Here is a 56,971-nt window from a genome sequence, read left to right on the forward strand (position 1 = left end):
ACACCGACCCGGAACGCGACCTGCGCATGGACTGGAACTCGCTGCTCACCGACGATCCTGCACTGCGGTTCACCCGGTACAGCGAGCGCTACTTCCCGGCCGCCGACGACATGGTGCGCTATCTCGACGACTTCGCCCGGCACACCGGCGCCCGCGTCGAGTACGGCGTCCGGGCCGCCTCCGTCTCCCGCGACGACGAGGGCTTCACCGTACGCGACGACACCGGCCGGACCTGGCGGGCCCGGCGCCTCGTCGTCGCCACCGGCCTGTCCCTGCCCCACATCCCGGACATCCCCGGCATCGAGGAAGCCGAACGCTACACCGACTTCGACACCGACCCGGCCTCCTTCACCGGCCGGCGGGTGCTCGTCCTCGGCAAGGGCAACTCCGCGTTCGAGACCGCCGACTCCCTCATGGAGAAGGCCGCCGTCATCCACGTCGCCGGACCGCACTCGCTGAAACTGGCCTGGCAGACCCACTTCGTGGGCCATCTGCGCGCGGTGAACAACAACTTCCTCGACAGCTACCAGCTCAAGTCGCAGAACGCCGTCCTGGACGGCACCGTCGAGCGGATCGAACGGCGGCCGGACGGCGGCTACCGGGTGGAGTTCCGCTACGCCCGGACCACCGAACGGCTCCGCGAACTCCACTACGACCGCATCGTGGTCTGCACCGGATTCCGCTTCGACGCCTCGCTGTTCGAGGCCGGCTGCCGCCCGGCCCTCGCCGTCGACGGCCGCTTCCCCGCCCAGACCTCGGCCTACGAGTCGGTCGACGTACCCGGCCTGTACTTCGCCGGTACGCTCACGCAGCAGCGCGACTTCAAACGCTCCACGAACGGCTTCATCCACGGCTTCCGCTACGGTGTGCGCGCCCTGCACCGCATCCTCGGCGCCCGCCACCACGCGACGCCCTGGCCGGCCCGCACCCTGCCCGCCGCGCCGGAGGCCGTCGCCGACGCCCTCGTGGAGCGCGTCAACCGCTCCTCCGGCCTGTGGCAGCAGTTCGGCTTCCTAGGCGATGTGGTCACCGTCCACGACGACCACGCCCTCCACCAGGAGGAGGTCCCCCTCGACTACGTCACCGACGGCCAACTCGGCCCCGCTCGGCACCGGTTCGTCGTCGACCTGGAGTACGGGCCCGACCACGACCACGTCGACCCGTTCGACGTCACCGTGCCCCGCGTCAGCGAGAACGACCCCGAACACGCCATGGACGCCACCTATCTCCACCCCGTGGTGCGCCACTACCGCGACGGCGAACTCGCCGGGACCCACCACCTGGCGGAGAACCTGGAGAACGACTGGGACATCCCGGCCGTCCATCGGCAGCCGCTCGCCGCGTTCGTGAAGTCCTGCCTTGGCTGAGCAGTTCCCCGGCGCCGTCCTCGACCTCCTCGAAGCGGCGAGCGACCGCCCCGTCTTCGAGCACGGCGACCGGATCGTCACCGGACACCGGCTCCTCGCCCTGGTACGGCGGGTGACGAAGGGCCTGCGCGCCCGGGGCGTCCGCCCCGGCGACGGCGTCGCCCTGCTGCTCGGCGTCGGCCCCGAGGCGTTCGCCGCCGTCCTCGCCGCCCACACCGTGGGCGCCCGCGTCGTGGGCGTACGACCGGGCCTCACACCACGCCAGCGCCAGCACGTGCTCACCGGCACCGCCTTCCGCGTCACCGACGCCCCGGACGGCGCGGCCGGTGCGCGGCCCGGCACCGTCCTCGCCCTGGACGACCTGCTCGCCACCGAGGACGACGGACGGCGCCCGCCGGTCTCGGCCCGGCCGCGGGACATCGCCCGGCTGCTGCACACCAGCGGCAGCACCGGCGTCCCCAAGGCGTGCGCCCAGACCTACGCCGCGATGACCGCGGCCTGGGCGGCGCACCCCGACCGCTGGCCCCCCGCCGTCCGCGAACTCGCCCCGCGGTTGGAGCGGTTCCTCGTCTTCGGCACCCTGGCCAGCCAGGTCATGATGGAGTACGGGCTGCTCGCCCTCGCCGCGGGCGGCACCCTCGTCACCGCCGACGCCCCGGCCTTCCCCGACAGCCTGGTGCGCCACCGGGCCACCGGAAGCGTCATCACCGTGGCCCGCCTCACGAAGCTCGTCGCGAGCGTCCGGGCCCGGCCCGTGGACCTCGGCGCACTGCGCGCCCTGATGGTCTCCGGCTCCCCGGTCGACGCCGCCCGGCTGCGCGAGGCGGCCGACGTGCTCGGCCCGGTGGTCTTCCACGGCTACGGCCAGACGGAGACCGGCATGATCTCCATGGCCACCCCGGACGACGAACCCGGCTCGCTGGGCGTCCCCCCGGTCGAGCTGGAGGTCAGGGACGACGAGGGGCGGTGCCTGCCGCCCGGAACGGACGGCGAACTCTTCGTGCGCACCCCCTCCCAGGGCTGCGGCTACCTGGGCGAACCCGCCCTGAGCGCCGAGGTGTTCACCGGCGGCTGGGTCCGCACCCGCGACCGCGGCCACCTCGACGGCGAGGGCCGCCTCTGGCTCACCGGGCGCGTCCGCGACGTGATCATCGTGAACGCCGACGTGTACTACGCCGGTCCCGTCGAGCGGGTGCTCGCCACGCACCCGGCGGTGGGGGAGGCGTACGTCGTCGCCGTCCCCGACGACGACACCGGCGAGGCCGTCCACGCCTTCGTGGTGCCCGCACCGGGACGCCTCCCCCGACTCGGCGAACTGCGCGCCCTGGTCAGCGCCGAGCTGGGCGAGGCCACCGCCCCGACCCGCCTCACCCTCCTCGACGAGGTACCGCTCACCCCCGCCGGGAAACCCGACAAGAGGCGCCTGGCGGCGGAGGGCTGACGTCCACCGGACCGTCCCCCGGACCCCTCACCGCACCGCACACCGGGCTCCGCCGACACGTGCCGCGCACGCGTCGGCGGAGCCCGGCCCCGTGTCAGCGCCCCTCCGGCACCCCCGGCGCGAGGGCCCCGGCGCGGGACGGGCCGAGGCGTGCCCGCTCCCGCCGGTCGATCCAGTGCAGCAGCGGGGTCGCCATCACGGTGGTGACGACGGCGACCACCACCAGCGCGCTGAACAGCGCCTGGGTCACGATGCCCGCCGCGAGGCCCAGATTGAGCGCGATGAGCTGCATCAGCCCCCGCGCGTTCATCAGCGCCCCCACCCGCAGCGCCACCGGCCCCGGCTCCCCGGCCAGCCGCGCGGCGAGCCAGCACGCGCCGAACTTCCCCGCCACCGCCACCAGCACGCACGCCAGGGTCAGCAGCAGCACCGGCCCCGAGCCCAGCAGGGCGAAGTCCGTGTTCAGCCCCGAGTAGGTGAAGAACAGCGGCAGGAACACCGTGCCCACCGGCTTCAGCGTCCCCACCGTGTGGTCCAGCCGCTCCGAGCGCGGGAAGACCAGCCCGAGGCAGAACGCCCCGAACACCGCGTACAGCCCGATCTCGTCGGTGTACCAGGCCACCAGGAACAGCGCGCCGACCAGCACCGGCAGCAGGCTCTCGGGCGCCGCCCGCTCCGCGAGGCGCACGGTGCGGCCGCGCAGCCGCGTCACCACCCCCAGCACCACGACGAGCCCCAGAGCACCGGCCACGGCCAGCGACACCAGCCCCGCGCTGCCCCCGGAGACACTGAAGACACCCGCGAGCAGCACCCACGCCACCGCGTCGTCCACGGCGCCCGCGCCGAGCGCCAGCGACCCGAACCGGGTTCCGGCCAGGCCCTGTTCGGCGATGATCCGGGCCAGCATCGGGAACGCCGTCACCGCCAGCGCCACCCCCACGAACAGCGCCGACACCACCAGCGGCACCCCCGGCGCGAGTGTGCCGGTCCGCTCGCCGACGGCGGCGACCAGCACCGCCCCGAGCACCACCGGCACCAGCACCCCGGCCGCGGACACCAGCGCGGCCGGGCGGGCGACACCGCGCAGCCGGTCCACCCGGAAGTCCCAGCCGACGTGGAACATGAACGCGACGAGGCCGATCTGCCCCACCACGTACAGGACCGGCCGCGACTCCGCGGGGAACAGCCGCGCCTCGACGCCCGGCAGGAGGGCGCCGAGCACCGAGGGGCCCAGCACCACGCCCGCGAGCATCTCCCCGACCACGGGCGGCTGCCCCACCCGCCGCAGCAGCCCCGAGACGAGCCGGCAGACGGCCAGGATCACCACGACGGCGAGGAAGAACACGGGGGCGATCTCCGTCGGCTTCATCCGCCGTCACCTCCTGAGCGCGCGACCGGGCACCGGCCGGGCGGGAACCGTTCGAAGTAGCGTGCGGCGGGCCGCTGATGGCGGGCGTGCAGCACCATCACCGTGCCGAGCACGAGCTGCCGCACCCCCCGGGTGACGTCCTCCACGCCGTCGCGCACCCGCAGAAAGCCCCGCAGCGGCGCCAGCCGCCTGCCGGGCTCCAGGCCGCGCGGGACCATGAGGCAGGGCGCGCGGTGCGGGATGGACCGGGTGTGCGAGACCGCCGACTCCAGCCGGAAGCGGCCCAGTACCTCGCGCACGGCGGCCCGCAGCACCAGCGGCGACAGCCGCCACGCCGGACACGGCCGGTTGGCCGCCACCCCGAACGGAATGTGGTGGGCGTCCCTGGCGGACAGCGACGCCCAGCGGTCCGGGTCGAAGACGTCCGGCCGCTCGTAGCCCGTGGCGTGGTAGTCCGGGTAGCTGAAGCACACCACCGAACCGCGCGGCAGCGTGGTGCGGGCGTCGAGCGGGATGTCGTCGGTGGTGACGCGGTGCGCGATGCCGAACAGCGGATACAGCCGCATCGTCTCGTCGAGCACCTGTGTCAGATACCGGTCGTCGCCCGGGTCGTCCGCGAGCCGCCGCTGCACCCGGGGATGCCGGGCCAGCGCCAGCAGCAGATGCGCGGTCGCCTCCGAGAGCTGCACGACGGCCGTGTTGAAGAACGTGCCCTGGAGGTAGAAGACCTGCTCCTCGGGCGACAGCGAGCCGGGCAGCCGGTGCGGCACGTCACCGGCCGCCAGCCGCTCGCGCAGATACGCCGTCAGCCGCGCCCGGCGCCGCGGATGGCGCAGCCCCGTGCACTTCAGGGCGCTGATCACATCGTCGGCGTGCGCGGTGATCAGCTTCCGGGCGTGCGGCGGGCACGGCTCGCGGAACACCAGCCCGTAGCAGAACTCCGCCCAGGCGGGCATCACCAGGTCACGCAGCCGCACCAGGCTGATCCGGTCCGCGGGCAGCGCGTCCAGGGCGACGGCGACCGCGCGGGCGGCGGCCGCCGCCAGGTCGGCCGAGCCGCCGGCCAGGATCCGCCGGGTCGTCTCGGCCACGTCCTCGTAGCGCGCGCCCGGCTCCAGATGCTCCTGGTGCACCTCGGACCCCGGCGACAGCCAGTACCAGAACAGATCGGACAGACCCGCCCCGGCACTGCGGCCGTTCGCGGCCGGATGGGCGTACACCCGCTCGAACACCTCCGGCCCGTGGGCCGCGCTGGGCAGCGTCACCACCCGGTCGTCGTTCACCTTCTCGAAGATGCGCACCCGCAGCGCCACCACGGCGCGCGGCAGCCACCACGTGTCCGCCGTCCGGCCGCCGCTCACCGCGTCCCGCCTCTCGGGACGACCATGTCCCGCGTCAGATCGGCGTTGCGGGCGCCCCCGCACAGCGCCAGCGTGTGGTCGTAGTCGTCGCGCAGTTCCGCGAGGACCCGCCGCACGCCCGCCTCGCCCTCGGCGGCCAGGGCCCACAGCACCGGGCGGCCCACCCCGGCCGCCGCCGCGCCGAGCGCGAGCGCGACGGCCACGTCGCCGCCCCGGCGCACCCCGCCGTCCAGCAGCACCGGCACCCGGCCCGCGACCGCCTCGGCGACCGACGGCAGGCAGTCCAGCGCGGCCGGTACGGTGTCGCACTGGCGGCCGCCGTGGTTGGAGACGACGATCCCGGCCGCGCCGTGCTCCACCGCCAGCAGCGCGTCCGCCGGGTGCAGGACGCCCTTCACCAGCACGGGCAGCGAGGTCGTGCCCAGCAGCGCGTCGAAGTCCCGCCAGCTCAGCGCCGGGGACATGGGGATGTCGGTGAGCGCGCCCGGCGGGGCGCCGGGCAGGTCCCGCATGTTCTCGGCGGCACAGCCGGGCGGCAGGTCCGTGAACCCGTTGCGCAGGTCCCGGGTGTGCCGCCCGAACACCGGCGAGTCGACGGTGACCACCAGGGCCGTGCAGCCCGCCTCCTCCGCCCGCCGCACCAGCGCCTCGGTGACCTCGTGGCGCGGATGCGGATAGAGCTGGAACCACACGGCCGCGCCGGGCGCCGCCTCCCGGGCCGCCGCGGCCACCTCGCCCACCGCGACGGTCGCGGCCGCGCCCGTCACCAGGACGGCGCCCTCGGCCGCCGCGGCCCGAGCCGTGGCCCGCTCGCCGTCCGGATGCATCAGCCGGTGGAACGCGGTCGGCGCGACCACCACCGGGCCCGCCCCGCGGGCGCCCGGCAGATCGACGGAGGTGTCCCGCCGCGCGCTGCCGCGCAGCACCCTGGGCAGCAGCGCGTACCGGTCGAACGCCCGCTCGTTGTCCGCGAGGACGCGTTCCTCGCCCGCGCCGCCCGCCACATAGTCGTAGTGCACCGGGTCCAGGGCCCGGCGTGCCGTCTCGTGCAGCGCGCGCAGTGTCACGGCGCCACCGGGGCGGCCGGGCCGCGCCGGGCGGCGAGGAACGCGCGCAGCGGGCCCCGGTGCACGTCCTCGCTGTCCCACTCGTTCTCCAGGTTCTCCGCCAGATGATGCTCGGCGACGTCCTCCCCGGCGCGGTACCAGCGCACCACCGGATGCAGATAGCGGCCGTCCAGGCCCGGCGCGTCCCGCCGCGCGGAGCGGCCCGCCGACACATCGAACGGGTCCACCCGGTCGTGGTCGGCCCCGTACTCCAGGGTGACGACCGCGTACGCGGCCACCTCCCCGAAGTCCCCGGCGCGCACGGCCCGCGCCACGTGCCCGACCGGGACCTCCTCGGCGTGGCGCATCGTGCCGTCCGGGGCGAGCAGCAGCAGGTCGCCGAGGACGCCGAACTGCTGCCACAGCGCGGAGGACCGGTTGACCCGCTCGATGATCCGGTCGACGGCCGCCCCGGTCTCCCGGCCCAGCTCCGCCACCGGCCAGGGCTCGCCGTGGTGGCGTCGGCGCAGCTCCCGGTACAGGGCGCGCACCGCGTAGCGGAAGCCGTGCACGAAACCGGTGGTGGACCTCTTGAAGTCGCGGCCCTGCGTGAGGGTCCCGGCGAAGTACAGCTCCGGCACGTTCACCGACTCACCGACGGCGGTCAGGGCCGGGAACCGGCCGCCGATCACGGTCTCGGGCGCGCAGGTGCCGTCGAAGACCGACGCGTCGAACCGGAACCCGGTCGCGACGATCACCCGGTCGTAGCGCAGGTCCTTCACCACCTCGTCGGCCCGCTCGAACGCCACCGGCACGCGGAAGCCGTCCCCGTCCCGCCAGATCTCCAGGACCCGCCCGTCCAGCAGCGCGTTCTGCGACTTGAGCTGGTAGCTGTCCAGGAAGTTGTTGTTCACCGCCCGCAGATGGCCCACGTAGTGCGACTGCCAGGCCAGGCGCAGCGAACCGGAGCCGACCAGGTGGATGACCGCCGCGGTCTCCATCAGGCTGTCGGCCGTCTCGAAGGCCGAGTTGCCCCGGCCGATCACCAGCACCCGCTGGTCCGTGAAGGACTCCGGGTCGGTGTCGAACGTGTCGTAGCGTTCGGCCAGTTCGATGCCGGGGACCGACGGCACGTTCGCCAGCGGCACCCCGGTGGCCACCACCACCCGCCGCGCCCGCCAGGTCTCCCCGGCGGCACCGGTCACGGTGAACCCGTCGGCGTCGCGCGAGACGCGCTGCACCGTGGTGCCGTACCGCACGCGGACGCCGGTGCGCTCCGCGAAGTCCGCCAGATAGCGGACCATGTCGTCGGCCGCCGGGAAATAGCGGCGGCTGTACCGGGTGAACAGCAGGTCGGGATCGTCGCTCAGCAGGGAGTTCCAGTCCATCCGCAGCCGCAGCTCCGGATCCTCGTAACCGGTGTGCACCTTGTTGGTCGAGATGAGGGTGCGGTGCCGGGGGAAACGGGTGAAGAACGCGCCCGGGACGCTGCCGCGCTCCAGGACCACGTAGTCCGCACCGGCACGCTCCAGGGAGGCGGCGAGCTGAAGTCCCGCGGGCCCCGCTCCGATGATCACGTAGTCATGCGCCATGGCCCGGAAGCTATCCAGCGGATTTCAGAGCGCTCTGAGATTCCCCGCCTACCGTTCCGGACGTGCTGACCACCACGGACACCGTCACCCTCACCGGCCCCCTCGCACCCGCCGTCCTGCGCCGCGCGGCCGAGCCCCTGACCGTCACCGTGGACGAAGCGGCCCGTGCCCGGCTGGACCGCGGGCGCCGCCTCTTCCGCGCCCTGCGCGACGGCGCCGACGGCACCGGGGAGCGGCCGATCTACGGCGCCACCACCGGCTTCGGCGCCCTCGTCGGCTACCCGGGCCGGGCCGACGAGGCCGACCAGTGCGACAACACCCTCGCCCACCTCGGCGCCGGCCAGGGCCCCGACCTGCCGCACGGCATCGTGCGCGCCGCCCTGCTGGTGCGCACCCGCTCCCTCGCCCAGGGCCTGTCCGGGGTCTCCGCCGAGGTCGTCGAACGGCTCGCGGCGATGTTCGCCACCACCTTCTCGCCCGCCGTGCCGCGCTACGGCTCCGTCGGCGCCAGCGGCGACCTCGTCCCGCTCGCCTACGCCGCCCAGGCGCTGCGCGGCCGGGGCCACGCCTACGCGGACGGCCGCCGCATGCCCGCCGCCGAGGCGCTCGACGCCACCGGACTGCGCCCCCTCGCCCTGGACGGCCGCGACGCCCTCGCCCTCGTCAACGGCACCTCCGTCACCACCGCCGCCCTGGCCCTGGCCCACGACACCGTCCGCACGGCCCACCGCGCGCTCACCGCACTGACCTGCCTGCTGGCCGACCTGCTCGGCTGCGACCCCGGCTTCCTGGACGCCGACCTGCTGCGCGCCTACGGCCATCCCGGCGCCGTCGACACCGGCACCCGCATGCGGCACCGGCTGGCCGGGACCACACCGTCCGGCACCCGCCCGCTCCAGGAGCCGTACAGCATCCGCTGCTCCCCGCAACTGCTCGGCGCCGCCGAGGACGCGCTGCGCCACATCGACGCGGTGATCGCCGCCGACCTGGCCGGGGTCAGCGACAACCCGCTGTTCTTCCCCGGCGTGGGGGACCCCGTCCACCCCGACCCGGCGGAGGGCAGAGCCGTGCACGGCGGGAACTTCTTCGGGCAGCCCGCCGCGTTCGCCGCCGACCTGCTCGCCTCCGTCACCGCGCAGCTCGGCAACCTCGCCGAACGCCAGCTCGACCTGCTGGTGGACCCGGCCCGCAACGGCGGCCTCCCGCCCATGCTCGCCACCGAACCCGGCGCCCAGCACGGCCTCCAGGGCGTACAACTGGCGACCACCGCCTTCGTCGCGGAGATCCGCCGCTGCGCGACCCCCGCCGCCATGCAGAGCCTGCCCACGAACCTCCACAACCAGGACATCGTCCCGTTCGGCACCCAAGGCGCCCTGCGCGCCCACGACCTGGCCGAACTGCTCGGCCTGCTGTGCGGCTCCCTCGCCCTCGGCCTGCGCCAGGCCGTCCACGTCGGCGCCAGACGGCCCACCGCGCCCCGGTGCGCCGCCCTCCTCGACGCCCTCAGCGCCGCGATCGACCCGGTCGACCCGGACCGGCCACTGGACGAGGACGTACGGACAGCGGCACGGCTGCTCGCCACCCACGCCATGCCCTGACCCCGCGGTCCGCGGCCACCGGCGGCGACGGCGCGCTCTGCGGCAGCCGCAGCGTGAACCGCGCGCCGTGCCCCGGACGGCCCGCCGCCACGACCGTGCCGCCGTGACTCGTGACCACCTCCCGCAGCAGGGCGAGCCCCAGCCCGTACCGGCCCCCGCCGCCCCGGTGGAAGCGCCGGAACAGCCCCTCGGCCTCACCGGCGTCGAAACCGGCGCCGGTGTCCGAGACCGCCAGCACCACCGTCGAGCCCGAACGGGACAGCGCCAGCTCGATCCGGCCGCCCGGCGGGGTGTGGGCGATGGCGTTGGCCAGCAGCTCCCCGACCGCCCGGCGCAGCGCGGACGCCACCCCGTCGACCCACAGCGGATACGGCGGCCCGTCCACCCGGACGGTCAGCCCGCGCTCCCGTACGCGCTCCGCCTCCTCGGCGGCCGCCGAGCGGACCAGGGCCGTCAGCTCCACCCGCCGCCGCGTCGCCCGCCACGCCGGTCCGGCCGCGAGCGTCGCCGACGACAGCAGATCGTCCAGCACCTCGCCGAGCCGTCCGACGGAGGCGACCAGCCGGACCAGACCCTCCCGGTGCGCGGGCGGCAGCCCCTCGGCCGCCGCCCGCCGCGCCAGCACCTGCGCCCGCGTGTGCACCCGGGTGATCGGCGTACGCAGCTCATGACTGGCGTCCGCCACGAACCGCCGCTGCCGGGACAGCGCCTCCGCCAGCGGCGCCACCGCCCGGCGCCCGAGGACCGCGCCGGTGACGCCCGCCGCGGCGAGACCCACCGCCTCGGCCACCCCCAGCGCGAACCACAGATGGCTGCGGTCGGCGAGCTGGAACCGCAGGTCGAACACGGCCTGCACCACGGCGCCGTCGTCCCGGACCTGCGTGCGCACCAGATACACGGCGTCCCCGCTGCGCACCGTGCGCTCCACCGGCGCGCGGCCCCGCCGCACCCGGTCCAGATCGGTGCGCAGAGGGAATCCGGCCGGAGCGTTCGGCAGGACCGTCGCACCCGGACCGTACAGCCACATGCACCCGGGCGGCCGCGACAGGTCGCCGTGCGCCGCGCCGAAGCGCACCTCGCGGCGCACCTGGTCGTCCTGCGCGTGTGTCATCACGGCGTACGCGACCCCGCCCACGACGGTGACCAGCAGGGTGATGATGGCCCCGGTGGTCCAGGCGATCCGCCGCCGCGCCCGGCGCACCGCCCCGTCGCCGCCGTGCTCCGGCTCCCTCACAACGCCCCCAGCCGGTAGCCGAGTCCGCGGACCGTGCGCACCGCCCTGCGGCCCAGCTTGCGGCGCAGGTAGTACACATATGTGTCGACGATGGACGGCGCGTGCGCCTCCTCGAAGACGATCCGGCGCAGCTCCGCCCGCGAGTACACGGTGTCCGGGCGGCGGGCCAGCGCCCACATCAGCGTGAACTCCCGCGCGGCCAGGGCGATCCGCTCCCCGTCCGCCAGGACCACCTCGCGGCGCCCGACGTGCAGGCGGCCGGACCCGATCCGCAGCACATCGGTCGCCTCCAGCGATCTTCTGCACAACGCCCGTAATCTGGCGGTGAGTTCATCCAGATCGAAGGGCTTGACCAGATAGTCGTCGGCGCCCGCGTCCAGACCGTCCACCCGGTCGTGGACGCTGCCCATCCCGGTCAGCAGCAGCACCGGCGAACGCACCGGACGCGACCGCAGCCGCCGCAGCAGATCGAGGCCGTCCACCACCGGCAGCCGCCGGTCGATGACGAGCACGTCGTACGTGCGGGTGAGACCGAGGTGCAGGCCCCGCTGCCCGTCGGCCGCGACGTCCACCGCGTATCCCTCGTCCCCCAGCACCTCGTTGAGCAGCCCGGCCAGCTCCCGGTCGTCCTCGACCAGCAGCAGCCGCCAGGGATCCCGCATGTGCTCCTGAGTCACTGTGCCCTCCCTCGCCCCGAGTCTCACCTGTCAACGCCCTTGTGACACATGTGGGTTCCGGGCAGGCGCCCAGGAGACAGGGTGCCGCCGCACCGGCCCGCGAGGGGCGGGTTCACGCCACCGCACACCTGTCGGCAAACCCCCGCAAGGCGAACTCACACGGGGGCGGCCGGGATCCCCTGGACGCACACCTGAGGCCCGCCCCGGATCGTGCCGAAGCGGGCCTCGTCGGTGTCAGGCCGGTGAGCCGAGCGGACGGGCGGCCGATGCGCGGACGTGTGCGGGGTCCGCGGGGGCGGTCAGAACCAGTGCAGGCAGTGCGGGGCGCGCTCGGCACGGAAGAGCGCGTCGGCGAGGGCGGCCGCGCCCGGACGGTGGGCCCGGATGTGTCCGGCGCGCACGAGCGTGCTCGGGGCGGTGCCGCCGAGGTAGACGGAGCCCAGGTCGCTGATGTCCAGGGACAGGTCGGGATCCCGGTCCGTCGGGACGCAGTCGGCCTTGCCGTCCCGGACGGTCAGCAGGTGGCGGTCGTGCTCGCCGAGGAACGGGTCCTGGACGTCCAGGACGAGCTCGCCGTCCAGGGACCAGCCGCGTGCGGTCAGCGCGCGGGGGACGTCCAGCAGACGGACCCACAGCCAGTCGGTGTCGCCGCTCACCTCACCGGCGCGCAGGTCCGCGAGCTGCCAGCGCAACGGGTGACCGGGCGGGACGTGTTTGAACACGACCTGGGAGACCAGGTCGTGGCCGAGCACGAACCGTGCCAGGGCCGTGAAGACGGCGTCGTCGGTGGCGATGGTCTCGTCGACCGTCAGGGTGCCGGACTCGATCGAGTAGCTGGCGTACCCGTCCGGGACGCCGTCGGTGTCCCGGTGGACGGCGACGTAGCGCGGCGCCGGGGAGACGGGGGGCTGCCCCGCGCGCCGGGCCCACCAGCGGTGCGGCCGGGACAGCGCGCCGGGCTGGGTCCGGCGGTACCGGTCGTAGACCTCTTCCAGAAGCTTCCGGCACTCGGCACCGCGCAGGATCTCGACCGAGCCGCCGTCCGGTCCGGCCCCCGGGGCGCCGGTCACCGCGCCTCCCCGGGGAGCGGCGAGGGCGGCCCGGTGGCGCGGCACCGTCAGCCGCGACGTGTGGGTGGCCGGTCCGTAGCCGAACCTGCGGTAGATCAGGGCCTCGGAGGCCAGCAGCACGGAGAGGAACTCCCCACGCGCCCGCACCTCTTCGAGCTGATGACGCATCATCGAGCTGAGCACACCCTGGCGCCGGTGCGAGGGCAGGACGCCCACGGCGGTCACCCCGGAGACCGGGACGGGCCTCTCACCGGGCAGGGTCAGCTCGAAGGGGTACGTGGCGGCGGTGCCCACAGGCCGCCCGTCCGCCGTCCGGGCGAGCAGACAGCGCTCGGCCTCCAGCGCCGACCACCACAGCCCGCCGCCCTCGACCGGGGCCTCCGGGAAGTGCCCGAACGCCGCGTGGACGGTGCCGACGAAGGCGTCGAAGTCCTCGTCGGTCGTGGTACGGATATCCATTGCTGCCGCTGCCTCCTCGGGTTACCGACACCACGACTCGCGGTGTCTGCGCACAGTGCAGCCTCAGTCCGTGGCCGGAGCAAGCGCATTACGGCCGCCCCCGGATCGGCCGCCGCCGCGGCGAAGCCCACCGGCGACCGAGCCTAACCCGGGGCCGCACCCGGCCCCGCACGGCCCGACCGCACCCGCCGCTGGAGGCAGGGGACGGCCGCAGCCGCCCGTGGCCTCTCCGCGCGGAAGTCCGAGCCGGGTTCCGAGGCGCCCGCCCCCGCGGCGCACGACGGTGTCCGTGCTGTGGTGCTCGCCGGATGACCGGACCCCACGGTCCGCTCGGTCGCCGGGCGGCAGCACGCTGGGCCTGCCGCCCGACGACGCCGTCGCCGCCCGGGTCACGTCCGTCCGGCCGGTGTCGGCCCGGTCAGCCGTCGATGCGGTGCTGGCTCCAGAAGGAGGTGAGGTCCGTGCCGGTGGCGGCCTGGGCCGCCGCCTTGAACTCGGCCGTGGTCGACACGCCGTACCAGTGCGCGGTGGCGTAGTCCTTCAGCAGCTTCGTCATCGTGCTGTCGCCGATGAGCCGGCGCAGGTCGTGCAGAGCGCACTTGCCGTAGCCGTAGACGACGGTGGAGTAGCGCGAGGAGTGGGCGTCCCAGTAGGCCATCGAGTTGGTGATCTTCTCGGCGCCGGAGGCCCAGGAGACGCTGTTCCAGCAGTTGGTGCCGGTGATGCCCTGGGCCAGGTCGGTGGCGTAGTCGGTGAACGCCTCGTCCAGCCAGGGGCTGTTGTACTCGTCGTCGCCGACGATGCCGTACCACCACTGGTGGCCGATCTCGTGGGTGAGGGCGGTGGTGCTGACCAGGTCGAGGACGAAGCCGGGGTATTCCATGCCGCCGAACCAGTAGGTGTTGTCGATGACGGCGTCCAGCTCGCCGTAGGGGTAGGCGCCGAAGCGGGCCGCGTGGGCGTCGACGGCGCTCTTGGCGGTGCTCAGCATGGACTGGGCACTGGCGGAGCTGATGCCGGAGACGGAGTACACGTTGACCGCGACGCCGCCGGGCGAGGTGCCGGAGATCTTGCTGAAGGGCCCGGCAGCCCAGGCGAAGTCACGGACCTTGGCGGCGGTGGCCGTGGTGACCGTACGGCCGCTGGAGCCCGGGGTGTCGGCGGAGGTGCCGGTGGCCGGGACGAGCAGGCTGCTGGGGTGGTCGAGGGACACCTTGAAGTCGGCGGCCGGCGAGTAGAAGGACTCGCCGTTGTCGGTGTACGGGTCCAGGTGCCAGCCGGCGCTGTCGCGGACCGCGAGGACGGGCAGCGCGTTGCCGATGAAGTTGAACGCGCCGTCGTGGCCGAACCGGTCGGAGCCGCTGGGCACGGTGATGCCGAGGTCGAAGCCGACGGTGGCGCTCTGGCCCTGGGCGAGCGGGGCCGGCAGAGCGATCTTCAGGGCGGTGCAGGCCACGGAGAGGGCGCCTGCGGTGCCGCCGGTGACGTTGCCGACCTGGATCGGCATGGCGTCGCAGCTGCCGTGGTGGTTGTCCCACAGCCGCAGATAGACCTCGCTGAGCGCGGTGGCGGAGGCGTTGGTGAAGGAGACGCTCTCGTGGCCGTTCCAGACGGTGCCGGTGCTGTTGCTGCTCAGGCTGACGGTGTACGCGGGGGCCGCCGGTGTGCGGGTGGAGTCACCCGGCGGGACCGTGCCGCCGCCGGAGGTGTCCAGCGCGACGTCGTCGAGGACGAAGCTGGTCCGGAGGCCGGCGTCCTCGGTGCCGGTGAAGGACAGGCTGACGGTCTGCCCGGCGTACGAGGACACGTCGACGGTCTTCTGGACGTAGCCGGTGTTCTTGTCCAGGTTCGAGTAGGTGGCCAGTGTGCTGCCGCCCAGCTTCACGGTGAGTCTGTCGTACGCCGTGGAGGTGGTGGTCTCGGCGGTGTCGACGTGCAGCCAGTAGCTCAGGGAGGCGGTGGAGCAGCCGGAGGGGATCGTGACGCTCTGGCTGAGGGTGTCGGTGCGGGAGCCGCCGGTGCCGTCCAGCCACGCGTAGGAGCTGCCGCCGTGAGCGGTCTGCCCGGAGCGGCTGGTGATCACGCCGGACGTGGACGGGGTCCACGGTGAAGTGCCGCTCTCGAAACCGCCGTTGGCAACGGCCTGGACCGGTGTGCAGGCGGCGGGGGCCGCGGCAGTGCCCGGCCGGGCGGCGGCGGAGGTGCCGGGCAGTACGAGCGCGGCCACGGCGGCGACGGTGAGCACACCGATGCCGAGGGCCTTGTGGGGGGTCGGTCTCACACGCTTCTCCTTCTGCGGCGGCCGGGATCCCGGCCTGCTCGAATGCCGCCGGACCGGCTGGGGTGAGCCGGGGCGGCCGTGGGCATGGCTTGCGCGTTGCTGTGCTCAACAGCCCGTCGCGGCCCCTCTGGGGCCGGAGCCGCGACTGCCAAAGAGTGGCAGCTCTGACCGGTGCATGCCAAGCTCTCGCGGGCGGTCGGGCAGGTTGTTGCAGAAGGAGCCGGGAACCGGCTGTCGGCCGCCCCTGTGGGCACGGGGGAAGCAGGCCCGGCGCCGCCCGAGCGCCCCCGTCCGCCGGCCGCTCCGGAGCCCCCGGATAGACTCGTGCGCATGGTCCGCTCGTCCCGCAGTGCAGCGAACCCCGGGCTGTGGCGGCGCGAGAAGGGCACCGTGGTGCGCCGGGCCGCCGCGATGCCCGCTCGGGCGCAGGACGCCTTCGTCATCACGGCCGGGCTGCATGTACCCGCCGTCCCCACGGAGTGGGCGCCGCACTCGCACGTCCTGCACGAACTCGTCTGGGTGCGCGGGGGCACATTGACGTCCCGGGTGGCGGACCGCGTCTTCACCGTGTGCGAGGGGCACGGGCTGTGGCTGCCCGCCGGAGTGGTGCACGCGGGCCGGGCGACGGCCGGTGCCCGGTTCCACGACGCCTTCTTCGCGCCCGACCGCACACCGTTCGCGTCCGAGGAACCGCGGGCGATCGCGATGACGCCGCTGCTGGAGGCGCTGCTGACCCATCTGTCCCGCACGGATCTCGACACGGCGGCCAGGGCGCGGGCGGAATCGGTCGTCTTCGACGTGCTCCGGCCCTCGCAGCACCAGTTCGCGTTGCAGTTGCCCGGCGACCCGCGGATCGACACGATCGCCGAGTCCCTGCTGGACGACCCCGCCGACGGCCGGTCGCTGGAGGACTGGGCGGCCTGCCTGGGTCTGAGCGACCGCACCGTCACCCGGGCGTTCCGCCGGGCGACCGGACTGTCGTTCGCCCAGTGGCGGCAGGTGCTGCGCGTCCACCGGGCGCTGACGCTCCTGTCCGAGGGATTCGATGTGACGACCGTCTCCGAGACGCTCGGCTATGCGCAGCCCAGCACCTTCATCGCCGCTTTCCGGCGGGTGATGGGCACCACACCGGGGGCGTTCTTCGATTCGGCGGACCCGATGGACCCGAAGGACTCGACGGATCCCGCTGACCCGACCGGCCTGACCGGCGCGGGCGACTCGGCCGAGGGCCGTACCGACGCGGCCTGACGCGGCCCGCCGCGGTGTCCGAAATTCCGTATCGGGTGTCCAGATCTCCTGATTGTCGACATGGCGAGCGGAATATAACCTGCTCGGAGTTAGGTAACCCTTAGTTGTTGCTCGCCGCGCACGGCACCGCCGTGCGGGGAAGAGTCCGCTGCCCGGCCGGAGACGGCCGGACGGAGGGTGCCACAGCCCTTGTCCCTCCGACCGTCCGGACCCGCCGATGCTCACAAGCCCCTCCCGGCCCGCCGGCCCCGCGGCCGACACCGGCCCCGCCACGCCGGTGTCCGCCCTCACCGGGCACGACCTCGTGCTCCGCTACGGCGGCACCCCGGTCGTCCACGGCGTCTCCCTCGCCCTGGAACCCGGCCGTGCCACGGCGCTGGTGGGGCCGAACGGCAGCGGCAAGTCCACCCTGCTGCGCGCGCTGTGCCGACTGCACCGGCTGGACGGCGGCCGCGTGGCGCTCGGCGCCGCCCCCGGACGGCCCGAGCGCGACACGGCCCTGCTCAGCGCCCGTCAGTTCGCCCGCGAGGTCACGCTGTTCTCCCAGTCGCGTCCCGCGCCGCAAGGGCTGACGGTCGCGGAGGTCGTGGCGTTCGGCCGCCACCCGTACCGGCGCGGCTTCGCCGGACCGAGCGCCGAGGACCGGAGCGCCGTCGAGCACGCGATGGGCGTCACCGGCGTACGGGACATGGCCGGGCGGCCGGTCGGGGAGCTCTCCGGCGGTGAGATGCAGCGCGTCTGGCTCGCCGCCTGTCTGGCCCAGGACACCGGCGTCGTCCTGCTGGACGAACCGACCAACCACCTGGACCTGCGCTACCAGATCGAGACGCTCGACCTGGTGCGCGACCTCGTCGAGGACCACGGCATCGCGGTCGGGATCGTGCTGCACGACCTCGACCACGCGTCCCGCGTCGCCGACACGCTGGTCCTGATGCGCTCCGGCCGCGTGCACGCGGCGGGCGCCCCCGTCGACGTCCTGACCGCGGAGAACATCGGCGAGGTCTACGACATCCGCGTCGAGGTCGCCCTCGACCCGCGCACGGGCCGACTGCGCATCGACCCCCTCGGCCGCCACCCCGCCTGAAGCGGCGCGACCGCCCTCGTACCCGAAGCGGCGCGACCGCCCCCCCCGTACCAGAAGCGGCGCATCCACCGCCGTGACGCGCCCACGCGCCATCGCGACAACGCAAGAAAGCAAGAAAGAGGAATCTCCATGAACCGTGCCCACCGCCTGGCGGCGTCAGCCACCGCGGGGCTCTTCGCCCTCGCCGCAACGGCCTGCGGCACGACCGCCGTCGACAAGCCCGAGGCAGCCGGCAGCGCCACCGCGAGCGCGACGCCCGTCTCGAAGAGCTGTGCCCAGGACACCACGACCACCTCCACGAAGCCGGTCTCCTTCAAGGACGGCGTCGGCCGCACGGTGAAGCTCGACAAGCCCGCCCGGCGGATCGCGGTCCTGGAGTGGCAGCAGGTCGAGGACGCGCTGACCCTGTGCGTCACCCCCACCGCCGTCTCCGACGCGAAGGGGTACAGCACCTGGGTCAGCGCGGAGAAGCTCCCCGCCGGGGTCACCGACATCGGCACCCGCGAGGAACCCGACCTCGACACCCTCTACGCGGCGAAGCCCGACCTGATCGTCGTGGAGGCGTTCAAGCCCGACGACGAGATGATCAAGAAGCTGGAGAAGCGGGGCGTCCCCGTGATGGCCACCAAGGGCGCCGACCCCAAGGACCCGATCGGCAACATGCGGAACGTCTTCAGCATGATCGGGGAGGCGACGGGCCGCACCGAGCGGGCCGACCAGGTGCTCAAGGAGTTCGACGACCACCTCGCCAAGGCGAAGCAGCAGGTCACCGACGCGAATCTGCCGACGAAGGACTTCCTGTTCTTCGACGGCTGGCTCGAAGGCGGCAACCTCACCGTCCGTCCCTACGGCAAGGGCGCGCTGTTCACCGAGATCGGCGAGCAGCTCGGCATGAAGCCGGCCTGGACCGAGGCCGTCAACAAGGCACACGGGGACGGAGGCGTCGATCCCTCCTACGGCCTCGCGCAGACCGACGTCGAGGGACTCACCGCCGTGGGCGACGCCAACTTCTTCTACGCCAACGACGAAGGCGCCGGCGGCTACGTGGCGGCGTTGCAGAAGAACCCGATCTGGAAGACCATCCCCGCCGTCAAGGAAGGCCGCGCGCACGCCTTCCCCGCGCGGGTGTGGGGCGCCGGCGGCCCGCGCTCCTGCGAGCAGGCCATCGACGCGTACGTCGACGTCCTCGACAAGAAGTGAACGCCCTTCAGGAAACGGTGACCCGCACGGGCACGCCGCCGCGCGCCGAGCGCGGCGGCGGCCCCGCCGGGGCGGCCGTCCTCGCGGTGCTGCTGGCCGCCACCGTACTGGTGGGCCTGTGGCATCTGACCCAGGGCACATCCGGCGTCGGCGTCGGAGACCTGGTGCGCTACCTCGCCGGGGAACGCGACGGCGCCGGGGCGCCGGTCGCGGAGATCATCACCGGCTCGCGCCTGCCGCGGCTGTTCGCGGGCGTGGCGGTGGGCCTCGCCCTCGGCTGCGCGGGCGCGCTGCTCCAGTCCGTCACCCGCAACTCGCTCGCCTCCCCGGACACGCTCGCGGTCACGGCCGGGGCCTACTTCACGCTGTCGCTCGTCGCGGCCGCCGGTCTCACCGTCCCGCTGTGGGCGTCGGGCGCCGTGGCCTTCGCGGGCGGGCTGGCCGCGGCGGCGCTCGTCCTGCTCCTCGCGGGCCGGGCCGCAGGCACCACGGGCACCCGGCTGATCCTCGCCGGTTCGGCGACGGCGATGGCGCTGGACGCGGGGACGTCGATGCTGCTCATCCTGTTCAGCCAGAACACCACCGGCCTCTTCGCCTGGGGGAGCGGCTCGCTCGCGCAGCTGAACATCGACGCCTCGGTACGGGCCTTCCCCGTGGTGGCCGTGGTGCTGTGCGCCGCCCTCGCGCTGTCCAGGAGACTGGACGTGATGGGCCTCGGCGACGACGCCGCCTCCGCCCTGGGCGTGCCGATCCGGTCCACCCGTGTCGCCGCCGTGCTCTGCGCGGTGGTGCTGACCGCCACCGCGGTGACCCTCGCGGGTCCCATCGGCTTCGTCGGCCTCGGCGCGCCCGTGCTGGCCCGGCTGCTCGCCGGACGGATCCGGGCCCTGCGGCGGCACCTCTTCCTGGTGCCGGCGGCCGGGCTGCTCGGTGCGCTGCTCGTCCTGCTCGCGGACGCCTCGCTGCGCGCGGTGCAGGGCGCGGACGGCGCCGCCTCCATCCCCACCGGGGTGCCCACGGCACTGCTCGGCTCCGTGGTGATCGTGGCCCTCGCGCTCCGCCTGCGCGACACGGGCGGGCTGCGGCAGACCCCGCACACACGGGTCGCCGTACGGTCGCGCCGCGCCTTCGTCCTCGTCGTGTGCGGCGCCACGGCGCTGCTGATCGGCGCGGCCCTCGTCGCGGTCCTCGCGGGAAGCCTCTGGCTGCGGACCGGCGACCTCGCGCTCTGGGTGCGGGGCGCGGCCCCGGACCTGATCGGCCAGGCGCTGGACGACCGGGTCCCGCGGGTGACGGCCGCGGTCGTCGCCGGTGCGGCACTCGGACTGGCCGGCTGTGTCGTGCAGAGCGCGGTGCGCAACCCGCTGGCGGAGCCGGGCGTGCTCGGCATCACCTCGGGAGCCGGACTGGGCGCGGCGGCGGTCGTCACCTCCGGCCTGCCCGGCGGGCGGCCGCTGCTCATCGTGGCCGCCGTCGTGACCGGGCTGGCCACGTTCGCGCTGATCGCCCTGCTGTCCTGGCGCGGCGGCTTCCTGCCCGACCGGTTCGTGCTGATCGGCATCGGCTGCGGGTACGGCCTCAGCTCCGTCACCACGTTCCTCCTGCTGCGCGCCGATCCGTGGAACACGCCCCGGATCTTCACCTGGCTCTCCGGTACCACCTACGGCCGCACGCTGTCCGACGTCGTACCGGTCGCGGTGGCCCTGGCCCTCGCCCTCCCGGTGCTCCTCGCCCTGCGCGACCGGCTCGACCTGCTCGCCGTCGACGAGGACACCCCGCGGATCGTCGGCGTCCGCCCGGAACGCGCCCGCTTCACCGTCCTCGCGATCGCCGCGGTGCTCGCCGCGCTCAGCGTGGTCGCCGTCGGTGTGGTCGGATTCGTGGGGCTCGTCGCCCCGCACCTGGCCCGGTCGCTGGTGGGTGCCCGGCACGTCCGCGCGATCCCGGTCTCGATGCTGCTCGGCGCGCTGCTGGTCTGCGTGGCCGACGCCCTCGGCCGCACCCTCATCGCCCCGTCCCAGCTACCGGCCGGCCTCATGGTCGCCCTGGTCGGCGCGCCGTACTTCGTCTGGGTGCTCCGGCGGTCGCGCGCATGAGGCGGGACACCGACGCAGACACGCCGCAGCGAGACCCGTCGCGGCGAATCCCGTCGCGACGAGACACACCACAACGAGACACACCACAACAGGAAACAGCACAGCAGGAACCACCCGTGAAGAAGAGCACCGTGGACCAGCGCATCGTCCTCCCGTTCGTGCCCGACGCGCCGCCGCCCCCGCTGCGGCGGCTCGGCCCCCCTGACGTACTGGAGCGCTGGCGCACGACCGACCGCGCCTCCCAGGCCCCGCACCTCGTGGCCGTCCCGGACGGCGACGGCGAGGCGTGGAGCGCCGCCGCGCTGGTGACGGCGCGCCCGCACGCGTCCTATCTGAAGATCGTCGACGCGGTCGGCGACGTCCCGGCCGCCGTCGCCGCGGTCCTCGCCCACGCACGCCGCCAGGGACTCGCGCAGGTCAAGTGGGAAGGCTGGACGGCGAGTCCCGAGACCGCCGCCGCAGCGGGCTTCACCCCGCTGCGCCCCCCGCTCGCGCAGGCCGCGAACGCGGTGGGTCCCGAGACCGGCTACGTCCGCTGGCTGGCCGGTGACCCGGTGGCCGAGCCCCCGTACTACGGCCAGACCACGCACTTCACCTGCGGCGCGGTCACCGCCCTGGTCGCACAGGCGCATGCGGGCGCGCTGCCGCGGGAGGCCCTGGACCGCGAGCGGGAACTGACACTGTGGCGCGGCGCGACCAACTTCCCCGCGTGCGAACCCGTCGGACTGGGGGTCGCGGTGCGCCGGGCGTGGCCGACGTCCCCCGTCACGATCCACCTCGACACGGACCGGCCCGTCCTGCTCGACCATCACCCGGAGCACGAACGGGAATGGCGCGCCCTGCTCCAGCACGCCTCACGGACGGACGCCGAGCGGACCGGCGTCCCGGTCGACCCGCGCCACCTCCCCATGGCGGAGATCCGGAACGTGCTCGGCCGAGGGGAACAGGTGCTGCTCCTGGTCTCGCTGGCCGCGATGCTGGGCTTCGACGTCCCCCACTGGGTGCTGTGCCACGGGACCGTCCCCGGCGCCGTCGTGATCGAGGACCCCTGGACCAACGCGGCCACGGGCGACACCTGGCTCGACGCACATCTGCTGCCCGTCCCCGACGCGTCCCTCGACGCGATGTCGGAGCTCGCGCCGGACGGCTTCCGCGGGGCGGTGACGATCGGCGCACCGCAAGGGCGTTGCTCGCCCACGTCCGAGGGCTCCGTCCGCTGACACCGACGCTTCCCCCGCTTCCCCGGTCGCCGCCCGCCGCAGGCGCTTCTGGTAGGGCTGTCCCCACCCCCGGACGGTGGTCCGCACCAGGGTCCGCGGCCCGCCTCGGCCGATACCGTGACGTCACTCGCGGCGAAGCGCGCGGAACGTCTCCGGCCCGGCGGGCCGGCCCCATGCGGACAGGAAAGCCCCTCGATGTCGATTGCCTCCCCCTCCCCACGTCTTCTCCCCGCGCTCTCCCGGCGCGGCATCACCGGGCTGAGTGTGCTGTCCGGTTTCCTCGTGGTGGCGTTCCTCCTCGCCCCCAACGCGCTGGCGCGGACCTCCGTCAACACCGAGAACGTCGCCCGCGTCTTCCGCGGCGGATTCGTCACGTACTGGAGATCGGGCGACAGCCGGTTCACCGGCGATCTGGACGGCGCGGTCACCTACTGGTTCCACTACCACTTGGTCAAGGCCGCCGTCTCCGTCCTGCTGCTCCTCAGCCTCGGCCTGCTGAGCGCCGTCCTGTGGAACGCCTTCCGCCGCAGCGGCGGCCGCGTCCGCGCCGCCTCCGCCACCGGGACCGGGCTGCTCGCGCTGGTCGCCCTGGTGGCCGCGATGGCCAACGTCCAGGGAGCGGCGGCCCCGTTCGCCTCGCTGCTCCCGATGCTGACCAGCGGATCCCCCCGTGGTGAACTCGCCGCCACCCTCGCCCAGGTCCAGCAGCGACTGCACGACGACCCGGGAGCGTACGGCCGTACGTCGCAGCCCCTGGACGCCATGGTCTCCCAGTTCGCCGTCTACCACGCCGTCCTGGCCGCTCTCGCCGCGGCCGTGGCGCTCGCGTTCCTCGCCGCGAGTGTGCCCGCCTGGCGCACCCTCCGGCGGTCCGCCCCGGTCGACCGGCGTGTGCGGCGCATGGCGGCCTGGCTCGGCGGCTCCAGCGTCGTGCTGGCCTTCACGTTCGCCGTCCTCGTCTTCGCCAACGCCAAGAACGCGCTGGACTCGACCGGGGCCCTGACAGCCTTCTTCGGCGGGCCGTGGTGACATCGACCGGCAGAACGCTCCGCACCACCGGCGAGCACTTCGCCGGTGGCGGCGCTACTGCGCCCGGTGGGCGGCGGCGACGTCCAGGACCCAGGTGACCCCGAAGGGGTGCCCACCGGTGTGCTGTTGGCAACAGCACGTCCGTCCCCCGTGTCGCACCCCTTGCCCGACGAGTCGGCCGCATCCTATTTTACTCCGCAGTAAGTTTACTTAGGAGTAAGGGGATTGCCTTGGCCGCCTATCGCACTGTCCTGGTCGGCACCGACGGCTCGGAGTCGTCGTTCGCCGCGGTCGAGAGGGCGGCCCGGCTCGCCGCCGCCTGCGGGGCCGAACTCGTCGTCGCCTGCGCGTACACGCCCCTGCGCGGCCCCGAACTCGACCTGGCCAAGGACCAGTTGGGAGCCGAGGCATATCAAGTGGTGGGCTCCGCGCCCGCCGAGGACACCCTGCGCATCGCCAGGGACCGGGCCCGCGCGCAGAAGGCGCCCCATGTGCGGACGGTCGCGGTGCGGGACGAACCGGTCGCCGCGCTCGTGCGGGTCGCCCAAGAGTGTTCGGCCGATCTCCTGGTCGTCGGGAACCGGGGACTGCGCTCGCTCGCCGGCCGCATCCTGGGATCGGTCCCCGCGGACGTCGCCAGAAAAGCCGGGGTCGACGTGCTGATCGTCCACACCACATGAGTGCGGCAGAGCAGACGGAGGAACCCGGCACTCCCTCCGGCATCGACGAACTGCAACGCAGCGTCGAGGCGTTGCTGCTCGGCGGCGGCCGCACCTGGACGAGGCGGGAGGTCGCCGAGCGGGTCGGGACAGGGGCCGAGCGCACCGTGGAGATCTGGCGCGCGCTCGGGTTCCCCGTGGTCGACGACGACGCGCGCGTGTTCACCGACGCCGACATCGAGGCGCTGCGCGCGGGGGAGCGGATGATCGGCGCCGGACTCATCACCGCGCAGAGCGAGGCGATGATGGCACGCGCCCTCGGACACCATCTGTCCCGCCTCGCCGAGTGGCAGGTGTACACCCTCTGGTCCTGGATGAACCGCGCAGCGGACGCGCCCCTGGACGGAGGGGAGTTGATGGCCCGCGCGGCGGCACTGCTGCCGGAGATGGAACTGGTGCAGCGGCATGTGTGGCGCCGCCATCTCGCGGCCTACGCCGAACGGATGCTCGCCGAGGCGGAGGAGACCGGTCCGGCACGAGGACCGGCACGGGGGAAGGACGAGCCGGACGGCCCGCCCTGGGGCGAGGCGGTGCCGCCCGGCGAGGGTGCCGACGTCCGCGACCTGGCGGTGGGGTTCACCGACATGGTCGGCTACACGCGCATGACCCGTGGACTGGAGAGCGGCGAACTCCTCAAGGTCCTCGACCGGTTCGAGAGCCTGACCGGCGACGTGGTCGCCGACGGCCGGGGCCGGGTGGTGAAGACCATCGGCGACGAAGTGCTCTTCACGAGCGAATCGGCGTCCGCGGCCGCCGACATCGCCCTGGAACTCACCGCCCGCGCCGAGGCGGAGCGGATACTGCCGGACGTGCGGACCGGGCTGGCCCACGGCGCCGTCCTCACCCGCTTCGGCGACGTCTACGGGGCCGTGGTGAACATCGCGGCCCGGCTCACCGCGGTGGCACGCCCCGGCACCGTCCTCGCCGACACGGCGTTCGCCGGGGAACTCGCGGGGGAGGAGGCGTACGAACTCAAGGTGCTCCGCCCGGTGTCGGTGCGCGGGTACAGCAGACTGCGCCCGGTGCTGCTGCGCCCGGCCCCGGCCCACCCCGCCAAGAGCCCGGGAAGCGGCGGCCGGTGAGGACGTCCACCCGCCGTACCCGGCGCGTCAGGTGGTGGGCGTACACGGGGTACGCGCGGACATGAGGAAGGAGGTGCGCGGCGTGCCGTGCACCAGCACGGGCGGCCCCCCGCTGCCCGGGCAACGCCACGCCGCGCTCAGCCCTGCTTGGGGGCCGTGATGGGCATCAGCCGCATTGTGAAGGAGTGACCGGCCGGATCGGCGTACCCGCGCTCCTCGTACGGGCCCGCCGGATCCTTGGTCTCGACCGGCCGGCCGCCGAGGCCCACCACCCGCCGCTCGGCCTCGTCCATGTCCTCGACGTAGAACACCAGATGGGCCTGGAGGGAGTTCTCCGGGCGCGGCCAGCTGGGCGAGGTGGCGTTCAGGTCACGGCGGAAGGCCAGCCGCAAGCCGTCGGCGCCGCGCACCTCCACCAGGTTGGCGGAGGCCTCCGTCTGTTCCCCCTCCAACAACTGCTCGTAGAACGCGGAGAGTTTCTCGGGTTCGGCGCAGTCGAGGACCACGACACCCGCCTTCACCACTGCCATGCTTCCTCCCAGGGACGGTCTGCTTCTACGGATGTCCGCTGCCGCCGGATTCAGTCCGCGGACGGCGGCGTGAGTCCGCCGCCCGGCCGCCCGGCCGCCGGACGCCGTCCGCGCCGGGCGCCAGGTCGTGATCACCACGGACAGGCAGGCGCAGCCGGCGCGGCGCACGGAGACGTACGGTCACACTCCCGTGGTGGAACCGGGCCGGATGATCATCAGCACCGTGACGGCGGCCCAGAGCAGGTTGAAGACGCCGGTGACCATGGCGAACCGACCGGGCTCCCAGAGGGGTCGATCCGGTGGGACGTCCCCCTCCGTCCCGGCCAGCGCCCGCTCCTGGGCGGGCAGGATCAGCAGGCCCAGGACACCGGCGGCCGCCGCGGTCAACAGGATCGAGACGATCAGCCAGGCGTCGCCGAGGACACCGAGACCGCCGGCCGTGGCGAGGCCGAAGAGGGGGACCGCGACGCCGATGCCCGCGTAGACCCGGCAGACGCGGTGCAGTGTCCGCAGGGTCGTGAGGGCGTCCTGATCGCCGGGAGCGCGGCGCAGCGCCGCGGGAAACATGCTCGCGGCGACGGTGACCGGCCCGACGGTGACGAGGGCGGCGAGCACATGCAGGGACAGGAGGAGTTTGTTCACGCCCGCTGCTCCAGCGCGGACCGGTTCCGGTCAGGACGCCGCTGTGGATGGGGGAGTTCGACCGCAGCCTCCCACTGGCGGATCGGGGTGGGGAGGGAGAGGTGCCAAGTGCTCTGGACGGACATGCCGATGTTCTTTCTGACGGATCGTTGCAGGCAGGGGCGGAGCCCGAGGCCCGGCCCCGAGGCGAACAGGACGGTCCGGATGTGCATGGAGGTGTTCCTTCGGAGGTGTTCCGGCTGTGCTGCCACAGCAGTCAACCCTCCGCCGGTCCGCTCGCCCAGTGGCACAAGTGACAGGCTTCGACGAGAAAACGCCAGGGGCTTCCCAGGGCTTTCGGAGTGCGGTGACCTGGACCCATCCGGGCACCGGCCCGGGATCACCGTTCCGTGAGGAGATAGGTTCCGGTCATGCACACCGTCGCGGTTCTCGCGCTGGATCAGGTGATCCCGTTCGACCTGTCCACCCCGATCGAGGTCTTCTCCCGGACGCGTCTGCCCGACGGGCGGCCCGGCTACCGGGTCCGGGTGTGCGCCGAGCGCGACGAGACCGACGCCGGGGCCTTCACCCTGCGCGCCCCCTGGGACCTGGCGGTCCTCCAGGACGCGGACACCATCGTCGTGCCGGGCGTCGCCGACGTCACCGCCCCGCTCTCTCCCGCCGTGCACGACGCGCTGCGGTCGGCGGCTGCCCAGGGCACGCGGATCGCCTCCCTCTGCGTGGGCGCCTTCCCCCTGGCCGCCACCGGGCTCCTCGACGGGCTGCGCGTCACGACCCACTGGCGGGCGGCCGGGCGACTGGCCGAACTCCACCCGGACATCGAGGTCGACCCGGACGTCCTCTACGTGGACAACGGCCAGTTCCTCACGTCGGCCGGCGCCGCCGCCGGCCTGGACCTGTGTCTGCACATGATCCGCCGCGACTACGGCTCCGCCGTCGCCGCCGACGCCGCCCGGCTGTCGGTGATGCCTCTCGAACGGGAGGGCGGGCAGGCGCAGTTCATCGCCCATGACCACGTTCCCGTGCCGCGGGGCTCCGAGTGGGACGCGCTGCTCGCCTGGCTGCGGGAGAACCTCGCCCGCGATCTCACCCTGGCCGACATCGCCGAACGGGCCGGGACCAGCACCCGCACCCTGATCCGGCGCTTCCGCGACCAGACCGGCACCACCCCGCTGCAATGGCTGCACCGAGCCCGCGTCCGCCAGGCACAGCACCTCCTCGAAACCACGGAGCACTCCGTCGAACGCATCGGCGGCCAGGTCGGCTTCGGGTCGTCCACCACCTTCCGCGACCGCTTCAAGCGCACCACCGGTGTCAGCCCGCAGACCTACCGGCGCGCGTTCGGCTGAGCCGGGGCGGGGCAGCCGCCGCCCGACCGGGCGGGCGGCACCCCGAGACCGGCACGGAACCTGGTGACGCACCTCACGTGGGGTGCCGGGAGCGGGACCGCTCGTGTGTCCGACTACTGACAGGACACCGCGGAACACCGCGCTTCCCCGGGCCGTGCGATCAGGAGCCACCGTGAGCCAAGTCCCCCGAGCCGACAGCGGCTTCCCCCCTTCCGCCGATGCCCGGGGACGGCGCGGGGCACCGCCGGCCGCCCTGTGCGGCTTCGTTCTTCTGCTGGCACTGATGTCCGGTGCCGCGTACGCCGTCGGGCACAGCGTGGGCCCGGTCGCGCCGGGCATGCACGGGACCGGGAGCGGCGGATCAGACGGCCGGGACGGCTCCGGTGACATGGGCGGCATGACCATGGAGCACGGGAGCGGCGGCTGATGGGCGCCGGAACCGTGCCGTCCCTGACGGTCACCGACATCGCGGTCGGCGGGATGACGTGCGCCGCGTGCGTACGGCGGGTGGAGAAGAAGCTGGCCGGGCTCTACGGGGTCGTGGCGAGCGTCAACCTCGCGACGGGCAGCGCCCGGGTCAGCCACCCGGCGGACATCAGCCCGCTGCGACTGGTGGCGGCCGTTCGACAGGCCGGATACACGGCGCGGCTCCCCGATCCGGGGACCGGGGAAGGACGGGACGGCGACGAGCGGTCCGACGCGGAGCGTGCCGAACGGCAGCGGCTCGTGGTCGTGGCCCTGCTGTCGCTCCCGGTGCTCGTCCTGTCGATGGTGCCGCCGCTGCAGTTCCGCGACTGGCAGTGGCTGTGCTTCGTGCTGGCCGCGCCGGTCGCCCTGTGGGGTGCGTGGCCCTTCCACGCGCGGGCGGTGCGCGGGGCCCGGTACGGCGCGGCGACGATGGACTCCCTGGTCTCGCTCGGGGTGGCCGCCTCGTTCACCTGGTCGGCGTACGCGCTGTTCCTCGGCGGCGCGGGCCGGGCCGGGATGCGGATGCCGTTCACCCTGGTGCCGTCCGGCTCCGACGGGGTCGCGCACCTGTATCTGGAGGCGGCGGTCGGGGTGCCGCTGTTCGTGCTGACGGGGCGGTTCCTGGAGGCGCGTGCGCGACGGGGCACAGGGGCCGCGCTGCGGTCGCTGGCCCGCCTCGGCGCCAAGGACGTCGCGGTCCGCGAAGGCCGCGGCGAGCGGCTCGTCCCGATCGGGGAACTGAGGGTGGGCGACACCTTCCTGGTACGCCCGGGAGAGCGCGTCGCGACCGACGGGGTGGTGGTGGAGGGGAGTTCGGCGGTCGACCAGGCTCTGGTGACCGGCGAGAGCGGGCCGGTGGAGGTGGGGCCGGGAGAACGCGTGATCGGTGGCGCCGTCAACGCGGGCGGGCGGCTCCTCGTCAGGGCCACCTCGGTCGGGGCGGACACCCGACTGGCGCGCATCGCCCGCTCGGTGGCCGACGCGCAGGCCGGGAAGGCCCGTGCCCAGCGCCTCGCGGACTCCGTCGCCGGAGTGTTCGTGCCGGTGGTCCTCGCGCTCGCGGTGACGACGCTGGGCTTCTGGCTGGGTGCGGGAGCGGGGGCGCAGGCGGCGGTCACCGCGTGCGTGGCGGTGCTGGTGGTGGCGTGTCCGTGCGCGCTGGGGCTCGCCACGCCCACCGCTCTGCTGGCCGCGACCGGCCGGGGAGCGCAACTGGGCGTGCTGGTGACCGGGCCACGAGCGCTGGAGGGGCTGCGGCACATCGACACCGTGGTGCTGGACAAGACCGGCACGCTGACCTCGGGACACATGAGTGTCGCCGCCGTCACCGTGATACCGGACGGACCCGCGCGGGAGGAGGTGCTGAGGCTGGCCGCGGCGGTCGAGGACGCGTCCGAGCACCCGGTGGGCCGCGCGATCACCGCGCACGCGGTGGGTGGGCCGGCCGCCGGGACCCTGCCCGCCGTACGGGACTTCGAGGCGGTACCCGGCTTCGGGGTCCGCGGCCGGGTGGAGGAACGTCTCGTGGAGGTGCGCACCGTCACCGGTGATCTCCCCGACGCGCTCGTGGACGCCCTGCGCTGCGCCGAGAAGGCCGCGCACACCGCCGTACAGGTGTGTGTCGACGGCGCGCCCGTGGCACTGATCGCGGTGGGGGACGTGGTCCGCGCGGGCAGCTACCGGGCCGTGGACCGGCTGCGCCGACTGGGTGTGCGTCCGGTCCTCGCCACCGGCGACCGCGAGGCCCCGGCCCGAGCGGTCGCCGCGGAACTGGCCATCGGCACCGTCCACGCCGCCTGTTCGCCCGAGGACAAGGCGGCGCTGGTCACCGCCCTGCGGGCCGAGGGGCACCGGGTGGCCGTCGTGGGCGACGGCGTGAACGACGCGGCGGCGCTCGCCTCCGCCGACCTGGGGATCGCGATGGGCGCGGGCACGGACGTGGCGATCGGCGCCGCGGACGTGACGCTGGTGCGCGCCGACATCGAGGCGCTGGCCGACGCGGTCCGCCTGTCCCGTACGACACTCGCCACGATCCGCGCCAATCTGGTGTGGGCGTTCGGCTACAACGCCGTCACCGTGCCGCTTGCCATGGTCGGCCTGCTCGATCCGATGCTCGCCGCCGCGGCGATGTCGGTCAGCTCGGTGCTGGTGGTCGCCAACAGCCTGCGGCTGCGCACCTGGCAGCCCGTGCCCGCCGCCGCCCGCAGAACGCACACGTCCCGGCAGCGGGCGAGGAGCGACCGGTGAGCGTATCCGCACCCGGGACCGCGTCGGCTGCCACGACGGTGCGGCGCCTGAGGGCGTCCGCCCTCGCCGCCGCCGCTCCCGTGGCCGCGTGCCTGGTCGCGCTCGGCGCGCTGACCCTCTGGACCACGCTCGGCTGCGCCGGTTCGCCTCCCGACCTCGGCGTGACCCGGGCCCGCGTCTTCCGGCCGACCGGCGGCACCCCGGACACGGCCGCGTTCTTCCGCATCACGAACCAGGGTGGCGCGGCGGACGAGCTCGTCGAGGTGACGGCGCCGTCGGTGCCCGACGGCATCGCGCTCAGCCGCCACCGGATGACACCGGACGGCGCGGCCTACCGGGACCCGGCCGACCGGCTGTCCGTGCCCGCCCGCGGCACGCTGGACATGTCACCGCTGTCGAGCGACGTGACCGTGCCCGCGAACCCGAAGTGGCGGGTGGGCGACCGCGTCTGGTTCGAGCTGCGCTTCGCGCACAGCGGCACGGTGCGGGTGCGCGCGCGGGTCGTACGCCCCGGACCGCTCGATTGACGGAATCGCTCCCGCGAACGCACGAACGCGCGATCCCACGAACGCACGCACGCGAACTCACGAACTCACGAACGCACGAATCCGAGCGATCGGCAGGATCGCCTTCTCCCGGGAACTCTTCCCGGGCGCGGCCCGACCACTGATGCGGGAGCCGCCGAACAGCCCCTGCCGTCCGTATGCCGAAGGAGCACACGTATGCCCGCCCCGAGACGACTGGCCGCCGCGGCGGCCGCCCTGGCCCTGAGCCTCACCGCCGCCGCGTGCGGCGGCACATCCGGGACATCGGATACATCGCCCCCTGCGTCTGCGTCAGGCGGCGACGGAACGGCCGCCGGGCGAGGCGCCGCCCCGGCCTCCGGCTACCCCGTGAAGATCGAGAACTGCGGCACGACCCAGGTCTTCGACAAGGCGCCCAGCCGGGTCGTCGTGATGAACGGCGCCTCCGTCGCCGAGGTCTCGACGCTGCTCGCACTCGGCCTCGGCGACAGGATCGCCGCGAACCAGCAGTCGTACGGCATGTCCGAGGTACCCGGCCGCGCCGAGGCGATCAAGAAGCTGCCGACCGGTGGCGTCCGGCAGAACGACGCCTTCGGCGTCCCCCGTGAGTCGATGATCGGACTGCGCCCCGACCTCGTCCTGTCGACGACGTCGTACGGCTTCGACGCCAGGAACGGATTCGCCACCCGCGACGAACTGAAGAACGTCGGTGCGCGCACCTACATATCTCCCCAGGGCTGCCACGACGAGAATTCGCGGCTCACCATCGAGGACAGCTACCGCCTGCTGCGCGACATGGGGCGCATCTTCCACGTGTCCGGCCGTGCGGAGCGGATCATCGCCGCCTCGCGCAGGCACATCGACGCCGTCTCGGCGAAGGTGAAGGGCAGGAAGAAGCCGAACGTCATGATGCTGTTCACGAACATGACGATGGGCAGCAACGACTTCAGCGCCGTCGTGGCCAAGGGAATCTACAACGACATCCTCGGTAGGGCGGGCGCCACCAACGTCTTCGAGAACGCGTCGAAGACATCGTTCGCCGACCTCAGCAAGGAGAAGGTGGCGGCCACCGACGTCGACGCGCTCGTCGTCATCGCCTACCAGGACCCGGACCCCGCGGCCTACGCCGAGAAACTGTTCAAGGAGTTCCCCCAGTGGCCGGCCGCGAAGAACCACACGTACGTGACGCTGTCCGACTCGATCTATCTGAGCCCCGACAACGATCTGGCCGTGGAGCGCCTCGCGAAGAAGCTCCACCCGGAGGCGTTCTGACGTCACCGGACCGCCACCGGGCCGTCCTCGCGCTCTGCGTCCTTCCGGTCGCCCTGCTGGCCGTCATGCTGGTGGCCGTCAGCATCGGCGCGGTCGGCGTCCCGCTGGGCGAGGTGTGGCGGATCGTCTGGCACCACGTCACCGGCCTCGGACCGGCGTCCGACGACATCGCGACCGACCAGATCGTCTGGACGTTCCGCACCCCGCGCGTCGTTCTCGCGGCCCTCGCCGGAGCCGGACTCGCCCTGTCCGGCGGGGTGCTCCAGACCGTGGTCGCCAACCCGCTGGCCGACCCCACCGTGCTCGGCTTCTCCTACGGCGCCACCCTCGGCGCCGTCCTCGTCATCACCCTGGGCGGCGGAGCGGCCCTGTACGGCCTCGGTGTCCCGGCCGCCGCGTTCGCCGGATCGGTCGTCGCGGGTGCGCTCGTGTTCCGGCTCGGCCGGCGCCACGGCCGGATGGCCCCCACCCGGCTCGTCCTGGCCGGGGTGGCGATCGGCTACGTCTTCCTGTCGGCCACCAGCTACATCCAGCTCCGGGCGACGCCCACCGAACTGCGCACCGCCATGTTCTGGATGCTCGGCAGCGTGGCCGGCGCGCACTGGCACCAACTGCCCGCCGTCGCCACGGTCGTCGTCGGTTCCACCGTGCTGCTCACCCTGTTCGGCCGTCGGCTCGACGTGCTCCTCGCCGGGGACGAGACCGCCACCTCCCTGGGAACCGACGTCAACCGGCTCCGTACGGTCCTGCTGCTGCTGAGCGCGCTGCTCACCGGCTCGGTGATCGCGGTCGCGGGCGGCATCGGCTTCGTCGGCCTGATGGTCCCGCACCTGGTACGGCTCACCGTCGGCGCCGGCCACCGCAGACTCCTGCCGCTGTCGGCCCTGCTCGGCGCCGTCCACCTGGTCCTCGTGGATCTGCTGTCCCGCACGCTGAACCGCCCCGACGAACTCCCGCTGGGCATCCTCACCGCGCTCCTCGGCGCCCCGTTCTTCCTGTGGCTGCTGCACCGCGACAAGGGTCTGGACTGAACACACGATGCGTCTCACCGTCGACCATCTCCACGTCACGCTCGACCGGCACCCGATCCTCCACGGCGTGGAACTGGAGGCCCGTCCGGGTGACCTCGTCGGTCTGGTCGGGCCCAACGGAAGCGGCAAGTCGACGCTCCTGCGCGCCGTCTACCGCTCCCTGCGGCCCGACGGCGGTGCGGTCAGGGTGGGCGGTGAGGATGTCTGGGGGCTGAGCCCCCGCGCCGCCGCTCTGCGTACCGCCGCCGTCCTCCAGGACGGTACGGCGGGCACCGGCGGGCTCACGGTCACCGAGACCGTCGCCCTGGGCCGCGCGCCCCACCACGGACTGCTGGGACGTGACGGACCGGGGGACCGCAACGCCGTCGAGGACGCCATCGACCTGTGCGCCGTACGCCACCTCGCCCACCGCGACCACGCGTCACTGTCCGGCGGCGAACGCCAACGGGTGCTGCTGGCCAGGGCACTGGCCCAGCAGCCCCGTCTGCTGGTGCTGGACGAGCTGACCAACCACCTCGACATCCGCGCCCGGTTCGAGCTCCTGCACCTGATCCGCTCCACCGGCACCACCACGCTCGCCGTCCTGCACGACCTGGACCTCGCGGCACGCTTCTGCGACCACCTCGTCGTGCTGGACCGGGGTGTCGTCGTGGCCGCCGGTCCCGTGCTCGACGTGCTCACCCCGGCCGTGCTCGCCGAGGTCTTCGGTGTGTCGGCGTCCGCGCGCCGCGAGGCCGACGGCGTGGTCAGGATCAGCTACGCCGCCGAACCGCTGGCCTCCGCGTCCCCGGCGCCGCGCTGAACTGATGGACAGGGACCGTACGCCTCCCTCAGACAGCGACCGAGGAAGCCGCCTCGTACCCGGCGCGCTCGATGGCGGAGCGCAGCAGCGTGTCGTCGAGACTCGTCCCGGTCACCCGTACCGTGTCGCTCTTGAGGTCGACGGACACCTCGGTGACGCCGGGGACGGCGTTCACCTCCGCCGTGACACCGGCGGCGCAGTGCCCGCAGGTCATGCCGCTGACGCGGTAGTCGATTCGATTCATGGCGCAACTCCTGGAACGGGGAGACATCCGTGCGTCTCCGGCTGTGTGCGTGCGGGTCCGGCTCTCGGCCGGCCCCGGTCCTCCACGAGTCGGCCGGGACCGCGCCCCGGTTCCCCTGTGTCGCGGGTGTCACTCCGACGGGCGAGACCGGACGCCGGGCGCCCGCCGCGTGTGTCCGGCGCGGTGTTCCGGACAGGTATCTGGCCGATCGGGTGTCTTCCCCACCCGGTACGGCACGGTGCGCGCGGAGGGTGCCAAGATGTCGCCGTGTCCGTCAGCCGGGTGTCACGCCTCTCGCGCGCCGCGATGTTCGCGGCCGTGTGTGTCGTGCTCGCCGCCGCGGGCCATGTACTGATGTCCGGCTCCCCGCTGCCGTGGCCGGTACTGGCCCTGGCTCTCCTCGGTACGGCCCTGGCCGGCTGGGCGTTCGCCGGAAGCGAGCGCCGCCGGGGCACGGTGGTCGTGCTGACGCTCGCGGTGCAGACGTGTCTGCACGTCGTGTTCACTCTGGCCCAGTCGGCCGCGCGTGGGTCCGCGGCGCCCGGCACCCCGTCGGTGAGCCCCCAGGAGTGGGCCCGCCACATGCTGTGCGGCGACCCGTCGCCCGAAGTGGCGGCCCGCGCATACGACTTGGCGGTCCGGACCGGGCTCACCCACGGCACGCCCGTGCCGTCGTCGCACGGACACGGCGCGATGGCACACGACATGGCGGGAACGGCGGGCCCGGCGGCCATGGCCGGCATGCACCACATGGGTGGCATCTCGGGTACGGCTTCATGGGGCATGCTCGCTGTCCACGTGCTGGCCGCCCTGGTGTGCGGTGTGTGGCTGGCCCAGGGGGAGCGCGCGGTGTTCCGCGTCCTGCGGGCCGTGGCCGACCGGACCTTCGTACCGCTGCGGCTGGTCCTCGCCGTACTGCCGGCCGCCCAGGTGCCCTCGCCGCCCCGTCGTGCCGTCGCCGCCGTGCGACGCCTGCGCGCGCGGCTGCTCGTCCACACCCTCACCACCCGAGGTCCCCCGGGAGCGCGCACTGTCGCATGACAGTCCGTGCCACGCGTCCGGCGGCCGAGCGCTGCCCGGATGCGCCCCCGTGCACGCTCCCTGAAGCGGCACGGCTTTTCCTCCGCCTTCCCGCGACGCGCCTCAGGTCTCCGGACACCTGTGCCGTCGGCCTGTCGTGCGCGCCCAGCGGGATCCGAGAAGGGACCTCGGGCCATGACTCCTGCCCTGCCCGCGGTGGCCGACGACACGGTCACCGCCATCGCCCTCGCCGCCGCGCGCGGTGACGGCGACGCCAGCGAACGCTTCGTGCGCGCACTCCAATGGGACGTGCGCCGTTTCGTGACCTACCTCGCCAAGGACGCGCAAGCGGCGGACGACCTCACCCAGGACACGTTCCTGCGCGCCCTGTCGAGCCTGCACCGTTTCGAGGGCCGGTCGTCGGCCCGTACCTGGCTGCTGTCCATCGCACGCCGTGTGGTGGCCGACAGCCTGCGGCAGGCCGCCGTACGACCCCGGATCGCCGACACGGCCGACTGGCAAGGCGCCGCCGAGCGGTCCCAGCCCCAGGGGCTGCCCGGCTTCGACGACGGTGTCGCCCTGATGGAGCTGGTCGACGGGCTGCCGCCGGACCGGCGGGAGGCCTTCGTGCTCACCCAGCTCCTCGGTCTGTCCTACGCGGAGGCCGCCGCGTTCGGCGGGTGCCCGGTCGGCACCGTGCGCTCGCGCGTGTCACGAGCGCGTTGCTCCTTGGCGAGCTGCCTCACCGACGTCCCCCCGGCACCGGAGGACGTCACCGAACTGGTCACCGCCTGACGCCGCCCCGCACCGGGCCGGCCCCCCTCGCCTCCCCGCTCGGGCACGAGGCCGGGGCGCCGGTCCGACCGGCGCCCTTCGGGTCTCTCCGGGCGGGACCTAGCGGGCGCCCCGGGCGGCGCCGCGGAAGCCGACCATGCGGAAGATGCGCAGCTCACGCCGTACTCCCGGCAGCTCGGAGATCAGCAGGGCCAGGACGGCGCCGCCCAGCAGCACCGCCTCAGCCGTCAGAATCCGTTTGGCCGTCATGGCCTCTCCCTGCTCGCTCGTGTCAGTGACGCCCTTACGTGTGACGCCCTTACGTGTGACGCCTTTACGTGTGACGCCCTTATGTGTCCGGTCCTCCGGTCACCCCGGGGAAAGGTCCGGCATGACCTCCATGACCGTGTCGTGCTGCTTCCAGTGCACCCCGGTGGACCTGCGCGCGTCGGAGGTGCCGTCCTCGTGGTGTCCGGGCTGCTTCCGGTACGGGCCCGCGTTGCCCTGCCGGATACCGGAGACATGACTGGCGGTGTCGGGCCGCACATCGGGCTTGCCGATCCTGATCTCGCCCATGACATGTTCCTTCCTGTCGGATCTGCCGGGCTCCGGCGCCCGCGGGACGAGCGGGCCGCCTGTTCCGTTCACGGCCGTTCGGTCAGCTCCGTGAAGAACTGCTCGACGGCGGGCCACACCCGGCCGCCGCCGGACAGGCCCCGCCATTCCCGGCGTACCAGCGCGACCAGCCGGTAGCAGTCGTCGACCGGCACGATCCAGTGGTGGCGCAGCTCGCGGGCGGTGTTCACCAGCAGCGCCTCCACCTCGGGTGCCACGGAGGCGAGATCGTTACACCGCGCGACCGCCTCCCGCCAGGCCGCGGGATCCACCTCCCAGCGGGTGGCCCCCGCCGGGCTCGGGTAGTGCGCCGACACGGTGCCGTCCGCCCGGGGCACGAAGAAGGCCAGCCCCACGGGCACCCCGAGCGGCCCGGTCTCGACCGGCGGCAGCCGCAGTCGGCGCCGCCGGATCAGCCGGTAGTGACCGTCACCGGCCTCCTTCTCCGCGAACAGCAGCGAGCACGCCTGGCAGGCGCACAGCGCTTCCTCGCGGCCGGTGTCGTACAGATGGCGGTGGTCGGCGGCGACGGGCTCGCTGCACAGGTCACAGCGCTCCTCCGGGCCGCCGGTGGGCCGGTCGGCGGACGAGCGGATGAGCCGGGCCAGCGTGCCGGTCACGACACGCCCTGGCGCTGGTCCGGCCGGCGCGTCAGCGCCTCCAGGGGGACGAACGCGCCCGCGCCGGCCTCCGGCACCTGCTCGACCGCCGTCAGTTCCGGTGCCGCCGTCAGCACGGCCTCCCGGACGGCCTCCTCGACGCCGGCGGACGCGGACCCGCAGCCGGATCCGCAGCCGGGGGTCTTCAGCCGGATCCGGGCGGCCCGCTCGTCGACGTCGATCAGCTCCACGTCGCCGCCCCGCTCCTGGAGGACCGGGCGCAGCCGCTCCACGGCGCGGGCGGCCCGGCGCGCGGGCGGCTCCGGGTGGATGCCGTGCAGCACCAGCAGATGACCGAGCAGCTCGTCCGCGGCCAGGTGTCCGGTGAGCGCGTGGTCCGCGTGGTCCAGGACCCTGGCCAGGGCCTCGCCGTACACCTCGGTGAGCGCGCGTACGGCGTCCACGGCCGCGTGGGCCGTGGGGCCGGGTGCGTGCTCGACCTTCTCCAACAGCTCGTCGACGCGTGCGATCCGTGCCGCGACCTCGCCGTCGCCGAGCCGCGGCGGCGTGCGCACCGGCTCAGCCATGGGAGGCCCCGTACATGGGGGAGTGCTGGGTGGTGAGCGTCTTGCCCTTGCCGAGATACATGTGCACCCCGCAGGGCAGACAGGGGTCGAAGCTGCGGACGGTGCGCATGATGTCGACACCCTTGAAGTCGTCCGGACCGTTCTCCTCGAAGATCGGCTGGCCCTGGACGGCGTCCTCGTACGGCCCCGGAGTGCCGTAGCTGTCGCGGGGGCTGGCGTTCCACGGGGTCGGCGGATACGGATGGTAGTTGGCGATCTTCTTGTCCTTGATGACCAGATGGTGCGAGAGCACCCCGCGCACGGCCTCGTGGAAGCCGCAGCCGATCGCCTCGTCGGGTACCTCGAAGTTCTCGAACACCTTGGTCTGCCCGGTCCGCACCAGTCCCATCGCCTCCTCCAGGAACTGGAGCGCCATCGCGGCGGCGTAGGCGACGAAATAGGGGCGGGCGCGGTTGCGTTCGATGGTGTTGCTCCACCGGGGGACGCGCCACTCCAGCGTGGTCTCCGGGAGCTTCTCGCTGCGGGGCAGCGAGATCTTGACGCTCTGCCCGGTGGCCTTGATGTACGGCGTGTCGACCAGGCCGTTCAGCGCGGTCGACCACAGGCGGGCGAGCGGGCCGCCGCCGGTGTCCAGGGCCAGGTGGTCGCCGCTCCTGCTGTCGTACCACCGCGGGCTCATGACCCAGCTGTAGGTGGAGTCGAAGTCCCGCTTCTGCGGCAGCGGCACCGTGGTCTGGTTCCACGGGTGGCGCATGTCGACGGGGTTGCCGAGCGGGTCGTGGGTGACGAACGGCTCCTGACCGGCCCAGTCCTCGTAGTAGGAGCTGCCCAGCAGGATGCGCATGCCGAGGTTGATGTCGACGAGGTTGTTGGTGACCAGCTTGCCGTCGACGATGATGCCGGGGGTGACGTACATCGCCTTGCCCCACTCGTTCATCGTCTCGTAGCGGTAGTCGACGACGTCGGGGTTCTGCCAGGCGCCCCAGCAGCCGAGCATGATGCGGCGGCGGCCGACCTCCTCGTAGCCGGGCAGGGCCTCGTAGAAGAAGTCGAAGACGTCGTCGTTCATCGCCACGGCCTGCTTGACGAAGTCCAGGACCCCCATCAGCCGGGACAGGTAGTCGGTGAACGTGCTGGGCTGCGGCATCGTGCCGACGCCGCCCGGATAGAGCGTCGACGGATGGACGTGCCGGCCCTCCATCAGGCAGAACATCTCCCGGGTGACCCGGCTGATCTTCAGGGCCTCCTTGTAGACCTCGCCCTCGAACGGGTTGAACGCCCGCATGATGTCGGCGATCGTCCGGTAGCCGTGCACCTGGCCGCGCGGTGCCTCGGTGCGCTCCGCGCGCGCCAGGACACCGGGGTTGGTCGCCTTGACCATCGCCTCGCAGAAGTCCACGAAGACCAGGTTGTCCTGGAAGATGGTGTGGTCGAACATGTACTCGGCCGCTTCGCCGAGATTGACGATGTGCTCGGCCAGCGGCGGCGGCTTGACGCCGTACGCCATCTGCTGGGCGTAGTCGGAACACGTCGTGTGGTTGTCGCCGCAGATGCCGCAGATGCGCGAGGTGATGAAACCGGCGTCGCGCGGGTCCTTGCCCTTCATGAAGACCGAATAGCCGCGGAACAGCGACGAGGTGGAGCGGCACTCCACCACCTCGCGGTTGGCGAAGTCGATCTTCGTGTAGATCCCGAGGTTGCCGATGATCCGGGTGATCGGGTCCCAGTTCATGTCCACGATCTGCGGAGGTTTCCGCCCGGCGGTACCGGCCCGGTCCTCGGTTGTGGTCATGTGTGTTCCTGCCCTCGCTGCTCGGTGCGGTCGTCGGTCGGTGCGGCGCGCGGTCTCACGCGCGCCAGTACGGGTCGTAGCCGGAGGTCAGTGCCGGCTCGTTGCGGCGCCACTTGGGCTCGCGGTTGACGGCGGCGTTGGTGATGCCGCGCATCCGCCGGATGAAGGCGCCGTACGGCTTGATGAGGAGGGACGACAGGCTGCCGCCCGCGGGCTCGTCCATGAACGGCATGAAGGTGTCCGGGAATCCGGGCATGGTGCAGCCGATGCAGATGCCGCCCACGTTCGGACAGCCGCCGATGCCGGACATCCAGCCGCGCTTGGGCACGTTGCAGTTGACGACCGGTCCCCAGCAGCCCACCTTCACCTGGCACTTGGGGGAGTTGTAGTCCTTGGCGAAGTCGGCCTGCTCGTAGTAGGCGGCGCGGTCGCAGCCCTCGTGCACGGTCCGCCCGAACAGCCACTGCGGGCGCAGCATGTGGTCCAGCGGGGGCGGCGGCGCGGTGCCCGCGGCGTGGTGGAGGACCCAGACGAGGGTCTCCATGAAGTTCTCCGGCTGGATGGGGCAGCCGGGGACGTTGACGATCGGCAGGCCGCCCTGCGACCTGAACTCCCAGCCCAGGTAGTCGGCCAGCCCCATCGAGCCGGTGGGGTTGCCCGCCATGGCGTGGATGCCGCCGAACGTCGCGCAGGTGCCCGCGGCGACCACCGCCCACGCCTTCGGGGCGAGCCGGTCGATCCACCAGTTCAGCGTGAGCGGCTCGCCCGTCACCTCGTCGTTGCCGAAGGAGGTCCAGTACCCGTCGCCCTGGATGATGTCCTGGTTCGGGACCGAACCCTCGATGACCAGGATGAACGGCGCCACCTCGCCGCGCAGCGCCGCGCGGAACGGGGCCAGGAACTCCTCGCCGCCCAGGGTGGGCGAGAGGACCTTGTTGTGCAGGTTCACCTTGGGCAGACCGGGAACGAGGCCCAGGACCAGGTCCTCGATGGCCGGCTGACCGGCCGCGGTGAGCGAGACGGTGTCGCCGTCGCAGCTCATGCCCTCGGAGATCCACAGGATGGTGACCTCGTCGAAGCCGCCGTGCTCCCCGGACCCGCCCGGTCCGGGCGCCGCGTCGTGTGTGCTGCTGTCGCTGCTCATGCTGTGGGCCTCCGTTCCGGTCGGTCCCGGCGCCGGTCGCAGGCCGCGGGCACCGGTGCCACGAGGATGGGCGCGGACGACGGGTCCGGCGCGCCGGGGTGCGGACGGCCCGCCGCGGCCTGCTGCGGGTCCCGTCCCGGGTGCCCGGCCTGTCGAAGCCGCCCGGCCGTCCGGTGATCAGGCTTCAGCGTCTCAGGGGCAGCCATCGGGCCGTCCTCTCCCCGGCCCGTCGGCCGGTGGTCCGAGCGGCTCGACCTCGTCGGGCCGGAAGTGGTGGTAGCGGCCGTACCAGCTGTTCAGCTCCGCCGCGGGATCGTCGTCCAGCGTGACGGCGAGATGCACGCTGCCGTCCACGTCGTGGAGGACCGCCGCGACCTCGGCGGTCCGGCCGACCAGGAACATGTCCTGGGCGTCGGCGCCCCGGCCGCGCGGGCGCAGCCGCACCCGGCTGCCGCCCCGTACGGGGGTCCCGTCGACGAGAACCGTGTCGGTGGTCGGCGACAGTCCGTCGTCGGCGCCCTCCTGCCACCACACCACCCGGCCGGCGGGGGCCCCAGCCGGTGCCACCGGCCGGGTTGCGGACGGGGCCGGGGCCGGGGCCGGGGTCGGCTCCAGTGAGCGGATGGCGCCGTGCAGCCGCGTGAGGATCTCCGGCGGCATGGTCTCGACCCGGTCGAGGATCCGGGCGGCACGCGGGTCGGTGGCACGTGCCTCGCGCTTCTCCTCGTCGGTCAGCAGCAGGGTGCGCAGCGTCAGGATCTCGTCGATCTCCGCGGCGTCGTGGAGATCACCCGGACTCTCGGGCGCCACCTGCGGGTGATCGGGGAGGATGATCGGCGCCGACAGCACGGCGTCCGCGGCGGACCCGTCCCCGGCACCGGTGCCCGCGGCACCCGGGGCGCGACGACCGGCCGTGGGCGGCTCGCCGCCGAGCACGGGGAACGTGAACGCGTTGCGGCACGCACGGGCGTGGAGCCGCAGCTCCTCCGGCGGGTCGATCAGCGAGACGAACCGCACACCGTCTCCGCCGACGAGCGTGTGCGCGGCGATCAGCGCGGTGCGCAGCGCCTCGCCGCGAGGCACGCCCGGCACCGGAGCGGGGCCCGTGTTCTCGGTACGGATCCGGAGCCGGCAGACGCCGTCGGCGACCCGCTCGGCCACGACACCGGCGCTCGCCCGGACGGCTGCGCGCCGCCGCACCACCCGTCCGGCGCCCCCGGGCAGCGGCTCGACGTCCTCGCCGTCCGGCGCGCCCACCGGGAACACGTTCTCGCGTACCAGCAGGTCGTCGAGCGGGACGACGATCTCGTGCTCGCACGGCACCGCCTCGTCGAAGGTGAGATGCGTCGTGCCGTCATCCGCGCGGATCGACGCGACCGGACGGCAGCGCTCTCCCTCGACGGCCTCCTCGGCCTGCTTGTGCTGCCACTGGAGGTAGCGCACCCGCACCCGCACCACCGCGCCGGGCCGCTCCACGCGCAGCAGACACTCCGTCTGCTGGTACCAGGAGTCGGCGGACCCCGAGATACCGGGCTCGACCGGGCCGTCCCGCTCCACCCAGTCCCGGGGGAAGAGGACGCCGAACTGCCACCGCACCCGGTTCTTGGGCGAGGACCGGCGGTACGGGTAGAGCAGATATCCCTCGTAGAGGACGGCGTCGGCGACGGCACCGAGCTGTTCCAGGGCGCGTCCCGCCCGGTCCGGCGGCAGCGCCGGGGCGGCCGTCGCGCCGGTGCGCGCGCGACCGCCCTCGACCGGAGCCTTCGTCATCCCGCCTCCTCGTCACCGTGCGTGCGCCATTCCTTCCACCACGGTCACTCCGCTCACGCGTTCCCGCCCTTCCAGCGCTGTCGCGTTGAGCCGTTCAGGGGAACGACGGGCGACAGCGGCGGGGGCGCATCCGCGGCGCGCCGGGACCGGCCGCCGGACAGGGCCCGTGCCGTACGCCGCCGGACCGGGGAGGACGGGCGCCCGCGATCCTTCCCGGCGCAGACGGGTGAAGACCGCGCGCAACCAGGTGGTGCGAGGCGCCGGTGCCCCCGCCCCGGAGGATCCTGGCCGCCGTGAGCGTCGTCGTCCTCAGGAGGTGGCCAAGACGTGCGGGTACTCGTGGCAGGCATCGGGAACGTCTTCCTCGGCGACGACGGCTTCGGCGTCGAGGTGGCGCGGCGGCTGCGGATCCGGGGCGGGCTGCCGGAGGGCGTCGAGCTGATGGACGTCGGCATCCGCGGCATGCACCTGGCCTACCGGCTCCTCGACGGCTACGACGGCCTGCTGCTGATCGACACCATGCACGGCGACGGCCCGCCGGGCACGGTCTACCGGATCGAGCACGACCCGGACGCCCCGGCCCGGGGGAGCGGCCTCGACGGACACGGCATGGACCCCGGCTCGGTACTGGCCCTCCTCGGCGAGCTCGCCACCGCCAACGGCGTCCGCCGCCCGGTGGGCCGGATCCTTGTCGTGGGCTGCGAACCGGCCTCGCTGGACGAGCACATGGGACTGTCCGCACCGGTCGCCGCCGCCGTCGGACCCGCGCTCCTGGCCGTCGACGAACTGCTGGCCCTGCTGCTGGAGAGCCCGGCGGAGCGGACCGGCGACAGACCGGACCGATCGGCGGCGCGGCGTGTCACATGAGCACCGAGCCGAGGTCCGGGTCGTAACGTTCCTGTCCTGGCGGTCCGGCAGCGACGCTCGCGCCGGACGATTCCGCAGGTCCCCCTCCCCTTGGCACACCGGCCGGTCCGGCACCGGCCGCCTCACACACCCCGGGAATCCGCATGCACGAGTTGTCGATCGCGATGGCCGTGGTGGAGCAGGTACAGGAAGCCGCGGCGGAGCACGGACACGTTGCCGCCTCGTCCGTGTCCCTGCGGCTCGGGGAACTCGCGGGCGTGGTGCCGCAGGCACTGCGCTTCAGCTTCGAGCTCGCCGCCGCGGGCACCGTCCTGGAGGGCGCCCGGCTGTGCATCGAGCAGGTGCCGGGGCGGGCGCGCTGCGCGAGCTGCGACACCGAGTGGGCCACCGGCGTCCCCCCGTCCCTGTGGTGCCCGGGGTGCCGGGGCTCCGCGGCCGACCTGGTGTCCGGACGGGAACTGCACATCGCCGAAGTCCGATGGACCGTCCGCACCGACCCCCCGGTAACCGCATCGCCCCACGAGGAGAGCTGACCATGTGCCAAGTCGCCGATCTCCAGCAGGCCGTCCTCGTCAAGAACGACGAACGAGCGGCGGCCCTGCGGGCCGAACTGGCCCTCCGCGGCACCACGGTGATCAACCTGCTGTCCAGCCCCGGCAGCGGCAAGACCGCGCTGCTGGAGGCCGAACTCGCGCACGCCCGGACCGAGGGCGTCCCGGTCGCCGCCCTCACCGCGGACCTGGCGACCGAGAACGACGCGGTACGGCTGGCCCGGTCGGGCGCGCCGGTCAAACAGGTGCACACCGACGGTCTGTGCCACCTGGAGGCGGACATGCTCCGCGCGCACCTGGACGGCTGGCTGCCCGACGGCACCCGGCTGCTGTTCGTCGAGAACGTCGGCAACCTGGTCTGCCCGGCCTCCTACGACCTGGGCGAGTCCCTGCGGGTGGTGCTCGCCTCCGTCACCGAGGGCGAGGACAAGCCGCTGAAGTATCCGACCGCGTTCGGACTCGCCCAGCTCGTCGTGGTGACCAAGAGCGACCTCGCCGAGGCCGCCGGATTCCAGGAGAGCACCTTCCTCGCCAACGTCCAGCAGGTCAACCCGGGTGTGGAGGTGCTGTTCACGTCCGCCCGGCGCGGACAGGGCGTCGGTGAACTGGCCGGGAGGGCGCTGGCGGTCGCCGAGGGCGGCACCGTCCACCGGCCGGTCATGGCCCGCACCGGCACCGCGCACAGCCACCACGCCCCGGCCGTGACGCACCCGTGACAGGACACCCCGGCACGGCACCCGCCGCACCCGGGCTCCAGCGCCGCCGGGTGACGGTGCGCGGAGCCGTGCAGGGCGTCGGGTTCCGGCCGTTCGTCTACGTCCTCGCCGGCGAACTGGGCCTGGCCGGGCATGTCGCCAACACCGTCGACGGGGTGGTCGCGGAGGTGGAGGGCAGCGGCACGGCGCTGGCCGACTTCTGCGACCGGGTGGCCCGCGACGCGCCGCCCCTCGCCGTCGTGGAGTCCGTCTCCCACGAGGCGGTCGCCGCGGTGGGCGAGACCGGGTTCGCCATCACCGCCTCCCGGCCCGGCAGCACGGCGCGCACACTGGTGGCGCCCGACACCGCGACCTGCGACCGGTGCCTGTCCGAACTGGGCGACCCGGCCGACCGGCGCCACCGCCACCCGTTCATCAGCTGCACCCACTGCGGGCCCCGCTTCACCATCGTCACGGGTCTGCCCTACGACCGGCCCCAGACCACCATGGCCGGCTTCCCCATGTGCCCGCGCTGCCGCGACGAGTACCGCGACCCGGCCGACCGCCGCTTCCACGCCCAGCCCATCGCCTGCCACGACTGCGGGCCCCGGCTCCGTCTCGTCACCCCGGACACCGGCACGGCACGCGGCGGCGCCGCCGACCCGATGGCCGAGGCCCGCCGACTGCTCGCCGAGGGCGCCGTGGTGGCCGTCAAGGGACTGGGCGGCTACCACCTGGCCTGCGACGCGGGCAACCCCGACAGTGTGCGCACGCTCAGACGGCGCAAGGGGCGCGGGGACAAACCGTTCGCGCTCATGGTGCGGGACCTTGCCCACGCCGAAGCCCTCGTCCACGTCGACGACGCCGCCCGCAGGCTGCTCACCGGCGGCCGCCGCCCCATCGTGCTGCTGCGCCGCAGACAGGACACCGGGCGGGACATCGCCGCCGACGTCGCCCCCGGCAGCGCCGATCTCGGTGTGATGCTGCCCTACACCCCGGTGCACCACCTGCTGTTCGGGCTGCCCGGCGACCCGCCGGGCCCGCACGCCCTCGTCATGACCAGCGGCAACCTCGCGGGCGAGCCCGTCATCACCGACGACGGCGAGGCGCTGCGTCGCCTCGCGGGACTCGCCGACGCCTGGCTGACGCACGACCGGCCCATCCACGTCCCCTGCGACGACTCGGTCGTACGGGTGCTCGACGGCCGGGAACTGCCGGTGCGCCGTGCCCGCGGCTACGCGCCGCTGCCCGTGCGGCTGCCCCTGCCGGTCCCGCCCGCCCTCGCCGTCGGCGGGGACCTCAAGAACGCCTTCTGCCTCGGCGAGGGCCGCCGCGCCTGGCTGTCGGCGCACGTGGGCGACATGGACGACCTGGCGACGCTGACGGCCTTCGAGGGCGCCGAGCGGCAACTGGAGGAGATCACCGGAGTCCGGCCCACGCTGCTGGCCGCCGACCGCCATCCCGGCTACCGCTCGCGGAGCTGGGCCCGACGGGCCGCCGCCGGACGCCCGTTGATCACCGTGCAGCACCACCACGCCCACATCGCCGCCGCACTGGCCGAGAACGGCCACGACGGCGGGAGCCCCGTCATCGGCGTCGCCTTCGACGGCACGGGATACGGCGACGACGGCGCCGTATGGGGCGGTGAGGTCCTGCTCGCCGACTACGACGGATACCGGCGCTTCGCCCACCTGCGCTACGTACCGCTGCCGGGCGGTGACGCCGCCGTCCGGCGCCCGTACCGCATGGCCCTGTCCCATCTGCGGGCGGCGGGCCTCGCCTGGGCGGACGACCTGCCGTGCACGGCCGCCTGCCCGCCCGCCGAACTCAGGACGCTCGCCGTGCAGTTGGAGCGCGGCCTGTGCTGCGTGCCCACCTCCAGCATGGGCCGGCTCTTCGACGCGGTCTCCTCGCTGACCGGGATCTGCCACCACGCGCGCTACGAGGCGCAGGCAGCCATGGAGCTGGAGGCGGCGGCCTTCCGCGCCGGTGACACCACCGGCGCCTACGCCTTCGAGCTGGCCGGCGGACCGGGTGACCCGCTCACTGCCGACCCCGGCCCCGTCCTGGCCGCCGCCGTCGCCGACCTGCGGAGCGGAGCACCCGTCGAACTGATCGCGGCCCGCTTCCACCGGGCGGTCGTCGATCTCGTACGACGTCTGTGCGCGGCGGCCCGGGACCGGCACGGACCCGACACCGTGGCCCTCAGCGGCGGCGTGTTCGCCAACGCCCTGCTCGGCACGGCCTGCGCGGACACACTGCGCGCGGACGGCTTCACCGTCCTGAGCCACCGGCTGGTGCCGCCCAACGACGGAGGGCTCGCCCTCGGCCAGCTCATGGTCGCCTCGCGCGCGGCGGCCACCCGCGGCGCACCGGGCCCGCTCCCGCGGCCCGCCCACGACCGCACCCACCCCGAGGAGGACTGAATGTGCCTTGCGGTACCCGGAAGAGTGCTGCACATCGAGGAACGTGACGGCACCCGAATGGCCACCGTCGACTTCGGCGGCGTGGCCAAGGAGGTGTGCTGCGAGTACCTGCCGGACCTGCGGGTCGGCGAGTACGCGATCGTCCACGTCGGCTTCGCGCTGCAACGGCTGGACGAGGAGTCGGCACGGCAGACCCTGGCCCTGTTCGAGGAGATCGGGCTGCTGGAGGAGGAGTTCGGCGATCCCTGGGAGGCGGCCGCCCGGGACAGCGGGGCGCCCCGCCCGGCCGGCGCCGCGACGCCCGCGGCGACGGCCGACGCGACACGGAAGGCGGAACGATGAAGTACATCGACGAGTTCCAGGACCCGGACCTGGCACGCAGACTGCTCGACGACATCCACGCGACCGTCACCCGGCCCTGGGCCCTGATGGAGGTCTGCGGCGGCCAGACCCACTCGATCATCCGGCACGGCATCGACCAGCTGCTGCCGGACGCCGTCGAGCTGATCCACGGCCCCGGCTGCCCGGTCTGCGTCACGCCGCTGGACGTCATCGACAAGGCCCTGGAGATCGCCTCCCGCCCTGGCGTGATCTTTTGCAGCTTCGGCGACATGCTGCGCGTGCCCGGCTCGGGCAGCGACCTGTTCCGGGTGCGCGCCGCGGGCGGCGACGTACGCGTCGTCTACTCCCCGCTGGACGCGCTGCGCCTGGCCCAGGAACACCCGGACCGCGAGGTCGTGTTCTTCGGCATCGGCTTCGAGACCACCGCCCCGCCCAACGCGATGGCCGTCCACCAGGCACGCAGGCTCGGCGTCCGCAACTTCAGCATGCTCGTCTCCCATGTGCGGGTCCCCCCGGCCATCGAGGCGATCATGGAGTCGGACACCTGCCGGGTGCAGGCGTTCCTGGCCGCGGGCCATGTGTGCAGCGTCATGGGCACCGACGAGTATCCGGCGCTGGCCGAGCGCCACCGGGTGCCGATCGTGGTGACCGGCTTCGAGCCGCTGGACATCCTGGAGGGTGTGCGCCGCGCGGTGCGGCAGCTGGAGCGCGGCGAGCACACCGTGGACAACGCGTACCGCCGTGCCGTACCTACCGAAGGCAACCCGGCGGCCAAGGCCATGCTCGCCGACGTCTTCGAGGCCACCGACCGGGCCTGGCGCGGCATCGGGGTCATCCCCGGCAGCGGCTGGCGGCTGTCCGAGCGCTACCGCGACCTGGACGCCGAACACCGCTTCGCGGTCACCCACATCGACACCCGCGAACCGGCGCAGTGCCGCAGCGGCGAGGTCCTCCAGGGCCTCATCAAACCCAAGGAGTGCGCCGCCTTCGGCACGGTGTGCACTCCGCGTACGCCGCTGGGCGCGACCATGGTCTCCAGCGAGGGCGCCTGCGCCGCCTACTACCTCTACCGCCGGCTCGACGGCGACGGCACACGGGGCGCCGGCCGGACGAGCGAGGCGCCCGCTGCCCTGGAAGGAACCTCCGTTGTCTGACCCGACCGGCACCACCGGCCTCACAGCGCCCCGTCCGGCAGCCGTGCCCGCGCCCGACTTCTCCGGCTGGACCTGCCCGGCACCGCTGCGCGACCAGCCCTGCGTCGTACTGGGGCACGGCGGGGGCGGTGCGATGTCCGCCGAACTGGTCGAGCACGTCTTCGCCCCGGCCTTCGGCGGTCCGGCCCTGGCCGGGCTCGGCGACTCGGCGACCGTCACCCTCGGGGGAGCACGGCTGGCGTTCTCCACCGACTCCTTCGTGGTGCGGCCCCTGTTCTTCCCCGGCGGCTCCATCGGCGACCTGGCGGTCAACGGCACGGTGAACGACCTGGCCATGAGCGGGGCCCGCCCCGCCTACCTCTCCTGCGGGTTCATCCTGGAGGAGGGCGTGCAGATGCCTGTGGTGGCACGTGTCGCCGAGGCGATGGGCCGGGCCGCCCGCGCCGCCGGGGTGGAGATCGCCACCGGGGACACCAAGGTCGTCGAGGCGGGACACGGGGACGGCATCTACGTCAACACCGCCGGGATCGGTGTCGTACCGGACGGTGTCGACATCCGCCCGCAGCGGGCGGTACCGGGCGACGTCGTCATCGTCAGCGGCCCGATCGGCCTGCACGGCACGGCGGTGCTGAGCGTCCGCGAGGGACTTGAGTTCGGTGTCGAGGTGGAGAGCGACTGCGCCGCGCTCGGCGGTCTGGTCGAGACGATGCTCGACGTCACCCCCGACCTGCACGTGCTCCGCGATCCGACGCGCGGCGGGCTGGCCGCCGCACTCAACGAGATCGCCGCGGCGGCCTCCGTGGGGGTCGCCGTCCAGGAACGGGCGGTTCCGGTGCCCGCGGCCGTGGCGGGTGCCTGCGCCATGCTCGGCCTGGACCCCCTGTACGTCGCCAACGAGGGCAAGCTCGTCGCCTTCGTCCCCCGCGAGCACGCGGACGCGGTGCTGGCCGCGATGCGCGCCCACCCCCTCGGCGCCGAGGCGGTGATCATCGGCGACTGCGTCGCCGAGCACCCCGGGATGGTGGTCGCCCGCACCGGTCTGGGCGGCACCCGCGTGGTCGACCTGCCGATGGGCGAGCAGTTGCCGCGCATCTGCTGAGCCCGCCCGCCAGGGGCTCTCCGGCCGCCCGGCCGGAGAGCCCGGCGGTCGCGTCGGCGGGCCATGTCGCGTCAGGCCAGCAACAGAGCTGCGTACCAGGGGAGTTCACCGGTGGGGGCCGACGGGTCGAGGGTGAGGCGCAGGGCGAGCGCGGTGCCCGACGCGCCGTCGAGGAAGCCGGGCCGGTGCACGGGGGTGGGGCTGTCGGGGTCGGCGGCGGGCCAGAGGAAGGGGTGCTCCGGATCGGCGGCCCGCCTCAAGGCGTCAGTCAACTCACCGACTCTTCCGGTCAGTTCCCCGCCGCCGGGTTCGCGGGACATGAGGGTGGCGACGGTGGCCAGTCCCGCCAGGCCGTGGCAGAGCGTGGCGTCGCCGTGGGCGCGCGCTCCGTCCCGCCGGTCGCAGGTGGCGATGACGGCGGCCACCGCCTGCCGGTTCCAGTCGGGCTCCGCCAGTGCGAGAGAGGCCAGTTGGAGGGCGCGGGCGACGCCGGGACTTCCGTAGCACCACCCGGCGCGGACCCGGCCCAGGTCCGGGCGGCCCCCGGCGGCCGCCGTCAGCTCGGCGTCGAGCGGCACGATGTTCGGCCAGCCGGTGCCGTCCGTGCTGCGCCGGGCGAGCAGCCACTCGGCGATGTCGCGGATGGCCCGCTCCTGGCCGGGAACCCGGACGCCCGCGCGGTACGCCAGGGACAGCAGGGCGAGCGGGCCGGGGATGCCGTGCGCGAGACCGGCGTTGAAGTGCCCCCCGGGAACACCGTCCGGTTCGCTGAACAGGATCGGGTCGGCGGTCCACCAGCCGGGCAGGCTCTGCCCGCCGGGTCCGGTGACCGGGCGCGTGAGCGCGACGAGGTGTGCGAGCACCAGTTCCGTGGTGGCGCGGTGTGCGGGCCCGGCGGCGAGCAGCAGCCTGCCCAGTCCGGAGAGCCCGGCTATCACGTCGTAGCCGGCCATGCGGGCGCCCGCCGTCCCGGCCGCGATCCGGGGCGCGTCCGCGTCGATCAGTTTCCGGGCGAGCACCGCGACCTGCCCGTCGAGCCGGTCGAGCAGACCCGCGTACTGGCCCGGCCCGGTGACGGCGGTCCGGGCGGCGAACGCGACGGCGGGCAGCCCCGAGTAGAGCCCCTCGCGCGGGGACCTGCGCACCCCGGTGACCGCCGCCGACAGATGGGCGTGCGCCGTCCGTGCGTACTCGGGTGAGCCGTGGGCCAGTGCCGCGAAGAGCAGCGCGACCCCGGCATGTCCGTCCGCGAGGGACTGCGGATGCCACAGGGCACGCGTCCTGGCCAGGTCGGTGTGCTCGGACGCCGTCACCCGCGCGGCGAGTGCCACCGGATCGGACAGCCGCTGTGCGAGGAGCGCGACGGACGCGTCACTCATGAACGGGCCCTTTCCCTGTCGAGTTGTGCCTGGACGGCGCCGCGGGCCACGGCGAGTGCCTGGACCTCGGCCGTGCGGTCGGTGCCGAGCCGCCGGTTGCAGTGCATGTGGACCAGGGAGGCGAGCACCGCGTCGGCGGTGACACTCAGGGTGCCCCGCTCCTCCTCTTCGCGCACGAGACGCCCGAACCGCCGCGGCGCCGCCCGGTACGGTGCGCCCACCGCGTCCGGGCCACCGTCGCGGGTGATCCGCGCGAGCGCGGCCCCGCGTCGCGCGGCGAACGCCTTGTGGTGCTGTTCGCGCTTGGCATAGGTGGCGGTGAGCCACTGCCGCCAGTCGCCGCCGTAACCGTCGTGGAAGGCCCGGACGAGTTCCGCGACGTCGTGCGCCGCCGACAGGATCCGGTCGTCCTCCGGGACCGCGAGCCGCTCCAGTACCAGCAGACTGTCCGCGTGGAACACCTCCTCGGCCGCTTCCAGGAGTGCCGCGCCGCCGTAGCGTTCCGTCTCGGGGGAGTAGCCGTCGATCCGCAGCCCCCGGGCGAGCCCGGCACGGGCCAGTTCCCCGGCCAGGCCGTGCAGCCGGGGCAGCAGCACGCCGTTGAGCAGGGCCGGTTCGCCGTGCAGCCGCAACCGCAGATGGGGGTGCGGATCGGCGTAGCGGATGAAGAACCAGCGGTCGACGCCCCCCGGCTCGTCCGGCCTGTCCGGCCCGTTCGTCGGGGAGGGCGGGGACGGCAGTGCGGTGAGGAAACGCCGGAGGGGGCCGGTCAGCAGTTCGTCCTGGCGCTCGGCGGAGGAGTAGAGCGTGGCGTAGAGCCAGGGACCGCCGGGCGGGATCTCCCCGGTGGTGCCCCGGCGTACGGTCGCGGTGGAGGCTCGGGCGACAGTCGCCGCCCCGGAAGGCCGGCGCACCGCACCGGCCTCCGGCTGACGCGACGTCAGAGTCACCACGGCCTCGACGTCATGGGCTCCGCCGGGCCCGTGCAGCCAGCCGCCGCCCACGTCCTGCCCCGTGACCGGCTCGTGGACCACGGCGACGCCCGCACGCTCGCACTCGCGCCGCAGGATCTCCCGGTGCGCGGCGACGGTGAGGTTGAGGGGGATGCGGTGATCGCCGAGGGTGAGCTGGACGTGGTCCGGTACGCCCCACAGCGCGCGCCAGTCGTCGAGCGCCGGGCTCGTGGCATCGAGGCGCCAGCGAGCCGGGCTCAGGACGGTGCGGCCGGTGCGTACGGCGGGCAGGAAGGGCAGGTCGTCGGCGGTGCCCCAGTCCCACAGGCGCCACTGCCTGCGGCTGAACGCGGCGGCCTCGACGAGGAAGCGCACCGTGTTGGGCGCGGTCAGCTCGCGGTTGAGCACGTGGAGCGCCGCGGGCGTCAGCTCGCGGCCGAGCGTGGCCGAGGCGATCCGGAAGCCCTCGGAGTCCGCGGACACGAGCACATCGTCGAGCGTCAGGTCCGTGACGCCGGGCACGGCAGGTCCGGGGTGGGCCCCGACGACGAGCCGGCCGTCCAGCCAGGTCGGCACCTGGGCCACGTTGGCGTGCCGATGGTGTGCCGCCTGGTGATGGATCTGGACGGGCAGCCGTCCGGTGCCCTCGCGGGCGGCCCGCACCGTCCGGCGCATCGCCTCGGCCTGTCCCGGCGGGAGGAGATGGGCGAACCGGCCCATGAGCCCCCCGGAGGCGGTGGCCGCGCCGTTCAGGAGCAGGGTGAAGTCGCCCCGGTCCACGGCGTCTGCGGACTCCGCCGCGATCTGCACGACGAGTTCCAGCGCGGGCGGTGCCGCGGTATCGGCGGCGGCAGCGGTACCGGGGTCGCGGTCGGCCTCTTCCAGCCTGCTCAGCCATGCCTCGTCGAGGACCACCTCGCGCACTCCGCGTGCCTGCGCCCCGGCGGCGAGCCCGAGGAGCAGGCGCTGCCGTACCGCGCCGACCGGGAGGGGCCCGGGAGCGGGACGGTGGCTCGGCGGCAGCCGGTACCCGGCCGGGGCACCGAGACCGACGTCCGGATCGAGGACTTCCTTGACGGGCACGAAGCGCCCCAGCCCATAGCGCTCCACGAACTCCTCGTGATACGGGGTGAGCCGCCCCGGCCCCGGGGACGAGAGCCGCCACAGCGCGGCGGCGGCACGCTCCAGCTCGCGCGCCACCTCCCGTGAGAGCACGACGGTCCCTTCGAGGCGCAGGTCGACCTGGACGCAGTGGGCGGACTCCGGCACCGCCGGAGTCGCGGCGACGCTCCCGGCAGCGGTGGCCGTGGCCGCCCCGAGTGCCTTACGCCAGGCGGGGGTTCCCGACCCGAGAGGGGTCGCCCCGTAGGCGGCGAGGGCCGAGCGCACCGCGGCGACCTGTCCGGCGGCGGACGAACCGGCGGGGAGCCGGCGCTCGACGTGGGCCAGCGGGTCGATGGCGTCCAGCGGCGGCCGCAGCTCCGTCAACAGCACTCCTGCGGCCACGAGTTGGGCGAGGAGGCCGCTCACGGCACCGGCGGGCGCCCCGGGGAAGCCCGCTTCCACGTGCCGGACGAGTTCTCCGTACGGAAGTGGGCGGGCCGCCGCCTCCACCACGGCGCGCACGACCGGCGTGTACTTCAGGGTCCGTGCCTTCGGGAGCCCGTCGTCCACCGGGCCGCCCGAGGACACGGCGGATCCGAGACGGGGACCGGCGGGGGCGAACGGCAGCACCAGGCGCTCGCCCCGTACGAAGCACAGCCCGTTCGCCACGATGCTCAGGTGCGGGAGCACCGCGGGGTCCTGCTCCCACGCGGCGACCCGGTGCGAGAGCCAACTCGCGTCGGGCCGGGCCGCCTTGTGCCCCTCGCCGGTCAGCTCGCCCTTGGTCGTGTCGCCGAAGGAGCCCCACAGGACGCCCGCCATGAGGCCGAACGGCGTGGGACGGGACGCCGCCCGGAGACGGTACCGGGTCACGGCCCGCAGCGCCTTGCGCAGATCGGGGACCGGCACCGGACGCCCCGCGAGCACGGCGTCGGTGGTGCGGGCGAGCGAAGGGCTGGAGACCTCGACCGCCTCCCTGAACCGGTCGTCGGCGAGCAGTCCGGTCAGGCGGGCGCGGAGCGACTCGGAGTCCTGCCGGTCGTCCTCGACGTCCGACCAGGTCGCGCGGACCTCGTCCCGCGCGAGCAGCGGCGCCCGCAGGAGCATTCCGTCCGCGCAGTGGAACAGCGGTTCCGTGCTCCGGTCACCTCGCATGCTGCCACGCCCCCCATTACTGACTGCATAGTGAAACTGACCGACGACTTATCCGCCGATCGAATCATCGAATCGCTGAGGAATGCGTCAACAGTAACCTCGAAGTCGTGTTCCCGTAACCCTTGACTGCGTCAGTCGTCTGCATCTAGATTCCGCAGCGTCCGCCAAAAGGCGGCACATTTGACAGGCAGGGAGGAATGACTGTGCCCGAGAACCTGACCCAGGACCTCTTCGACATCGACCTCACCGAGACGGCCATCCAGGACACCGCGCCCGAGTCCGGCGGTATCGCTCTCTCCGGTGGCGAGACCTGCTTCCGCACCTGTACGACCTGCGCCGTCTGCTGACGCAGCCAGTCTGAAGGGCCGGTCCCGGCGGTCTCGTACCCGGCCGGGCCGGCCCCGCGGTGCTTCTTGAGGGGGCATTTCCCGGAAGCCGCGGGATCCGGCTGAAAAGGGCTTTCTAATTCCTCTTCAGTGGCGTCGCGTAGAAAATCTCGCACGCCATCTTCGCGTGCCGCTAAACCCCGTCCGCGCCTCGGAATTTCCGTACCGTCCAGCAGAGGATACGACTCGAAAGGCGACCGTCGCGCGAGGAGATGGGGCAGTGCCGCGTGCAGCCCATTTACCCCTTCGGCCGCTCGGAATGCCCGTACGGGCATTTGGCACTGCCCCAAGCCGTAAGCGACGGCGTGCCGTCAGCCGTCAGCCGTCAGCCGTCAGCCGTCAGCCGTCAGCCGCCTGCCCCGGTCAGGCCGGGCAGGGCGTCCGTCCGGGCTGCCCGTGCCAGCCGGGAGATCTCGGCCGCGACCGCGGCCGGATCCGCCGGCACGGTGACGTGGGCGACGCCCTCCAGGCTCGGATGGTTCCCGACCCGGACCGCCCGCTCCGCGTTCCGCAGGAGGTCGAGATCGTTGATGTCGTTGCCGAACGCCACATAGGTGCTGATCCCCAGCGCGGTCAGGGCGTCCCACTTCGTCGTCGAGGCCGGTGCGAGGTCCACGATCGCCTCGTCGAGATGATGGTTGACCGTCAGCCCCAGCCCGCGCCCGGCCTCGGCGCAGGCGGCGAGGTCCGAAGCCCCGACGACGAGGAGCTTCACCACCTCGGGCAGTTCGGCCAGATCCACCCTGCGCGCGAGCCCGCCCTGATCCACGCGGCTCGTGATCGGGTGGTTCTCGGGCCCCGTGTACGCGTAGTCCCACGGGCCGTCGGCGAGATAAAGGGCGTCGTACCGGGCGACCGCTTCCAGGAACGCGCCCAGGACCACGGAGTCGAACGCGGCCCTCGCCCGCACCCGCCCGCCGACCGAGACCAGGCTCCCGTTGCCGCCGATCAGCGTCGCGGACGGAAAGGCCCCGTCGAGGACGGGCAGCAGGTCCCGGACGGGCCGGGCGGAGGCGAAGACCAGCGGATGACCCGCGCGCTCGCAGTCCGCGAGCGCCGCGAGGATCCGGTGGTCGACGGTCCGCCCGTCGAAGCAGAGGGTGCCGTCGATGTCGAGGACCAGGGAGCGGGCCGAGAAGTCGATCACCACCGGATCGTATACGCGGGTCTCGGCTCCCATGCGCCAGGAAGGCATCGGGTGAGTCATCTCATATGCCAAGCTGTTGCCCGTAAACACCTGGCACATGCGGGAAAGGGAGTGGACGACGGTGGGATCCGACGAGAACGAGCGCGCGGCGGGCCTCGTGCGCGCGCAGGAGAAGGCCACCGCGCTGTTCGCCGAGACCGAGCGCCGCGGCCTGGTCGCACCCGGGCGCGGCGAGCGGGAGGTCAGCGACGCGATCCGTGACCTGGCGAACGACATGTTCGGCACCACGAAGCACTGGCACAAGCGGATCATCCGCTCCGGCGCCAACACCCTGCTGCCCTACCGGGACAATCCGCCGGACCGCGTCATCGGGGCGGACGACATCGCCTTCGCCGACTTCGGTCCGATCTTCGAGGAGTACGAGGCCGACTTCGGCCGCACCTACGTCTTCGGCGACGACCCCGACAAGCACCGCCTCCTCGCCGACCTGCCGCGCATCTTCGACGCCGGCCGGGCCGCCTTCCGGGCGGACGAGCACATCACGGGCGCGCGACTGTACGCGGAGGTCGAGCGGCTGGCCGGTGACGCGGGCTGGGAGATCGGTATCTGGCACAGCGGACACCTGGTCGGCGAGTTCCCGCACGAGACGAACGACGGCGCGAAGGCGGAGTCGTACATCACCCCCGACAACACCGGCCCGCTCCGCCGCACCGACCGCTCCGGACGGCACTGCCACTGGATCCTCGAACTGCACCTCGTCGACCGGGACAAGGGCTTCGGCGGCTTCTACGAACAGCTTCTGGACCTGGCGTGACGGGTGACGTCCTCGGCTTCGCGCTGTTCGCCCTCGTCGTCACCGTCGTTCCCGGGCCGGACCTGATGCTGGTCCTGCGCAACGTACTGCGGGACGGCCGCCGGGCCGGGGCCGCGACCGCCGTCGGCGCCGCCGCGGGCTCGCTCGCCTGGGCCGCCGCCGCGGCCTGCGGGCTCGCCGCCGTCCTCGCCCGGTGGGACGCCGCCTTCATGGCCGTACGCCTCGCGGGCGCCGCCTACCTCGTCCTGCTCGGAGTCCAGGCGCTGTGGGCACTGCGCGGCGCACCGGCCGCTCCGACCGGATCCCCGCCGCCCGC

Annotated in this window: 51 protein-coding genes (2 of these 51 only partly in view); 30 read left to right on the forward strand and 21 right to left on the reverse strand. The window is 73.6% G+C overall.

The genetic code is table 11. The annotated features are described in order from the left end of the window. Positions 1–1,367 carry the 3' portion of an NAD(P)-binding domain-containing protein gene (locus ACWDYF_RS28155; protein ID WP_389469284.1) on the forward strand. It extends 178 nt beyond the left edge of the window, so 1,367 of the gene's 1,545 nt are visible here — the last part of the coding sequence; its start codon lies off the left edge, out of view; its stop codon occupies positions 1,365–1,367. Beyond that, positions 1,360–2,808, forward strand: coding sequence for a class I adenylate-forming enzyme family protein (locus ACWDYF_RS28160; RefSeq protein ID WP_389469287.1), 1,449 nt, complete (start codon positions 1,360–1,362; stop codon positions 2,806–2,808). Before ACWDYF_RS28155 ends, ACWDYF_RS28160 begins: the two co-directional genes overlap by 8 nt. Before the next feature lie 94 nt (positions 2,809–2,902). On the opposite strand, the gene ACWDYF_RS28165 is transcribed toward ACWDYF_RS28160, so the two are convergent. The 4 genes from ACWDYF_RS28165 to ACWDYF_RS28180 are packed head-to-tail and all read right to left on the reverse strand — an operon-like array spanning position 2,903 to position 8,176. After that, positions 2,903–4,177 carry a cation:proton antiporter gene (locus ACWDYF_RS28165; RefSeq protein ID WP_389469290.1) on the reverse strand — a complete coding sequence of 425 codons (1,275 nt, stop codon included), beginning with the start codon at positions 4,175–4,177 and terminating at the stop codon, positions 2,903–2,905. Further along, a complete protein-coding gene (locus tag ACWDYF_RS28170; protein WP_389469292.1) occupies positions 4,174–5,538 on the reverse strand; it encodes a cytochrome P450 in 1,365 nt (454 codons plus the stop codon). The genes ACWDYF_RS28165 and ACWDYF_RS28170 overlap by 4 nt, the downstream gene beginning before the upstream one ends. Beyond that, positions 5,535–6,605 (reverse strand): alpha-hydroxy acid oxidase, encoded by a 1,071-nt coding sequence (locus ACWDYF_RS28175; protein WP_389469295.1) that lies wholly within the window; start codon positions 6,603–6,605, stop codon positions 5,535–5,537. The genes ACWDYF_RS28170 and ACWDYF_RS28175 overlap by 4 nt, the downstream gene beginning before the upstream one ends. Next, positions 6,602–8,176 (reverse strand): NAD(P)-binding domain-containing protein, encoded by a 1,575-nt coding sequence (locus ACWDYF_RS28180; RefSeq protein WP_389469297.1) that lies wholly within the window; start codon positions 8,174–8,176, stop codon positions 6,602–6,604. Before ACWDYF_RS28180 ends, ACWDYF_RS28175 begins: the two co-directional genes overlap by 4 nt. Positions 8,177–8,238: 62 nt before the next feature. On the opposite strand from ACWDYF_RS28180, the gene ACWDYF_RS28185 reads away from it, so the two are divergent. Then, positions 8,239–9,774, forward strand: a complete 1,536-nt coding sequence (locus ACWDYF_RS28185; RefSeq protein ID WP_389469299.1) for an aromatic amino acid ammonia-lyase — start codon at positions 8,239–8,241, stop codon at positions 9,772–9,774. On the opposite strand, the gene ACWDYF_RS28190 is transcribed toward ACWDYF_RS28185, so the two are convergent. The 4 genes from ACWDYF_RS28190 to ACWDYF_RS28205 form a co-directional block, all read right to left on the reverse strand. Next, the gene (locus ACWDYF_RS28190; RefSeq protein WP_389469301.1) at positions 9,680–11,008 is read right to left on the reverse strand and encodes a sensor histidine kinase; all 1,329 of its coding nucleotides are present in this window, start codon (positions 11,006–11,008) and stop codon (positions 9,680–9,682) included. The genes ACWDYF_RS28185 and ACWDYF_RS28190 overlap by 95 nt on opposite strands. Continuing rightward, positions 11,005–11,670 carry a response regulator transcription factor gene (locus ACWDYF_RS28195; RefSeq protein WP_389469528.1) on the reverse strand — a complete coding sequence of 222 codons (666 nt, stop codon included), beginning with the start codon at positions 11,668–11,670 and terminating at the stop codon, positions 11,005–11,007. The genes ACWDYF_RS28190 and ACWDYF_RS28195 overlap by 4 nt, the downstream gene beginning before the upstream one ends. A gap of 314 nt (positions 11,671–11,984) precedes the next feature. After that, positions 11,985–13,214: a GNAT family N-acetyltransferase gene (locus ACWDYF_RS28200; RefSeq protein WP_389469304.1), complete on the reverse strand. Its 1,230-nt coding sequence runs from the start codon at positions 13,212–13,214 to the stop codon at positions 11,985–11,987. A gap of 418 nt (positions 13,215–13,632) precedes the next feature. After that, positions 13,633–15,495 (reverse strand): M1 family aminopeptidase, encoded by a 1,863-nt coding sequence (locus ACWDYF_RS28205; RefSeq protein WP_389469307.1) that lies wholly within the window; start codon positions 15,493–15,495, stop codon positions 13,633–13,635. Between the two features lie 330 nt (positions 15,496–15,825). On the opposite strand from ACWDYF_RS28205, the gene ACWDYF_RS28210 reads away from it, so the two are divergent. From ACWDYF_RS28210 to ACWDYF_RS28245, 8 genes are all read left to right on the forward strand, one after another. Continuing rightward, positions 15,826–16,743, forward strand: coding sequence for a helix-turn-helix domain-containing protein (locus tag ACWDYF_RS28210; protein WP_389469310.1), 918 nt, complete (start codon positions 15,826–15,828; stop codon positions 16,741–16,743). A gap of 217 nt (positions 16,744–16,960) precedes the next feature. After that, positions 16,961–17,827 (forward strand): ABC transporter ATP-binding protein, encoded by an 867-nt coding sequence (locus ACWDYF_RS28215; RefSeq protein WP_389469313.1) that lies wholly within the window; start codon positions 16,961–16,963, stop codon positions 17,825–17,827. A 129-nt stretch (positions 17,828–17,956) separates the two neighbouring features. Next, positions 17,957–19,027, forward strand: coding sequence for an iron-siderophore ABC transporter substrate-binding protein (locus ACWDYF_RS28220; protein WP_018567787.1), 1,071 nt, complete (start codon positions 17,957–17,959; stop codon positions 19,025–19,027). Between the two features lie 17 nt (positions 19,028–19,044). Next, positions 19,045–21,123 carry an iron ABC transporter permease gene (locus ACWDYF_RS28225; protein WP_389469315.1) on the forward strand — a complete coding sequence of 693 codons (2,079 nt, stop codon included), beginning with the start codon at positions 19,045–19,047 and terminating at the stop codon, positions 21,121–21,123. Between the two features lie 116 nt (positions 21,124–21,239). Continuing rightward, complete coding sequence (locus ACWDYF_RS28230) at positions 21,240–22,343, forward strand: peptidase C39 family protein (protein ID WP_389469318.1); 1,104 nt, start codon at positions 21,240–21,242, stop codon at positions 22,341–22,343. A gap of 195 nt (positions 22,344–22,538) precedes the next feature. After that, complete coding sequence (locus ACWDYF_RS28235) at positions 22,539–23,372, forward strand: tat (twin-arginine translocation) pathway signal sequence (protein WP_389469320.1); 834 nt, start codon at positions 22,539–22,541, stop codon at positions 23,370–23,372. Positions 23,373–23,602: 230 nt separating this feature from the next. Then, positions 23,603–24,052, forward strand: a complete 450-nt coding sequence (locus ACWDYF_RS28240) for a universal stress protein (RefSeq protein ID WP_381744523.1) — start codon at positions 23,603–23,605, stop codon at positions 24,050–24,052. Beyond that, positions 24,049–25,173, forward strand: a complete 1,125-nt coding sequence (locus ACWDYF_RS28245) for an adenylate/guanylate cyclase domain-containing protein (protein ID WP_381744524.1) — start codon at positions 24,049–24,051, stop codon at positions 25,171–25,173. The genes ACWDYF_RS28240 and ACWDYF_RS28245 overlap by 4 nt, the downstream gene beginning before the upstream one ends. A gap of 137 nt (positions 25,174–25,310) precedes the next feature. Here ACWDYF_RS28245 and ACWDYF_RS28250 read toward each other — a convergent pair whose 3' ends face one another. Further along, the gene (locus ACWDYF_RS28250) at positions 25,311–25,703 is read right to left on the reverse strand and encodes a VOC family protein (protein ID WP_381744525.1); all 393 of its coding nucleotides are present in this window, start codon (positions 25,701–25,703) and stop codon (positions 25,311–25,313) included. 180 nt (positions 25,704–25,883) lie between these two features. Continuing rightward, positions 25,884–26,345 (reverse strand): DUF2269 family protein, encoded by a 462-nt coding sequence (locus ACWDYF_RS28255; RefSeq protein WP_389469324.1) that lies wholly within the window; start codon positions 26,343–26,345, stop codon positions 25,884–25,886. A gap of 410 nt (positions 26,346–26,755) precedes the next feature. Here ACWDYF_RS28255 and ACWDYF_RS28260 point away from each other — a divergent pair, with 410 nt between their 5' ends. The 7 genes from ACWDYF_RS28260 (at position 26,756) to ACWDYF_RS28290 (ending at position 34,038) form a co-directional block, all read left to right on the forward strand. Further along, positions 26,756–27,694, forward strand: coding sequence for a GlxA family transcriptional regulator (locus ACWDYF_RS28260; protein WP_381744527.1), 939 nt, complete (start codon positions 26,756–26,758; stop codon positions 27,692–27,694). A 172-nt stretch (positions 27,695–27,866) separates the two neighbouring features. Further along, positions 27,867–28,121 (forward strand): hypothetical protein, encoded by a 255-nt coding sequence (locus ACWDYF_RS28265; protein ID WP_381744528.1) that lies wholly within the window; start codon positions 27,867–27,869, stop codon positions 28,119–28,121. After that, positions 28,121–30,409, forward strand: coding sequence for a heavy metal translocating P-type ATPase (locus ACWDYF_RS28270; RefSeq protein ID WP_389469328.1), 2,289 nt, complete (start codon positions 28,121–28,123; stop codon positions 30,407–30,409). Before ACWDYF_RS28265 ends, ACWDYF_RS28270 begins: the two co-directional genes overlap by 1 nt. Further along, positions 30,406–30,936, forward strand: coding sequence for a copper chaperone PCu(A)C (locus tag ACWDYF_RS28275; RefSeq protein ID WP_389469331.1), 531 nt, complete (start codon positions 30,406–30,408; stop codon positions 30,934–30,936). Before ACWDYF_RS28270 ends, ACWDYF_RS28275 begins: the two co-directional genes overlap by 4 nt. Positions 30,937–31,131: 195 nt before the next feature. Beyond that, a complete protein-coding gene (locus tag ACWDYF_RS28280; protein ID WP_389469332.1) occupies positions 31,132–32,205 on the forward strand; it encodes an ABC transporter substrate-binding protein in 1,074 nt (357 codons plus the stop codon). 65 nt (positions 32,206–32,270) lie between these two features. Beyond that, positions 32,271–33,236 (forward strand): FecCD family ABC transporter permease, encoded by a 966-nt coding sequence (locus tag ACWDYF_RS28285; RefSeq protein WP_389469335.1) that lies wholly within the window; start codon positions 32,271–32,273, stop codon positions 33,234–33,236. A 7-nt stretch (positions 33,237–33,243) separates the two neighbouring features. Beyond that, entirely contained in the window at positions 33,244–34,038 is a 795-nt protein-coding gene (locus ACWDYF_RS28290; protein ID WP_389469339.1) for an ABC transporter ATP-binding protein, read from the forward strand. 28 nt (positions 34,039–34,066) lie between these two features. Here the strand turns inward: ACWDYF_RS28290 and ACWDYF_RS28295 are convergent, their stop codons facing one another. Then, positions 34,067–34,282, reverse strand: a complete 216-nt coding sequence (locus tag ACWDYF_RS28295) for a heavy-metal-associated domain-containing protein (protein WP_389469341.1) — start codon at positions 34,280–34,282, stop codon at positions 34,067–34,069. 267 nt (positions 34,283–34,549) lie between these two features. Between ACWDYF_RS28295 and ACWDYF_RS28300 the strand changes: the two genes are divergently transcribed. Together ACWDYF_RS28300 and ACWDYF_RS28305 are read left to right on the forward strand one after the other, a co-directional pair. Then, the gene (locus ACWDYF_RS28300; protein ID WP_389469344.1) at positions 34,550–35,323 is read left to right on the forward strand and encodes a hypothetical protein; all 774 of its coding nucleotides are present in this window, start codon (positions 34,550–34,552) and stop codon (positions 35,321–35,323) included. Positions 35,324–35,497: 174 nt separating this feature from the next. Then, entirely contained in the window at positions 35,498–36,097 is a 600-nt protein-coding gene (locus tag ACWDYF_RS28305) for a sigma-70 family RNA polymerase sigma factor (protein WP_037890764.1), read from the forward strand. Positions 36,098–36,196: 99 nt separating this feature from the next. Here ACWDYF_RS28305 and ACWDYF_RS28310 read toward each other — a convergent pair whose 3' ends face one another. The 7 genes from ACWDYF_RS28310 to ACWDYF_RS28340 all read right to left on the reverse strand — a co-directional run bounded on the left by ACWDYF_RS28310 (position 36,197) and on the right by ACWDYF_RS28340 (position 42,583). Then, the gene (locus ACWDYF_RS28310) at positions 36,197–36,346 is read right to left on the reverse strand and encodes a hypothetical protein (protein ID WP_018567806.1); all 150 of its coding nucleotides are present in this window, start codon (positions 36,344–36,346) and stop codon (positions 36,197–36,199) included. Between the two features lie 99 nt (positions 36,347–36,445). Continuing rightward, positions 36,446–36,652, reverse strand: coding sequence for a hypothetical protein (locus ACWDYF_RS28315; RefSeq protein WP_018567807.1), 207 nt, complete (start codon positions 36,650–36,652; stop codon positions 36,446–36,448). 68 nt (positions 36,653–36,720) lie between these two features. Continuing rightward, positions 36,721–37,311: a DUF5947 family protein gene (locus tag ACWDYF_RS28320; RefSeq protein WP_037890766.1), complete on the reverse strand. Its 591-nt coding sequence runs from the start codon at positions 37,309–37,311 to the stop codon at positions 36,721–36,723. Continuing rightward, positions 37,308–37,877 carry a NifU family protein gene (locus tag ACWDYF_RS28325; protein WP_389469348.1) on the reverse strand — a complete coding sequence of 190 codons (570 nt, stop codon included), beginning with the start codon at positions 37,875–37,877 and terminating at the stop codon, positions 37,308–37,310. Before ACWDYF_RS28325 ends, ACWDYF_RS28320 begins: the two co-directional genes overlap by 4 nt. Further along, positions 37,870–39,669, reverse strand: a complete 1,800-nt coding sequence (locus ACWDYF_RS28330; protein WP_389469350.1) for a nickel-dependent hydrogenase large subunit — start codon at positions 39,667–39,669, stop codon at positions 37,870–37,872. Before ACWDYF_RS28330 ends, ACWDYF_RS28325 begins: the two co-directional genes overlap by 8 nt. Before the next feature lie 55 nt (positions 39,670–39,724). Then, positions 39,725–40,813 carry an NADH-quinone oxidoreductase subunit B family protein gene (locus tag ACWDYF_RS28335; protein ID WP_389469352.1) on the reverse strand — a complete coding sequence of 363 codons (1,089 nt, stop codon included), beginning with the start codon at positions 40,811–40,813 and terminating at the stop codon, positions 39,725–39,727. Positions 40,814–41,005: 192 nt separating this feature from the next. Beyond that, complete coding sequence (locus ACWDYF_RS28340) at positions 41,006–42,583, reverse strand: hypothetical protein (protein ID WP_389469355.1); 1,578 nt, start codon at positions 42,581–42,583, stop codon at positions 41,006–41,008. A 327-nt stretch (positions 42,584–42,910) separates the two neighbouring features. Here ACWDYF_RS28340 and ACWDYF_RS28345 point away from each other — a divergent pair, with 327 nt between their 5' ends. The 7 genes from ACWDYF_RS28345 to hypE all read left to right on the forward strand — a co-directional run bounded on the left by ACWDYF_RS28345 (position 42,911) and on the right by hypE (position 49,717). Next, positions 42,911–43,450 carry a hydrogenase maturation protease gene (locus ACWDYF_RS28345; protein ID WP_389469357.1) on the forward strand — a complete coding sequence of 180 codons (540 nt, stop codon included), beginning with the start codon at positions 42,911–42,913 and terminating at the stop codon, positions 43,448–43,450. Positions 43,451–43,593: 143 nt separating this feature from the next. Continuing rightward, positions 43,594–43,983 (forward strand): hydrogenase maturation nickel metallochaperone HypA, encoded by a 390-nt coding sequence (hypA, locus tag ACWDYF_RS28350; protein WP_389469360.1) that lies wholly within the window; start codon positions 43,594–43,596, stop codon positions 43,981–43,983. Between the two features lie 2 nt (positions 43,984–43,985). Beyond that, positions 43,986–44,717, forward strand: coding sequence for a hydrogenase nickel incorporation protein HypB (hypB, locus tag ACWDYF_RS28355; RefSeq protein WP_389469363.1), 732 nt, complete (start codon positions 43,986–43,988; stop codon positions 44,715–44,717). Next, positions 44,714–47,122: a carbamoyltransferase HypF gene (gene hypF / locus ACWDYF_RS28360; RefSeq protein WP_389469365.1), complete on the forward strand. Its 2,409-nt coding sequence runs from the start codon at positions 44,714–44,716 to the stop codon at positions 47,120–47,122. The genes hypB and hypF overlap by 4 nt, the downstream gene beginning before the upstream one ends. Next, entirely contained in the window at positions 47,123–47,464 is a 342-nt protein-coding gene (locus tag ACWDYF_RS28365; protein WP_389469368.1) for a HypC/HybG/HupF family hydrogenase formation chaperone, read from the forward strand. Beyond that, a complete protein-coding gene (gene hypD / locus ACWDYF_RS28370) occupies positions 47,461–48,618 on the forward strand; it encodes a hydrogenase formation protein HypD (protein ID WP_389469370.1) in 1,158 nt (385 codons plus the stop codon). Before ACWDYF_RS28365 ends, hypD begins: the two co-directional genes overlap by 4 nt. Further along, positions 48,611–49,717 (forward strand): hydrogenase expression/formation protein HypE, encoded by a 1,107-nt coding sequence (gene hypE, locus ACWDYF_RS28375; protein WP_389469373.1) that lies wholly within the window; start codon positions 48,611–48,613, stop codon positions 49,715–49,717. The genes hypD and hypE overlap by 8 nt, the downstream gene beginning before the upstream one ends. 71 nt (positions 49,718–49,788) lie before the next feature. Here the strand turns inward: hypE and ACWDYF_RS28380 are convergent, their stop codons facing one another. Both ACWDYF_RS28380 and ACWDYF_RS28385 read right to left on the reverse strand, forming a co-directional pair. Further along, positions 49,789–51,096, reverse strand: coding sequence for a lanthionine synthetase C family protein (locus ACWDYF_RS28380; RefSeq protein ID WP_389469376.1), 1,308 nt, complete (start codon positions 51,094–51,096; stop codon positions 49,789–49,791). Beyond that, positions 51,093–54,308, reverse strand: coding sequence for a lantibiotic dehydratase (locus tag ACWDYF_RS28385; protein WP_389469378.1), 3,216 nt, complete (start codon positions 54,306–54,308; stop codon positions 51,093–51,095). Before ACWDYF_RS28385 ends, ACWDYF_RS28380 begins: the two co-directional genes overlap by 4 nt. Positions 54,309–54,505: 197 nt before the next feature. Here ACWDYF_RS28385 and ACWDYF_RS28390 point away from each other — a divergent pair, with 197 nt between their 5' ends. Beyond that, positions 54,506–54,655, forward strand: a complete 150-nt coding sequence (locus ACWDYF_RS28390; protein ID WP_234029326.1) for a hypothetical protein — start codon at positions 54,506–54,508, stop codon at positions 54,653–54,655. A gap of 385 nt (positions 54,656–55,040) precedes the next feature. Here the strand turns inward: ACWDYF_RS28390 and ACWDYF_RS28395 are convergent, their stop codons facing one another. Next, positions 55,041–55,841 (reverse strand): HAD hydrolase family protein, encoded by an 801-nt coding sequence (locus tag ACWDYF_RS28395; protein WP_389469381.1) that lies wholly within the window; start codon positions 55,839–55,841, stop codon positions 55,041–55,043. A gap of 97 nt (positions 55,842–55,938) precedes the next feature. Here ACWDYF_RS28395 and ACWDYF_RS28400 point away from each other — a divergent pair, with 97 nt between their 5' ends. Further along, positions 55,939–56,655 (forward strand): M24 family metallopeptidase, encoded by a 717-nt coding sequence (locus ACWDYF_RS28400; protein ID WP_389469384.1) that lies wholly within the window; start codon positions 55,939–55,941, stop codon positions 56,653–56,655. Beyond that, positions 56,652–56,971, forward strand: partial view of a LysE family translocator gene (locus tag ACWDYF_RS28405; RefSeq protein WP_389469387.1) — the 5' portion only. The gene runs 319 nt beyond the window's last position; only the first 320 of its 639 coding nucleotides appear in the window; it begins with the start codon at positions 56,652–56,654; the stop codon falls past the right edge of the window. Before ACWDYF_RS28400 ends, ACWDYF_RS28405 begins: the two co-directional genes overlap by 4 nt.

This window comes from Streptomyces sp. NPDC003284, from assembly GCF_053589675.1.

What these genes read in the sequence shown, in the direction of transcription:
- ACWDYF_RS28165 (WP_389469290.1), bottom strand. Translation starts at nt 4,177, where the DNA reads ATGAAGCCGACGGAGATCGCCCCCGTGTTCTTCCTCGCCGTCGTGGTG.
- ACWDYF_RS28180 (WP_389469297.1), bottom strand. Translation starts at nt 8,176, where the DNA reads ATGGCGCATGACTACGTGATCATCGGAGCGGGGCCCGCGGGACTTCAG.
- ACWDYF_RS28195 (WP_389469528.1), bottom strand. Translation starts at nt 11,670, where the DNA reads ATGCGGGATCCCTGGCGGCTGCTGCTGGTCGAGGACGACCGGGAGCTG.
- ACWDYF_RS28200 (WP_389469304.1), bottom strand. Translation starts at nt 13,214, where the DNA reads ATGGATATCCGTACCACGACCGACGAGGACTTCGACGCCTTCGTCGGC.
- ACWDYF_RS28210 (WP_389469310.1), top strand. Translation starts at nt 15,826, where the DNA reads ATGGTCCGCTCGTCCCGCAGTGCAGCGAACCCCGGGCTGTGGCGGCGC.
- ACWDYF_RS28215 (WP_389469313.1), top strand. Translation starts at nt 16,961, where the DNA reads ATGCTCACAAGCCCCTCCCGGCCCGCCGGCCCCGCGGCCGACACCGGC.
- ACWDYF_RS28220 (WP_018567787.1), top strand. Translation starts at nt 17,957, where the DNA reads ATGAACCGTGCCCACCGCCTGGCGGCGTCAGCCACCGCGGGGCTCTTC.
- ACWDYF_RS28235 (WP_389469320.1), top strand. Translation starts at nt 22,539, where the DNA reads ATGTCGATTGCCTCCCCCTCCCCACGTCTTCTCCCCGCGCTCTCCCGG.
- ACWDYF_RS28245 (WP_381744524.1), top strand. Translation starts at nt 24,049, where the DNA reads ATGAGTGCGGCAGAGCAGACGGAGGAACCCGGCACTCCCTCCGGCATC.
- ACWDYF_RS28250 (WP_381744525.1), bottom strand. Translation starts at nt 25,703, where the DNA reads ATGGCAGTGGTGAAGGCGGGTGTCGTGGTCCTCGACTGCGCCGAACCC.
- ACWDYF_RS28260 (WP_381744527.1), top strand. Translation starts at nt 26,756, where the DNA reads ATGCACACCGTCGCGGTTCTCGCGCTGGATCAGGTGATCCCGTTCGAC.
- ACWDYF_RS28270 (WP_389469328.1), top strand. Translation starts at nt 28,121, where the DNA reads ATGGGCGCCGGAACCGTGCCGTCCCTGACGGTCACCGACATCGCGGTC.
- ACWDYF_RS28280 (WP_389469332.1), top strand. Translation starts at nt 31,132, where the DNA reads ATGCCCGCCCCGAGACGACTGGCCGCCGCGGCGGCCGCCCTGGCCCTG.
- ACWDYF_RS28285 (WP_389469335.1), top strand. Translation starts at nt 32,271, where the DNA reads ATGCTGGTGGCCGTCAGCATCGGCGCGGTCGGCGTCCCGCTGGGCGAG.
- ACWDYF_RS28290 (WP_389469339.1), top strand. Translation starts at nt 33,244, where the DNA reads ATGCGTCTCACCGTCGACCATCTCCACGTCACGCTCGACCGGCACCCG.
- ACWDYF_RS28295 (WP_389469341.1), bottom strand. Translation starts at nt 34,282, where the DNA reads ATGAATCGAATCGACTACCGCGTCAGCGGCATGACCTGCGGGCACTGC.
- ACWDYF_RS28305 (WP_037890764.1), top strand. Translation starts at nt 35,498, where the DNA reads ATGACTCCTGCCCTGCCCGCGGTGGCCGACGACACGGTCACCGCCATC.
- ACWDYF_RS28310 (WP_018567806.1), bottom strand. Translation starts at nt 36,346, where the DNA reads ATGACGGCCAAACGGATTCTGACGGCTGAGGCGGTGCTGCTGGGCGGC.
- ACWDYF_RS28315 (WP_018567807.1), bottom strand. Translation starts at nt 36,652, where the DNA reads ATGGGCGAGATCAGGATCGGCAAGCCCGATGTGCGGCCCGACACCGCC.
- ACWDYF_RS28325 (WP_389469348.1), bottom strand. Translation starts at nt 37,877, where the DNA reads ATGGCTGAGCCGGTGCGCACGCCGCCGCGGCTCGGCGACGGCGAGGTC.
- ACWDYF_RS28330 (WP_389469350.1), bottom strand. Translation starts at nt 39,669, where the DNA reads ATGACCACAACCGAGGACCGGGCCGGTACCGCCGGGCGGAAACCTCCG.
- ACWDYF_RS28335 (WP_389469352.1), bottom strand. Translation starts at nt 40,813, where the DNA reads ATGAGCAGCGACAGCAGCACACACGACGCGGCGCCCGGACCGGGCGGG.
- ACWDYF_RS28340 (WP_389469355.1), bottom strand. Translation starts at nt 42,583, where the DNA reads ATGACGAAGGCTCCGGTCGAGGGCGGTCGCGCGCGCACCGGCGCGACG.
- hypA (WP_389469360.1), top strand. Translation starts at nt 43,594, where the DNA reads ATGCACGAGTTGTCGATCGCGATGGCCGTGGTGGAGCAGGTACAGGAA.
- hypB (WP_389469363.1), top strand. Translation starts at nt 43,986, where the DNA reads ATGTGCCAAGTCGCCGATCTCCAGCAGGCCGTCCTCGTCAAGAACGAC.
- ACWDYF_RS28365 (WP_389469368.1), top strand. Translation starts at nt 47,123, where the DNA reads ATGTGCCTTGCGGTACCCGGAAGAGTGCTGCACATCGAGGAACGTGAC.
- hypD (WP_389469370.1), top strand. Translation starts at nt 47,461, where the DNA reads ATGAAGTACATCGACGAGTTCCAGGACCCGGACCTGGCACGCAGACTG.
- ACWDYF_RS28380 (WP_389469376.1), bottom strand. Translation starts at nt 51,096, where the DNA reads ATGAGTGACGCGTCCGTCGCGCTCCTCGCACAGCGGCTGTCCGATCCG.
- ACWDYF_RS28385 (WP_389469378.1), bottom strand. Translation starts at nt 54,308, where the DNA reads ATGCGAGGTGACCGGAGCACGGAACCGCTGTTCCACTGCGCGGACGGA.
- ACWDYF_RS28390 (WP_234029326.1), top strand. Translation starts at nt 54,506, where the DNA reads ATGACTGTGCCCGAGAACCTGACCCAGGACCTCTTCGACATCGACCTC.
- ACWDYF_RS28400 (WP_389469384.1), top strand. Translation starts at nt 55,939, where the DNA reads ATGCGGGAAAGGGAGTGGACGACGGTGGGATCCGACGAGAACGAGCGC.